48 protein-coding genes (1 of these 48 running past the window's edge) are annotated in these 57,671 nt (G+C 62.7%); 14 read left to right on the top strand and 34 right to left on the bottom strand.

The genetic code is table 11. The annotated features are described in order from the left end of the window. Positions 1-1,101: the 5' portion of an NAD(P)H-hydrate dehydratase gene (locus DOM36_RS10175; RefSeq protein ID WP_110643035.1), read on the bottom strand. 417 nt of this gene lie to the left of the window's left edge; 1,101 of the gene's 1,518 nt are visible here — the first part of the coding sequence; the start codon lies at positions 1,099-1,101; its stop codon lies beyond the left edge, outside the window. Between the two features lie 178 nt (positions 1,102-1,279). Here DOM36_RS10175 and queG point away from each other — a divergent pair, with 178 nt between their 5' ends. Then, positions 1,280-2,371, top strand: a complete 1,092-nt coding sequence (queG, locus tag DOM36_RS10170; protein WP_075569967.1) for a tRNA epoxyqueuosine(34) reductase QueG — start codon at positions 1,280-1,282, stop codon at positions 2,369-2,371. Positions 2,372-2,427: 56 nt separating this feature from the next. Here the strand turns inward: queG and orn are convergent, their stop codons facing one another. Continuing rightward, a complete protein-coding gene (orn, locus tag DOM36_RS10165; protein ID WP_075569968.1) occupies positions 2,428-2,997 on the bottom strand; it encodes an oligoribonuclease in 570 nt (189 codons plus the stop codon). Between the two features lie 136 nt (positions 2,998-3,133). Between orn and rsgA the strand changes: the two genes are divergently transcribed. Beyond that, positions 3,134-4,177 carry a small ribosomal subunit biogenesis GTPase RsgA gene (gene rsgA / locus DOM36_RS10160; RefSeq protein ID WP_110643034.1) on the top strand — a complete coding sequence of 348 codons (1,044 nt, stop codon included), beginning with the start codon at positions 3,134-3,136 and terminating at the stop codon, positions 4,175-4,177. Positions 4,178-4,625: 448 nt separating this feature from the next. Here the strand turns inward: rsgA and DOM36_RS10155 are convergent, their stop codons facing one another. After that, the gene (locus tag DOM36_RS10155; protein WP_110643033.1) at positions 4,626-5,942 is read right to left on the bottom strand and encodes an NCS2 family permease; all 1,317 of its coding nucleotides are present in this window, start codon (positions 5,940-5,942) and stop codon (positions 4,626-4,628) included. Between the two features lie 302 nt (positions 5,943-6,244). Between DOM36_RS10155 and DOM36_RS10150 the strand changes: the two genes are divergently transcribed. Together DOM36_RS10150 and asd are read left to right on the top strand one after the other, a co-directional pair. Next, complete coding sequence (locus tag DOM36_RS10150) at positions 6,245-7,075, top strand: sulfurtransferase (protein WP_110643032.1); 831 nt, start codon at positions 6,245-6,247, stop codon at positions 7,073-7,075. Between the two features lie 129 nt (positions 7,076-7,204). Further along, on the top strand, positions 7,205-8,053 hold the full coding sequence (gene asd, locus DOM36_RS10145) for an archaetidylserine decarboxylase (protein ID WP_110643031.1): 849 nt from the start codon (positions 7,205-7,207) through the stop codon (positions 8,051-8,053). Positions 8,054-8,068: 15 nt separating this feature from the next. Here the strand turns inward: asd and DOM36_RS10140 are convergent, their stop codons facing one another. Beyond that, positions 8,069-8,671, bottom strand: coding sequence for a TetR/AcrR family transcriptional regulator (locus tag DOM36_RS10140; RefSeq protein ID WP_198651261.1), 603 nt, complete (start codon positions 8,669-8,671; stop codon positions 8,069-8,071). A 186-nt stretch (positions 8,672-8,857) separates the two neighbouring features. On the opposite strand from DOM36_RS10140, the gene DOM36_RS10135 reads away from it, so the two are divergent. Genes DOM36_RS10135 through arfB form a run of 3 tightly spaced genes read left to right on the top strand, consistent with a single transcriptional unit; the run spans position 8,858 to position 11,043 of the window. Further along, positions 8,858-10,138: an FAD-dependent oxidoreductase gene (locus tag DOM36_RS10135; protein WP_157958621.1), complete on the top strand. Its 1,281-nt coding sequence runs from the start codon at positions 8,858-8,860 to the stop codon at positions 10,136-10,138. Beyond that, positions 10,138-10,584 carry an NUDIX domain-containing protein gene (locus tag DOM36_RS10130; RefSeq protein WP_075569975.1) on the top strand — a complete coding sequence of 149 codons (447 nt, stop codon included), beginning with the start codon at positions 10,138-10,140 and terminating at the stop codon, positions 10,582-10,584. Before DOM36_RS10135 ends, DOM36_RS10130 begins: the two co-directional genes overlap by 1 nt. Positions 10,585-10,626: 42 nt before the next feature. After that, positions 10,627-11,043: an alternative ribosome rescue aminoacyl-tRNA hydrolase ArfB gene (gene arfB / locus DOM36_RS10125; RefSeq protein WP_110643028.1), complete on the top strand. Its 417-nt coding sequence runs from the start codon at positions 10,627-10,629 to the stop codon at positions 11,041-11,043. A 28-nt stretch (positions 11,044-11,071) separates the two neighbouring features. On the opposite strand, the gene DOM36_RS10120 is transcribed toward arfB, so the two are convergent. The 7 genes from DOM36_RS10120 to DOM36_RS10090 all read right to left on the bottom strand — a co-directional run bounded on the left by DOM36_RS10120 (position 11,072) and on the right by DOM36_RS10090 (position 20,293). Continuing rightward, on the bottom strand, positions 11,072-12,208 hold the full coding sequence (locus DOM36_RS10120) for a M20/M25/M40 family metallo-hydrolase (protein ID WP_110643027.1): 1,137 nt from the start codon (positions 12,206-12,208) through the stop codon (positions 11,072-11,074). Further along, positions 12,205-13,401 carry a M20 aminoacylase family protein gene (locus tag DOM36_RS10115; protein WP_110643026.1) on the bottom strand — a complete coding sequence of 399 codons (1,197 nt, stop codon included), beginning with the start codon at positions 13,399-13,401 and terminating at the stop codon, positions 12,205-12,207. Before DOM36_RS10115 ends, DOM36_RS10120 begins: the two co-directional genes overlap by 4 nt. A gap of 46 nt (positions 13,402-13,447) precedes the next feature. Next, positions 13,448-14,968, bottom strand: coding sequence for a M81 family metallopeptidase (locus tag DOM36_RS10110; RefSeq protein WP_110643025.1), 1,521 nt, complete (start codon positions 14,966-14,968; stop codon positions 13,448-13,450). 65 nt (positions 14,969-15,033) lie between these two features. Further along, positions 15,034-16,758, bottom strand: coding sequence for an ABC transporter ATP-binding protein (locus DOM36_RS10105; protein WP_110643024.1), 1,725 nt, complete (start codon positions 16,756-16,758; stop codon positions 15,034-15,036). Next, entirely contained in the window at positions 16,755-17,558 is an 804-nt protein-coding gene (locus tag DOM36_RS10100; protein ID WP_198651260.1) for an ABC transporter permease, read from the bottom strand. Before DOM36_RS10100 ends, DOM36_RS10105 begins: the two co-directional genes overlap by 4 nt. Before the next feature lie 86 nt (positions 17,559-17,644). Then, positions 17,645-18,592 (bottom strand): ABC transporter permease, encoded by a 948-nt coding sequence (locus DOM36_RS10095; protein ID WP_110643023.1) that lies wholly within the window; start codon positions 18,590-18,592, stop codon positions 17,645-17,647. 63 nt (positions 18,593-18,655) lie between these two features. Next, positions 18,656-20,293 (bottom strand): ABC transporter substrate-binding protein, encoded by a 1,638-nt coding sequence (locus DOM36_RS10090; protein WP_198651259.1) that lies wholly within the window; start codon positions 20,291-20,293, stop codon positions 18,656-18,658. A 217-nt stretch (positions 20,294-20,510) separates the two neighbouring features. Between DOM36_RS10090 and DOM36_RS10085 the strand changes: the two genes are divergently transcribed. Then, entirely contained in the window at positions 20,511-21,458 is a 948-nt protein-coding gene (locus DOM36_RS10085; RefSeq protein WP_083941734.1) for a LysR family transcriptional regulator, read from the top strand. Between the two features lie 18 nt (positions 21,459-21,476). Here DOM36_RS10085 and epmA read toward each other — a convergent pair whose 3' ends face one another. The 3 genes from epmA to efp form a co-directional block, all read right to left on the bottom strand. Next, positions 21,477-22,466 (bottom strand): EF-P lysine aminoacylase EpmA, encoded by a 990-nt coding sequence (epmA, locus tag DOM36_RS10080; RefSeq protein ID WP_110643022.1) that lies wholly within the window; start codon positions 22,464-22,466, stop codon positions 21,477-21,479. Next, a complete protein-coding gene (locus tag DOM36_RS10075) occupies positions 22,463-23,233 on the bottom strand; it encodes an SDR family oxidoreductase (RefSeq protein ID WP_075569985.1) in 771 nt (256 codons plus the stop codon). The genes epmA and DOM36_RS10075 overlap by 4 nt, the downstream gene beginning before the upstream one ends. Positions 23,234-23,463: 230 nt before the next feature. Further along, positions 23,464-24,030 carry an elongation factor P gene (gene efp, locus DOM36_RS10070; protein WP_075569986.1) on the bottom strand — a complete coding sequence of 189 codons (567 nt, stop codon included), beginning with the start codon at positions 24,028-24,030 and terminating at the stop codon, positions 23,464-23,466. 97 nt (positions 24,031-24,127) lie between these two features. Here efp and epmB point away from each other — a divergent pair, with 97 nt between their 5' ends. Beyond that, positions 24,128-25,174: an EF-P beta-lysylation protein EpmB gene (gene epmB / locus DOM36_RS10065; protein WP_083941736.1), complete on the top strand. Its 1,047-nt coding sequence runs from the start codon at positions 24,128-24,130 to the stop codon at positions 25,172-25,174. Positions 25,175-25,209: 35 nt separating this feature from the next. On the opposite strand, the gene DOM36_RS10060 is transcribed toward epmB, so the two are convergent. From DOM36_RS10060 to DOM36_RS10050, 3 genes are read right to left on the bottom strand one after another with little or no spacing between them, the layout of a single operon-like run. Continuing rightward, positions 25,210-25,557 (bottom strand): DUF2834 domain-containing protein, encoded by a 348-nt coding sequence (locus DOM36_RS10060; protein ID WP_110643021.1) that lies wholly within the window; start codon positions 25,555-25,557, stop codon positions 25,210-25,212. Positions 25,558-25,598: 41 nt separating this feature from the next. Then, on the bottom strand, positions 25,599-26,999 hold the full coding sequence (locus tag DOM36_RS10055; protein ID WP_110643020.1) for an ATP-binding protein: 1,401 nt from the start codon (positions 26,997-26,999) through the stop codon (positions 25,599-25,601). After that, positions 26,996-27,658 (bottom strand): response regulator transcription factor, encoded by a 663-nt coding sequence (locus DOM36_RS10050; RefSeq protein ID WP_075569989.1) that lies wholly within the window; start codon positions 27,656-27,658, stop codon positions 26,996-26,998. The genes DOM36_RS10055 and DOM36_RS10050 overlap by 4 nt, the downstream gene beginning before the upstream one ends. A gap of 322 nt (positions 27,659-27,980) precedes the next feature. Here DOM36_RS10050 and DOM36_RS10045 point away from each other — a divergent pair, with 322 nt between their 5' ends. Beyond that, entirely contained in the window at positions 27,981-28,715 is a 735-nt protein-coding gene (locus DOM36_RS10045; RefSeq protein WP_075569990.1) for a glycosyltransferase, read from the top strand. 214 nt (positions 28,716-28,929) lie between these two features. Here DOM36_RS10045 and DOM36_RS10040 read toward each other — a convergent pair whose 3' ends face one another. The 5 genes from DOM36_RS10040 to DOM36_RS10020 form a co-directional block, all read right to left on the bottom strand. Next, the gene (locus DOM36_RS10040; protein WP_110643019.1) at positions 28,930-29,439 is read right to left on the bottom strand and encodes a DUF3465 domain-containing protein; all 510 of its coding nucleotides are present in this window, start codon (positions 29,437-29,439) and stop codon (positions 28,930-28,932) included. A gap of 324 nt (positions 29,440-29,763) precedes the next feature. Continuing rightward, complete coding sequence (locus DOM36_RS10035) at positions 29,764-30,108, bottom strand: protealysin inhibitor emfourin (RefSeq protein WP_110643018.1); 345 nt, start codon at positions 30,106-30,108, stop codon at positions 29,764-29,766. Beyond that, on the bottom strand, positions 30,105-31,157 hold the full coding sequence (locus DOM36_RS10030; protein ID WP_075569993.1) for a M4 family metallopeptidase: 1,053 nt from the start codon (positions 31,155-31,157) through the stop codon (positions 30,105-30,107). Before DOM36_RS10030 ends, DOM36_RS10035 begins: the two co-directional genes overlap by 4 nt. A gap of 68 nt (positions 31,158-31,225) precedes the next feature. Continuing rightward, on the bottom strand, positions 31,226-32,107 hold the full coding sequence (locus tag DOM36_RS10025; protein WP_157958620.1) for an alpha/beta hydrolase-fold protein: 882 nt from the start codon (positions 32,105-32,107) through the stop codon (positions 31,226-31,228). 82 nt (positions 32,108-32,189) lie between these two features. Continuing rightward, positions 32,190-34,358 carry a TonB-dependent siderophore receptor gene (locus tag DOM36_RS10020; protein ID WP_110643016.1) on the bottom strand — a complete coding sequence of 723 codons (2,169 nt, stop codon included), beginning with the start codon at positions 34,356-34,358 and terminating at the stop codon, positions 32,190-32,192. Positions 34,359-34,515: 157 nt separating this feature from the next. Here DOM36_RS10020 and DOM36_RS10015 point away from each other — a divergent pair, with 157 nt between their 5' ends. Next, entirely contained in the window at positions 34,516-35,469 is a 954-nt protein-coding gene (locus DOM36_RS10015) for a helix-turn-helix transcriptional regulator (RefSeq protein ID WP_157958619.1), read from the top strand. 29 nt (positions 35,470-35,498) lie between these two features. On the opposite strand, the gene DOM36_RS10010 is transcribed toward DOM36_RS10015, so the two are convergent. From DOM36_RS10010 to pgi, 6 genes are all read right to left on the bottom strand, one after another. Then, the gene (locus tag DOM36_RS10010; RefSeq protein WP_110643014.1) at positions 35,499-37,241 is read right to left on the bottom strand and encodes an HD domain-containing phosphohydrolase; all 1,743 of its coding nucleotides are present in this window, start codon (positions 37,239-37,241) and stop codon (positions 35,499-35,501) included. A 242-nt stretch (positions 37,242-37,483) separates the two neighbouring features. Then, positions 37,484-38,701 carry a phosphoserine phosphatase SerB gene (gene serB / locus DOM36_RS10005; RefSeq protein ID WP_075570024.1) on the bottom strand — a complete coding sequence of 406 codons (1,218 nt, stop codon included), beginning with the start codon at positions 38,699-38,701 and terminating at the stop codon, positions 37,484-37,486. A 70-nt stretch (positions 38,702-38,771) separates the two neighbouring features. Then, positions 38,772-41,024, bottom strand: coding sequence for a DNA topoisomerase IV subunit A (parC, locus tag DOM36_RS10000; protein WP_110643013.1), 2,253 nt, complete (start codon positions 41,022-41,024; stop codon positions 38,772-38,774). Between the two features lies 1 nt (position 41,025). Then, positions 41,026-42,906 (bottom strand): DNA topoisomerase IV subunit B, encoded by a 1,881-nt coding sequence (gene parE / locus DOM36_RS09995; RefSeq protein WP_075569999.1) that lies wholly within the window; start codon positions 42,904-42,906, stop codon positions 41,026-41,028. Positions 42,907-43,096: 190 nt separating this feature from the next. Continuing rightward, positions 43,097-43,741, bottom strand: coding sequence for a YqiA/YcfP family alpha/beta fold hydrolase (locus tag DOM36_RS09990; RefSeq protein ID WP_110643012.1), 645 nt, complete (start codon positions 43,739-43,741; stop codon positions 43,097-43,099). 25 nt (positions 43,742-43,766) lie between these two features. After that, positions 43,767-45,416 (bottom strand): glucose-6-phosphate isomerase, encoded by a 1,650-nt coding sequence (pgi, locus tag DOM36_RS09985; RefSeq protein WP_110643011.1) that lies wholly within the window; start codon positions 45,414-45,416, stop codon positions 43,767-43,769. Positions 45,417-45,535: 119 nt separating this feature from the next. Between pgi and cmoA the strand changes: the two genes are divergently transcribed. Next, complete coding sequence (cmoA, locus tag DOM36_RS09980) at positions 45,536-46,315, top strand: carboxy-S-adenosyl-L-methionine synthase CmoA (protein WP_110643010.1); 780 nt, start codon at positions 45,536-45,538, stop codon at positions 46,313-46,315. Further along, the gene (gene cmoB, locus DOM36_RS09975; RefSeq protein ID WP_110643009.1) at positions 46,308-47,321 is read left to right on the top strand and encodes a tRNA 5-methoxyuridine(34)/uridine 5-oxyacetic acid(34) synthase CmoB; all 1,014 of its coding nucleotides are present in this window, start codon (positions 46,308-46,310) and stop codon (positions 47,319-47,321) included. The genes cmoA and cmoB overlap by 8 nt, the downstream gene beginning before the upstream one ends. A gap of 154 nt (positions 47,322-47,475) precedes the next feature. Here the strand turns inward: cmoB and epsC are convergent, their stop codons facing one another. The 6 genes from epsC to DOM36_RS09945 all read right to left on the bottom strand — a co-directional run bounded on the left by epsC (position 47,476) and on the right by DOM36_RS09945 (position 52,940). Next, positions 47,476-48,387 carry a serine O-acetyltransferase EpsC gene (epsC, locus tag DOM36_RS09970; protein ID WP_075570005.1) on the bottom strand — a complete coding sequence of 304 codons (912 nt, stop codon included), beginning with the start codon at positions 48,385-48,387 and terminating at the stop codon, positions 47,476-47,478. A gap of 123 nt (positions 48,388-48,510) precedes the next feature. After that, complete coding sequence (gene cysN, locus DOM36_RS09965) at positions 48,511-49,968, bottom strand: sulfate adenylyltransferase subunit CysN (RefSeq protein ID WP_075570006.1); 1,458 nt, start codon at positions 49,966-49,968, stop codon at positions 48,511-48,513. Then, positions 49,969-50,892 (bottom strand): sulfate adenylyltransferase subunit CysD, encoded by a 924-nt coding sequence (gene cysD / locus DOM36_RS09960; protein WP_075570007.1) that lies wholly within the window; start codon positions 50,890-50,892, stop codon positions 49,969-49,971. It lies immediately after the preceding gene. A 140-nt stretch (positions 50,893-51,032) separates the two neighbouring features. Continuing rightward, positions 51,033-51,755: a phosphodiesterase gene (locus DOM36_RS09955; RefSeq protein WP_110643008.1), complete on the bottom strand. Its 723-nt coding sequence runs from the start codon at positions 51,753-51,755 to the stop codon at positions 51,033-51,035. After that, positions 51,755-52,201 carry a DUF1249 domain-containing protein gene (locus DOM36_RS09950; protein ID WP_075570009.1) on the bottom strand — a complete coding sequence of 149 codons (447 nt, stop codon included), beginning with the start codon at positions 52,199-52,201 and terminating at the stop codon, positions 51,755-51,757. The genes DOM36_RS09955 and DOM36_RS09950 overlap by 1 nt, the downstream gene beginning before the upstream one ends. A 112-nt stretch (positions 52,202-52,313) precedes the next feature. Further along, positions 52,314-52,940, bottom strand: a complete 627-nt coding sequence (locus tag DOM36_RS09945; RefSeq protein ID WP_075570010.1) for an NUDIX domain-containing protein — start codon at positions 52,938-52,940, stop codon at positions 52,314-52,316. A gap of 515 nt (positions 52,941-53,455) precedes the next feature. Between DOM36_RS09945 and DOM36_RS09940 the strand changes: the two genes are divergently transcribed. Beyond that, on the top strand, positions 53,456-57,671 hold a 4,216-nt coding region (locus DOM36_RS09940; RefSeq protein WP_157958618.1), incomplete at its 3' end, for an Ig-like domain-containing protein.

The following is a 57,671-nucleotide window of genomic DNA, read 5'->3' as shown; positions in this document are numbered from 1 at the left end:
AATCCAGTCGTCGCGGCGAGACTGGCCGTCATCCCCCGCCAGCAGATTGAGCGCGTCGGCATCCAGCACGCAGGATTTCCCGGCCGCGAGAACACTCTGCAGCGCCGCCTGGCCCCAGGCCCCGGTACCGATCCCGGGGCCGACGGCCAGGACATCGGCGGTTTCTACCATCGCCTCGATATCCGGCGCGCCGCGAACGCCCCGTGCCATGATTTCGGGAAACCGGGTCAGGCTGGCCGATACATGCGCGACATCGGTGGCAAGACTGACCTTGCCGGCCCCGACGCGCGCCACCATCTCGCTGGTCATCAGTGCCGCGCCGCCCATGCCCGGCGCACCGGCCACCACCAGCACGTGGCCATGACTGCCCTTGTGGCTGTTGGGCGCTCGCGGCGGCAGTGCTATCGCCAGGTCTTGGCGTGTCTGGCGCCAGGCCACCGGCACGATGTCGGCATGACGCCGCGGATCCACGCCTAGCGTGGCATGGATGATCTCCCCGACCGCGTCGAGCGCCGCACCGGTATGCAGCCCGAACTTGTCACCGATGAACGTGATCGTCAGCGTCGCCCGGACTGCCGCAGCCTCGACGTGGCCGGTGTCGACATCGACGCCGGACGGCACGTCGATGGCCACCACCGGACGACCGCTGGCATTGACCTCGGCGATGGCCGCGGCATAGGGCGGGCGCGGGGCTCCCCGGGCACCGGTGCCGAGCATCGCATCGATGATCAGCTCTCCGTCCAGGGTCAACTCGTCCGCCCAATCGATCGGTTCGACGCCCGCTTCTGCTGCCAGCGCTGCCGCTTTCCGCGCGCTGCCCTCGAGCTCGGCCGCCGGTTTTAGCGCGACCAGTTCGACCACCAGGCCATCGGCCGCGGCCAGCGCCGCGATGACGTAACCATCGCCACCATTGTTGCCGCCGCCGCAGAGTACGCAGAGTCGACGTACCTGCGGCCATCGGGCGCGCAAGGTGTCGTAGGCGGATTCACCGGCACGCCGCATCAACGCGAAGCTGTCGCCCTCGGCCTCGATGGTTCGGCGATCCAGTTCGCGCACCTGATCGGCGAGATAAAGCGGGCGCTGAGAGAAAGAGGCGGACATCGTGACTCCTGTCGTCTTCCGAAAATGGGAGGTGACCCCGGAGGCCATGGGTAAACGCAATCCGTGATGAACGGCGCTGCCGAACGCCAGCACGGGTGTAACGGTGACGTTCGGCTGACGTCAAGCTGAATAGTGGTGTAGGGTAGCGCACCCCTATCCCTGTTAGCGTTTCGGCGGTATGTCACAGCCATCCAGCATCGATCTCAATGCGCTCGCCTCACGCATCAAGCAGTGGGGACGAGAACTCGGCTTCCAGGCGATCGGTATCACCGATACCGATCTGTCGAGCCATGAGCGCTATCTGCAACGCTGGCTGGAAGCCGGGCACCATGGCGAGATGCACTACATGGCCAAGCACGGCAGCAAACGCACGCGGCCACAGGAACTCGTGCCCGGAACGCTACGGGTGATCAGCGCGCGCATGGACTATCTACCGCCCGAGGTCGAGACCACCAGAATACTCGGACAACCCGAAAAGGCGTACGTTTCACGCTACGCGCTGGGCCGCGACTATCACAAGCTGATCCGCAAGCGGCTCGATCAGCTGGCCCGCCAGATCGAGGATGAAGTCGGCCAGATCGGCTATCGTGCCTTTGTCGACTCGGCACCGGTGATGGAGCGAGCGCTGGCCCAGAAAGCGGGGCTTGGCTGGTTCGGCAAGAACGCCATGCTGCTCAATCCTCAGGCCGGCTCGCTGTTCTTCCTCGGCGAACTCTATACGGATCTCCCGCTGCCGGTGGATCCGCCCTTCGAGCGCGAGCACTGCGGTTCCTGCTCGAGCTGCCAGACCGCCTGCCCCACCAATGCCATCATCGACGACAAGGTGATCGATGCCAGGCGCTGCATCTCGTATCTGACCATCGAGCTTCACGGCAGCATCCCCACCGAGTTTCGCCGGGCCATGGGCAACCGGGTCTACGGTTGCGACGACTGCCAGCTATTCTGTCCTTTCACCCGCTTCACCCGCGCCAGCACCGAGCCGGATTTCGCCCCGCGTCATGATCTGGACCGTGCCGAGCTGATCGACCTGTTCGCCTGGAGCGAGACCGAATTTCTCAAGCGCACCGAAGGCAGTCCGATCCGGCGCATCGGTTACGAGCGCTGGTTGCGCAACCTCGCTATCGGGCTCGGCAACGCGCCCTGGAGCGAACGCGTCGAGAGCGCTCTGCGCGCACGCCTCGCCTACCCCTCGGACCTGGTTCGCGAACACGTACGCTGGGCACTGGAAGAGCAACGCACCAGGCGCGAAGCGCGTATCGCCAGCACCTAATTCTGGCGAAAGCGATTCGTACCCGACATGCCGATCCTGTCTTTGGGAAGACAGCTTCAGGTAGAGAGCTTCAGGAACGTCTCGCGATAATGCTTGAGCTCCGCCAGCGATTCTCGAATGTCATCCAGCGCCTGGTGGGTATTGCGCTTGGTGAAGCCGCTTGCCGCCGCCGGATTCCAGCGCTTGGCCAGCTCCTTCAGCGTCGAGACATCCAGGTTGCGATAGTGGAAGAAGTTGTTGAGCGTCGGCATTTCCCGCTCCATGAAACGCCGATCCTGATGCACGCTGTTGCCACAGACCGGTGACGTGCCTGGCGTGACGTAGGTCCCGAGAAACTCGAGTGTGCGCCGCTCCGCTTCCGAGGTGTCGATGGTGCTCTCGCGGACGCGTCGAATCAGGCCGGACTCGCCATGGGTCTTCCGGTTCCACTCGTCCATGCCATCGAGCAGCGCATCCGGCTGATGGACGGCCAGCACCGGCCCTTCGGCGATCAGGTTCAGATCGCCGTCGGTGATCAGCGTCGCCACTTCGATGATGCGTTCCCGATCAGGGTCGAGACCGGTCATTTCCAGATCGATCCAGATCAGAAGATCACTGCGGGCGCCGGAGGCGGATGGGTCGGACATGAACAACTCCAGAGTCGGTGTCGGCTGGCCACGGGGACGCGGGCGGACACGGCAAGTCGGTAAAGGCTACAATGCCCGCCATTCTACCCCCAGGGCATGACGGGTAGGCAAACCCCGATATGAGTCACCGCCAACCATGAGCCGCCGTAAACTGACCCGACAGCAACGCTGGCGCGTCGAGAAGATTCAGGCCGAACGCACCGAAAGAGCGTCGAAGAAGGACGAGCGCGACAGCGAACGTCTCGATGCCGGTGAATACGGCACCGAGCGCCCGGGCCGGGTCGCTGCCCACTTCGGCCGTTCGCTGGAGGTCGAATCCGTCGAGGGCGACCAGATTCGACTGCACCGCTGCCATCTGCGTGCCAACCTCGAAGGCCTGGTAACCGGCGATCAGGTGATCTGGCGCCAAGCCAACGATGACAGCGGCGTGGTGGTCGCCCGCGGCGAGCGTCACAGCGTGCTCGAGCGTCCTGATGTCCACGGTCAACTGCGCCCGGTCGCCGCCAATATCGATCAGATCCTGATCGTGGTGGCGGTCGAGCCGGAACCGCATCCCAACCTGATCGACCGCTACCTGGTCGCCGCCGAAAGCACCGGGATTCCCCCCGTGCTGGTGCTCAACAAGAGCGACCTGCTGCCGGAAGAAGGCGGGGAATTGCGCGCGATGCTGACCCGCTACGGCGAGCTGGGGTATCCGCTGATCGAAGCCTCGGCGCGTGGCGAGCAGGGGCTGGAAACGCTATGGACGCAACTGGCGGGGCGAACCTCCGTCTTCGTTGGCCAGAGCGGGGTCGGCAAATCCTCGTTGATCGACCGGCTGCTGCCCGACGAGACCTTGCGGATCGGCGCGTTGTCCACCGATACCCGCAAGGGCAAGCACACCACCACCACCGCCCGTCTCTATCCGCTGCCGTTGGAAACGGCGGTCGACGGAGAGCGACGCGGCGATCTGATCGACTCGCCCGGCATCCGGGAATTCGGCCTTTGGCATCTCGACGAGCGCGAGCTCGCCGAAGGTTTCATCGAGTTCCGCCCCTATCTCGGCCGCTGCCGCTTCCGCGACTGCCGCCATCGCCAGGAGCCCGGCTGCGCCCTGCTCGACGCCGTCGAGCGCGGCGAGATCCATTCCCAGCGTTTCGCCAGCTTCCAGCGCATCAGAGACGACATCGCCGCGTCCTGAGAGTCACCAAGGTTTATCGAAGCCGCCGCCCCAGGCGCCTTTCGAGACGACGCTGAACGGCTCCCGTTGCGCCGGGTCTTGTGGCATGGATGCCACAAAAAGCGCGCCTGGACAGGGATGTCCTTGTGCGCCGACCCAGGCGCAAGCGGAAAGTCGTTCAGGGTTTCGTCGTCTTGTGGCGCAAAAAGAGGGGGAGCGACGAGGGGGCGAGCGTTAAGCCCCCTCGTCACGGTGAGCCATAGGCTGGATTGGACTCGGCAGTCGTAGTTCCACTGCAATCTCTCGTCATCCATGATGCGAGACCCGGCTCGACGCTCTGCGTTCAGCGCCGTTCTGGAAGGCGTCCAGGGTGCGAGACTTCGAGCAAATCAACTAGGCTCAGAAATGCAACGCCGCGCCCTGAGACGCGGCGATTGCTCAAGAGCGGCCTGAGCGCAGGCCGTCTGGATCAGCCCTCGAACAGCATCAGGATCGAGAGGAAGAACAGCACCCACATCGCCGGGCGCACTTCCTGTGACTTGCCGACCCCTACCTTGACCACGACGAACGTCAGAAAGCCGAACACCACGCCGTGGGTGATCGAATAGGTCAACGGGATCAGCAGCATCGCCACGAAGGCCGGGATCGCGTCGTCGTACTGCTGCCAGTCGATGGTGCGGATCGGCGAAAGCATGAACACCCCGACCATGATCAGCGCCGGCGCGGTGGCAATCGCAGGAACCAGTGACAGCAACGGCGACAGGAACAGAAACGGCAGGAACAGCAGCCCCGCGACCACGGCAACCAGACCGGAACGCCCGCCCTGACTGATACCGGCCGCGGATTCGACGTAGGCGTTGGCCGGGCTGGTACCCAGCGGTGCGGAAATCAGTGCGGAAAAGGCATCCACCATCATCGAACGGCGAATGTTGCGCGGCTCGCCATCTTGGTCGAGCAGATTGCCCGCCTGGCACACGCCGATGAAGGTCGACATCGCGTCGAAGAAGGTGGTGAACAGAATCACGAAGATGAAAGGCCAGTAGGCCACCGACAGCGCACCGACGAAGTCGACCTGCCACAGCGCGCCGAAATCGGGCCAGGCGAAGATGCCGTGGAAATTGACCAGCGTCGGCGAACCGGTGGGCGACATGGCGCTGGCATCGCCCCACAGACGGCCGATGGGGATGGCGAGCAGCGTGGTGACGATGATCCCCAGGATCAGCGCGCCCTGCATGCGCTTGGCCACCAATACCGCGGTAATGCCGAGACCGATCAGAAACGTGACCAGGGTCGGCGTCATCTCGCCGAGCCCGACGACCGTCGCCGGATTGGAGACCAGCATGCCGGCATTGACCAGCCCGATCACGGTAATGAACAGGCCGATACCGCAGGCAATGGCATGGCGCAGCGTCGCCGGAATGGCATCGACCACGTAGCGACGCACGTTGAACAGCGCCAGCAGTCCGAACAGCACCCCGGACCAGAACACGCAGCCCAGCGCGGTCTGCCATTCGATGCCGGCCCCCAGCACCATGGTGTAGGTGAATAGCGCGTTGATCCCCATGCCCGGCGCGACCAGGATCGGGTTGCGCGCGTAGAGACCCATCATCACGCTGCCGAAGAAACTGATCAGCACGGTAGCCGTCAGCGCGCCGGCAAACGGTACACCCGCGCTGGAGAGGATCGAGGGGTTGACCACGATGATGTACATCGCCGCCAGGAAGGTCGCGATGCCCGCCAGCACTTCGGTCTTGACCGTCGTTCCCAGCGAACGTAGAGAGAACATTTTTTCAAGCACGCAGCAATCTCCTGGCAATCATGATTGTTATTGGTGACGCGAGCCGCTCGCGTCCGTGAATTTTGTAGCCGAGGATGGCCCCCGTGAAAAGTGCCGAGACGCCATTGGGTCAAAAAACCGGTCCGGGCTCGGCGAAACGACGGGTAGACGCCACCCTCGAGCGGCGCGCAGTATAGCGAATCCGCTCGGCGACGCCATCCGCTACCCTCACCCAGTATCGTTGTGCCATCATCGTCCCCATCGCCGCATGACGATGACGGCAGCAACGATCACGACAGGAGTCACCGCTCATGAGTTCGGAAATCCCGCAGTTGCCGCTGATTCTGGATTCGGCCACGCTGTCCCGACACCTCGAGGATCCCCATCTGCTGATCATCGACGTGCCTCTCAAGCCCGAAAGCTACGAATCGGGCCACGTGCCGGGTGCAGTCTTTCTCGACGCCCGGCGCCTGCTGGCAGGCTCGGGCGAAGTCCCCAACGACGTGCCCTCGGAAGCCGCACTGAGCGCACTGTTTTCCGAACTCGGGCTGACGCCGGAAACCCACGTGGTCGCCTATGACGATGAAGGTGGTGGCTGGGCCGGGCGGCTGCTGTGGACACTGGAGCTGATCGGACATCGTCGCTACTCGTATCTCAACGGGGGCATTCACGCCTGGCGCGCCGATGGCCAGCCGCTTTCCACCACGCCAGCCTCGCCGACCCCGAGCGAGTACGAGGCGGCCTATCTCAATCCCCAGGTCCAGATCCGGCGCGAGGAACTGCTCGAGCGTCTCGATGATCCGGCGCTCGCGATCTGGGATGCCCGTTCCGACGAAGAGTACCGGGGCGTCAAGGGCGACAACCGCCAACTCGGCCACATCCCCGGGGCGGTCAATCTCGACTGGCTGGAGGTGATGGACAAGGGTCGCGACCTGCGGCTTCGCGATTACGCCGAGCTCGTCACCGAGCTGGAAGCTCGCAGCCTGACTCAGGACAAGGAGATCGTCACTCACTGTCAGACCCATCACCGCAGCGGCCTGACCTGGCTTGCCGCCAAGGCGCTCGGCTACGACAACGTCCGCGCCTACCCCGGCTCCTGGAAGGAGTGGGGCAACCGCGACGACACTCCGGTCGAGAAATAGCTCGCGCTACTGACACCAGTAGCGCACATCGTGCCGTCTATTGCGCGGGCCGGGTAGTCTCGCTACCTTGTCCGCCTTCCCGCTCGTCCGTCTTTCAGTTAGTCCGCCTTTCCAAATATCGGGGTCGTCATCGTGGATCGCCAGGAACTCTTCGCCAGAATTCAGTACCCGCTACCTCACCACGCGATCTCGCGTCTGATCGGCCTGGTCGCCGACTGCCGGGTTCCCTGGGTCAAGGATCAGTTCATTCGTCGCTTCATACGCACCTACGGCGTCGACATGACCCAGGCTCGGGAGCCCGACCCGAACACCTACGCCTGCTTCAACGACTTCTTCACCCGCGCACTCAAGCCCGACGCTCGTCCCATTGGCGAGGGCCTGGTATCGCCAGCCGACGGTGTGCTGTCGCGCTACGGTCGTATCGAGCACGGCACTCTGATCCAGGCCAAGGGTCAGACCTATTCGCTGGGCGCCCTGCTCGGCGGTGACGTCGCGCGGGCCGCTCCTTTCCGCCAGGGCAGCTTCGCCACGGTCTACCTGTCGCCGAAGGACTACCATCGCGTTCACATGCCGATGACCGGAACCCTGCGCGAGATGACCTACGTACCCGGACGGCTTTTCTCGGTCAATCAGGCCACCGCCAGCTACGTACCCGGTCTGTTCGCGCGCAACGAGCGTCTGGTCTGCATCTTCGATACCGAGCACGGGCCGCTGGCCATGGTACTGGTCGGCGCGATGATCGTCGCCGCCATCGAAACCACCTGGGCCGGCCAGGTCACGCCGCTGAGCGGCCGCATCCAGACGACTCGCTTCGACGAGCCGATCGTGATCGAGAAAGGCCAGGAGATGGGCCGCTTCAAGCTCGGCTCCACCGTGGTGATGTGCATGGGCCGAGACACCGCGTTCGGCGCTTTCGACCCCGCAGGCAGCCCGATCAGCATGGGGCAGACGATGGGCGCCCTGCCAGGGACCGCGTGAACCGGCTGGCACCGGCTATCGGTCGGGCCGGTCCCGTACGTAGGGCCCCAGCGCCCGATCGATGACCGCTTCGACGAAATCCTGGTCGATCTCGCAAAAGGAGACCGACAGCCGGTAGTAGACTGCCCCGTAGATCAGATCCATGCTCAGGTCCGGATCGATCTCCGGGCTAAGCTCGCCTCGCTCGACGGCACCGACGATGGCTTGCCGCCCCATCTGGCGACGCGGTCCTATCCAACGCTCGACGAAGGCACGGCTCAGTACGGGGTCGGATTGGGCGGCGCCCAGCAGATACTGCAGCAAGCGGCCATGAGGGCCGTTGAGAACCTCGGCCAGCGCCAGCACGCTGTGACGGAAACTGGCAACGACGGGCAGTTCGTCATCGTAGGCGATGCTCGGCCCTACCGCCTCCAGAAAGGCATCCATGACGATGGCAACCGCGTTTGGCCAACGTCGATAGATGGTCGACTTGGCCACGCCCGAGACGCTGACTATCCGCTCGACGGTGGCATGGTGAATCCCTCCCTCCAGCGCCAGTTCCAGGGCTGTTCGCATCACCTCGGCAGACGCCGTGGCGCTGCGTGGCCGACCAGGGCGTGCAGGAGAAACAACGGGCATGGAAGACATCCTTGTCAAAAACAGCTCCTGAAAGATACGATAATATAGGATACGCAGCGTATCGTATCATTTTTTAGTAAAAAACTGTTACCCGCCGCCGCGACTCGGATCCCGCCGACCCCGATGTCACGGGCATCCCATCGTCGTTCGACAAGCATTGCTGCTCGAGCCTCATCATGGAGAGTTATGATGGAGAGTTATGACGTCACCATCGTCGGAGCCGGTCCCGCCGGGCTGGCCGCCGCCCAAAGACTCTCTGGTCAGGGACGCCGGGTGCTTCTCATCGACCGGGGTCCGGATATCTCGAGGCGCAACAGAAACGACGAAGCCGATCTGACCCAAGGCCAAGGCGGAGCCGGCCTCTACTCGGACGGCAAGTTCTCGTTCTTCCCATCCGCAACGCGGATATGGCAATTGCCGGAACGCGAGGCCTTGCATCGCGCCTACGCCTGGACCTGCGATCTGCTCGAATCCTATGGCATGCAGACGCCACCGTTCCCGGACAGAACCGACGTCTACTCGCCGGAGGAAGGCCGCTGGAACCTCAAGGACTACCCCTCCCGCTACCTGCCGCTGCAGGCGCGGGAAGAGATGGTCTTCGGCCTGGTCAATGGCGTCGATATCGACATCCTAACCGGAACCTGCGTGATCTCCCACCGCTACGACGCCAACGAGCAGCGCCATCACCTGCAATTGGAGGGTCCCGACCCAGCGCTCGGCGCGCTTGTCAGCAGGACACTGATCTGGGCCACAGGGCGTTTCGGTGCGCTGGACATGGGCAACATCGAAAAGGTCTTCCGCCGCCTGGAAGTCGGCTTCCGTATCGACCAGCCCAGCGAACAGGCTTTCTTCCAGACATTCTCCAATCTCGATCCCAAGCTGACACTGCAGACGGCCGAAGACGGTATCGAATGGCGCACTTTCTGCGCCTGCCGCAACGGCACGACCGTGCTGACCCGAACGCAAGGCCTGTGGACGGTATCGGGACACTCGGACGGCCCTCCCACGGCGCGCTCCAATGTCGGTTTCAATACGCGCATTCTCGACGAGTCGATGGCGCGGGAGGCGATTTCGGCATTACAGGACGCCATGGCCGAGCGGGACGCCTACTTCGAGATTCCCCTGTCAGCATGGCTGGAAGAGGACCCAGAGACCACGGCCCGGATGCGGCGCCTCTATGGCGACGCCGTGGCGTGTGCGATGCTGCAGGGGCTGCGCCAGCTCGTCGACAGCTTTCCCCGGATCGAACATGAAGCGACGCGCCTGATCGGCCCGACCCTCGAGGGCGTCGGCTGGTATCCCGGCGTCGACGGCCAACTGCGTCTGCCCGGACAACCGACCTGGGTGGTCGGCGACGCCTGCGGGCTGTTCCGGGGCATCGTGGCCGCCTTCATCAGCGGCCACTATGCGGCCAGTGCAGTGCTGTCGACCTTGTCGGAAGCGTCGCTACAGGAGAAACCGCTCTGATGGCTGTCCCCCTTTCCCGCGTGGGTGTCGGTGTCATCGTCACCCGCCCCGGCGGCGACCTGCTGCTCGGCTATCGTATCAAGGCCGGCGAAACGCCCACCTGGTGTCTTCCCGGTGGACACGTCGAGCCCGGGGAGACCTTCGAGGCCGCGGCACTGCGGGAGCTGCACGAAGAGACCGGCATCATCACTCGACAGCCGGTCGAGATATTCGCCTTCCTGCAACAACTGGACAGCGACCGCACCGCGATCACCGGCGCGGCGCTGATTTCACTCGGCGAAGAAATCGCCGAGCCCCGCGTAACCGAGCCGGATGTATTCGATCGCTGGACGTGGTTTCCGCAAAAGGAGCTCCCCACGCCGCTGTTTCCGGCCAGCGACGCCATGCTCAGCCTGTGGCAGGATAGGCCCTGCCCCGAAGGCTGGCGTATCTATCGCGTCGACTAAGCGAGGCATTACCTTCATTTTCGAACACTCAGGGAGCAGCCGATGCCACTGGAAATCTCCCGCAACGTGTCGATCCCCGACAACGAGATCGAACTGATTGCCGTACGCGCCCAGGGCGCCGGTGGCCAGAACGTCAACAAGGTCTCCTCGGCGATCCACCTGCGCTTCGACATCCGCGCCTCCAGTCTGCACCCCGGGTTCAAGGAGAAGCTGCTGGCCCTGAGTGACAAACGCATCACCCGCGACGGCGTCGTCGTGATCAAGTCGCAGGAGCACCGCACCCAGGAGTTCAACCGGGAAGCGGCACTCGTTCGTCTGAAACAGCTGATCAAACCCGTGATCTACGGCGACAAGCCGCGGCAGGCCACCAAGCCGAGCCGCAGCGCCAAACGCAAGCGCGTCGACAGCAAGACCCGTCAAGGGCAGAAAAAGCGCCTTCGCGGACGCGTCGATGACTAGATCGAGCGACAATTCCACACGCTAGCGATCAGCGCAGCGCCGTCATCAATCCCGCCATCAACCGAGCGCGCTCGACCAGACTGTCGACCTCGATATGCTCGTCCAGCGTGTGGATTCCTGCACCGCGCACGCCTAATCCGTCGAGCGTCGGCAGTCCCATCGCGCCGGTGAAATTGCCGTCGGAGCCGCCACCGCTGCTGGCGTGCGGCAGCGGCATCTTCAGCTCATCGGCAACCCTACTGGCCTGGGCGTAGAGCGATAGCGTCGCCTGGCCCGCTTCCCATACCGGCCGAACCACACCGAGCTTGACCTCGAAGCCGATCCCGTCGGCATCGCGCTGGGTGAGCGCCAGCATGCGTTCGATACCGCGATCCAGGTCGGCCTGACGCTTGGCCATGCTCAGCGCCTCGCCACGGCAGTTCGTAGAGACACAGTTGACCCATTGACCGCCCTGTACCACGCCAACACTGAAGGTGCAGTCATCATTGGTCATCGACTCGATCTCGGGAATTCGTGCAACCATCTCACGAATCGCGGAATGGCCATCCGCCAGCGCCGCCCCGGCATGGCTCGGCCGACCGTGAGCGAGCAGCTCGAAACGCGCGATCGCATAGCGCCCGGTGATCACACCATTGCCCGCACGCGCCGGTTCCGGAACCAGGATGTAACGATGCCTCGCCGCCTCGCGCTCGATCAGTTCGCGGGTACCGGGGCTGCCGATCTCCTCGTCGCAGGTCAGCAGCACATGGATCGGCAGCGCCATGTCGACACCCGCCTGCTGGAGCGCAACCACGGCGCGAAGCGCCGCATAGGTGCCGCCCTTCATGTCACAGATTCCAGGGCCATAACAGCGATCACCGTCGCGCCGAAACGGCAATGTCTCCAGCGTGCCGACCGGATGGACGGTATCCAGATGCGCCATGATCAGGATGCCGCCTTCGGCCTGCCTGAGATGCGGAAAGCTCGCCTTGAGACAGTCGCCCAGCCCCGCAGGCCCGGAAACGCGTTCGACGTTAGCCCCCATCGCCACGAGATCGTCCGAGGCCAGCGTCATCATGCGATTGACGGCAGCGATATCGAAGGTCGGACTCTCGCATTCGACCCAGCGCTGTAGCCCGGCCAGCATCTCATCGATATCGAACTCGAGGGTGGCGGCGAGACTCATGCGCTCATCGCCTGGGTAGCGCTCATCTCCACCCGTTCGTTGAGACGACGTTCAGCGATCCGCGCCAGCAGGCTTGCCCCGATCGGCAGGATTCCATCGTCGAGCACGAACGCCGGATTGTGCACCGGAATATCGCCGGCATGGCCAACCCAGCAGTAGGAACCCGGCACCATTTTCAGCATATCGGCGAAATCCTCGCTGCCCATCGCCGGTCGGACGAGATCGGCCACGTTGGCATCACCGACGATATCCCTGGCCGCGGCCGCCAGCGCCTCGGTCTGCTCGGGATGATTCTCCAGTACCGAGAAGATGTTGCGGATATCGACATCGATCTCGACCCCGTAGGCGTCCGCAAGCCCGGTGGCCAGCTCACGGATGCGTCCGTGGATCAGCGCGGCGACGGTGTCATCGAAGGTGCGAATGGTGCCGGAGAGCGTAGCCGACTGCGGAATCACGTTGTAGGCGGAGCCCGAGTGCAACTGGGTGACCGACACCACCGCTGCGTCCAGGGGATTGACGTTGCGGCTGACGATGCTCTGCATGGCCTGGGAGAGCTGCGTCGCCACCACGATCGGATCGCGGGCGTTGTTAGGCTGCGCGCCATGACTGCCCCGACCGCGAATGGCAATATCGAAGAACTCGGCGCCCGCCATCGCCTTGCCGGACATCACGCGGACCTGTCCATGATCGAGGTGCGGCGCATTGTGCAGCGCATAGATTTCGTCACAGGGAAAACGCTCGAACAGCTTTTCGGCGATCATCGCCCGCGCGCCGCCCAGCCCCTCCTCCGCCGGCTGGAAGACCAACATCACGCGCCCGGCGAAGTCCCGGGTCTCGGCAAGGTAGCGTGCTGCGCCCAGCAGCATCGTGGTATGACCGTCATGACCACAGCCATGAAAACGACCGGGGTGCTTCGAGGCGAACGGCAGCTCCGTTTCCTCATTCATCGGCAACGCGTCCATGTCGGCACGCAGCCCGAGCGTCCTGCCCGGCCCTCGCTGGCCGTCGATCAGGCCGATGACGCCGGTCTTGCCGATGCCGGTGTGAACCTCGAGTCCCAGCGCTTGCAGATAGGCGGCGACGATCGCGGAGGTACGCTGCTCTTCGAAACCGATTTCCGGATGGGCGTGAATGTCGTGACGAATCTCGATCAGTTCGTCGGTAAAGCCATCGATACGGGGCAACGTGGTCATGAGAACTCCTCGGTAGGGGAAACATCGGCATTGGCGAAAGTCGCGCTCAGGCGGGTTCGACGACAGGGACGAAGGGCCTGCCGAGAGGCGACGTCCGGATGCCTGGGCGAAGGCGTTGCCACGGCAGATCGGCCGGATCGACGGCCATCGGTCCGGGCGCGGCGCAGACCAGAATCGTCTCCGCAATCGGCGCGAAATCGGCCCGGAAATGCACCGAACTCTTGTTGACCAGAATGGCCTGCTCCAAGGGTTCGATGCCCACAGAACGATACATCGCCTGGTCCGCCATCTGCGCCTTGCGGCTGACCACCACGACACGTACGTCGCCGATTCGCAGGCAGGCGGATGGGCCCATGTCGAGACGCCCACCGCCGTAATAGGGGCCGGGCGCGACAAAGCGACCGTCCGAGAGCGCTTCGACCGTGAACTCAGCCTCCAGCGGCGAATCCCCTTCCACGCCGGAATGCCCGCCGAGCGCCAGCCGGATCACCGCGCCGACGCCCGCCTCGTGTGCGGCCCTGGCCGCGGCAGGATCGAACACGTTGCCGATCGCAGCGCGCTCCGCCCCGCAAGCGATGAGCGCTTTCAGCATGCCCATGGTGTCGGAGTCGCCACCCGCGCCGGGGTTGTCCTGGGTATCGGCGATCACCACTGGCCTTGCCGCGCTTTCCGCCAGCCGCATCGCCTCACGCACGCCCGCTTCCGGCTCGAACACTCGCCCCGCGAACGCCGGCTCCTGCGCCGCTATCCTCGCCGCCAGCCGACCGGCGGCCTGATCCGCACTCTCAGGATCGGTTCCGTACACCACGACGCAAGGGCCGCAGTCGGCGAAATCGGCGGCCGGGAAGCCGGTCAGGAACGAGATCGAAGGCAAGGACTCGCTCTCCATTGCCGCCACCTCGGCATAGAGCGAGCGGCACGGCTCCTGCGCTGTGCACTGCCAGGCGATCGGCATCAGAAAATCGAGCTGACGAAACGCCTTCGCCGGGCGGCTTTTGCCCGATAGCAGCCTCGCCATGGCAGTGGCGCAGCGGGCGCCGGTTGCCGCCATGTCGATGTGCGGATAGGTACGGTAAGCGATCAGCATATCGGCCTGCTCGACCATCGTCGGCGTGACGTTGCCGTGCAGATCCAGCGTGGCGACGATCGGAACCTCTTCACCCACAAGGGCCCTGACGCGACGCAGCAACTCGCCTTCGCCGTCATCGAAGTGTTGGGTGATCATGGCGCCGTGCAGATCGAGATAGACGCCGTCGAGCGGCATGGCTCTATCGATGGCCGCCAGCAGACGCGCCGCGATACGCTCGAAGGCATCCTGCGTGACGTGAGCCGACGGACTCGCCGCCGTCCAGAGCGTAGGGATCAGACTCCATGTCCGGGCTTCGGGGGCATCGATGAAACCGCAAAGGCCAATATTGCTATTCGCCACCGCGTCGAAGATCGCTTCGCCTTCGCTCAGCGGGGGCGCGCCCCCACCGCGCAAGAAGTCCTCGTAGGTCGCCGGGCTGGGCGCAAAAGTGTTGGTTTCGTGGAGAAAACCGCCGACGGCAATCCGGGGCTGTGACATGAACAGTTCCTTGAGTCCAATAAGTCGTGAAGAATCGGCGACTTCGCCATGTGGCACCCGGCCAGTCACTGATAGATGATGGCGGTCGATGTGGCCGTCGAGGTCTCTTCGAAGACGCGATCGAGAGGCCGGAATTCCGAAAAGTCCCAGTGCCGTCCGGGCGCCGCCAGCATCAGCGAGCGCGTGTAGGGATGTTCCGGCGAGCCCAGCACGCGCTCGGCCGGGCCATATTCCACGACCACGCCTTTCTGCATCACCATCACCTCGTCACAGATCTGGGCGGCGACACGTAGATCGTGGGTAATGAACAGCACGGCGATGCCGAGCCGGCGCTGAAGGTCGTCGAGCAGCTCGAGCACCTGGGCCTGGACCGAGACATCCAGCGCCGAGACCGCTTCGTCGGCGACCAGCACGTCGGGCTCCATCGCCAGCGCCCGCGCAATGGCGATACGCTGACGCTGTCCGCCGGAAAACTGATGGGGGTAGCGGTCCAGTGCATCTTTCGGCAACCCCACCAGCGCCAGCAGTTCGGCGGCTTTCGCCAGCGCCTCTTCCCGAGACGTACCGTAATTGACCGGACCTTCGACCAGACTGGTGGCAATCTTCAGACGCGGGTTGAGCGAGCGGAAGGGATCCTGGAAGATCATCTGGATACGCTTGCGATGGGGCTTCAGCGCTGCTCTCCCCAGGCTGGCAATATCCTTGCCCATGACCCTCACGCCCCCGCCGGTCGGCTCGATCATGCGCATCACGCAACGTGCGACGGTGGACTTGCCGGAGCCGCTCTCGCCAACGATGCCCAGCGTCCGCCCGCGCGTCAGGGCGAAGTTGATATCGCTGGCCGCGAGCGTCTGCGACGTCGCCTTGCCGGTCCAGCGCGCCCAGGCCGAGCGCTCGCCATAACGTTTCTCGAGTTCGATCGCCTCCAGCACGATTTCGCGGTCGGTCACGGCGCGTGCCGCTCTCGGCCGCAGACTCGGCACCGCCGTCAGTAGCTGGCGGGTATAATCCGTCCTGGGCCGTCGCAACAGCTCTTCGATGGGTTGCGTCTCCACGACCTCGCCATGGCGCATCACGCAGACACGGTCCGCGATATCGGCCACGACCCCCATGTCGTGCGTGATGAACAGCACCGAGGTGCCATGGCGCTCCTGCAATGCCTTGATCAGCTTGAGAATCTGCTTCTGCGTAGTGACGTCCAGGGCCGTCGTGGGCTCGTCGGCAATCAGCAGCTTGGGTTCGAGAATCAAGGCCATGGCGATCATGATGCGCTGACGCTGGCCGCCGGAGAGTTGGTGTGGCCAGCTGTCGAAGACACGTTCGATATCCGGCAACTGGACCTGGTCGAGCATCTCGAGCACGCGTTCGCGCCGCTGCGCCGAAGAGAGACCTTTCTGGTGCATGATCAGCACCTCTTCGATCTGTTCCCCGACCCGCATCAACGGATTGAGCGCGGTCATCGGCTCCTGGAAGATCATCGCCATGCGGCTGGCCCGCAGGTCCCGCAGCCGCGTCGAGGAAACCTCGAGCAGCGAATCGCCCTCCAGTTCGATGCGCCCGCCGGTCGCTTTCAAGCTGCCTTTGGGCAGCAAGCCCATCACCGCCAGCGAAGTCACCGATTTGCCGGAGCCGGACTCCCCCACCAGGCAGAGCGTCTCGCCCGGCGCGATCGCGAAATCGATACCCTTGAGGATGGGCTTGGCAGGCGACGACTGCGTCGCGACCTGGAGCCCTCGGATATCCAGCACCAGCGCTGATGCGGATCCTGAATGAATGACGTCGTCGCTCATTGCGCAGCTCCTCGCTTCTGCAGCCTGGGGTCGAGACGGTCACGCGCGGCATCGCCAAGCAGATTGATCGAGAGAATGCAGATCGACAACACGATACCCGGCCAGAAGATCAACGATGGCTTGATCAGGAAGTAGGTTCGGCCCTCCGCCATGATGTTGCCCCAGGTCGGCGTTTCGGTACCGAGGCCGGCGCCCAGGAAGGAGAGAATGGCTTCGGTCAGAATGGCCGAGGCGCAGATGTAGGTGCTCATGACGATCAACGGGGCCAGCGTATTGGGCATCAGATGTCGCCACATGACCGTGGGAAGGCTGCTTCCCAGCGATACGGCTGCCTCGACGTAGGGTTCTTCCCGCGCCGACAGCACCACCGAACGGACCAGACGCACGATCCGGGGAATTTCCGGAATGGTGATCGCGGCCATGACCGTCCACAGGTTGGCGCTGATCAGGGAGACGATGGCGATTGCCAGCAGCACGCTCGGAATCGCCATCAGACCATCCATGACTCGCATGATCACCGCATCCAGGCCGCGGAAGAAACCCGCGAGTATGCCGAGCGGCAGGCCGACGACGACGCTGATCAGCGCGCTGCCGATACCCACGATCAAGGAAATCCTGGCACCATAGAGCACTCTCGACAGCAGATCCCGGCCATAGGCATCGCTGCCCAGCCAGTAGGTATCGCTGGGTGGCTTCAGACGATCGGCCGGTGACATGTCGAGCGGATCGTGAGGCGCCAGCCAGGGTGCCAGAATGGCGATGATCACGATCGACGCCAGGCAGATGGCAGCGACGATCACCGCCCATCCTGGACGATGATGGCCTGGCCATAATCGCCATCGACGCTGTGGCGATATCGCTGCGGGGGAGTCGGGGGATGACAGGTTCATTGGTAGCGAATCCTCGGGTCAAGCAGCGCATAGGAGAGGTCGATGGCCAGGTTGATCAGCACGTAGACCCCGCTCGTCACCAGGATCAGTCCCTGAATCACTGGATAGTCACGCGACAGGATTGCATCGACAGTCAACCGCCCCAGTCCCGGAATGTTGAACACGCTCTCGGTCACCACCACGCCGGTGATCATCAACGCGAAACCGGTACCGATCACCTCCAGAATCGGCACGCCGGCGTTGCGCAGCGCGTGCTTGAACAGGACCCGCTTCTCGCTGGCGCCCTTGGCGTGCGCAGTACGGACATAGTCTTCACCCAGCACGTCGAGCATGCTGGCGCGGGTCATGCGCGCAATCAGCGCGATATAGATCGTCGACAGCATCAGCGCCGGGAGAATCGCATGCTGGATGAAAGGTCCGAAGCCATCCTGAGAAATTCGCTTGAAGCCCTGGACCGGCAACCAGCCGAGATCGATGGCGAAGATCTTGATCAGGATGTAGCCGGTCACGAACACCGGTACCGAGAACCCCAGCACCGACAGGGACATGATCGCGTTATCGATCAGGCTGCCGTGTTTCCAGGCCGCGATGACGCCCATCGGCACTGCCACGACTACCGACAGCGCGATGCTCAATAGCGCCAGGCTGACGGTCGGCTCGAGACGCTGCGCCATCAATTGCGTCACCGGAAGATTCGACATCAACGACGTGCCGAAATCGCCGCGCAGCAGCTCGCCGGACCAGTGGAAAAACTGAATATAGATGGGCTGATTCAGCCCCAGGGTTTCGCGGATGCGATCCAGTTGCTCCGGCGTAGCCATATCGCCGGCAATGATCGCAGCGGGGTCACCCGGCGAGAGTCGCAGCAGCAGAAAGACGAACAGCGCGACCACCACCATCACCGGTACTGCCGCCAATGTCCGACGCAGACAGTAGCTGAACATGAGCGTACTCCGTTGCAGTTCGCAGCAGGAACGGGACGCGACGACAGTCGCGCCCCTCCTCGATCACTCGGACTTGGTGATGTTCCAGAACACCGGCACCGGCGAATGCAGAATGCCGGAGAGATCGTTATTCCAGGCTGCGGGGATCGAGTACTCGCCCAGCGGGATATAGGTCACCTGTTCGAAGGCATGCTGCTGAATGCGCTCGGCAATCGCCTTGCGGTCATCGTCACTGGTGGCCTTGGCGAACTCGTTGCGCATCGACTCGAGTTCGGCGTCGTCCGGCCAGCCGAACCAGCCGCCGTCCTTGCCGCGACCGTTGAGCATCGGGTTGACCAGCGGATTCCATACCTCGGGGATATACCAGTTGGTAAAGAACATGTTCCAGCCGCCTTCCGACGGTGGCTGCTGGCTGGCGCGACGCGTCACCAGCGTCTGCCAGTCCATCGGCTGCAGATCGACCGTGAACCCGGCCTGGCGCAGCAACTGCGCGGCGATCACCGGCTGCGGGCTGACCGTGGGCGCATCGGTCGGCTGCATCATCACGACAGGCGTACCGTCGTAGCCAGCCTCCTCCAGCAGCTTCTTGGCCGCCTCGGTCCCGCCACCGGTCGCCAGCGAATCCGGCGCGCCGGCATCGGTCGCCAGCGGCGTCTGACAGCCATACATCGAGTCACAGGTGGAATAGAACTCCGGATTGCCGACCAGCGAAGCCAGGACGTCTTCCTGATCCATGGCCATCAGCGCCGCTTGCCGGATCTTGGGATCGTCGAAGGGAGGGTAGAGGAAATTGAAGCGACCGATGGTCTGGCTACCCAGCTCGTTGATCTTCTCGATAGTCAGATCAGGATTGGCCTGCAGCACTGGCAGCAGATCGACGGAGGGCGATTCGAGGAAGTCGATCTCGCCGGAGTTGAGGGCATTGAGCGCGGTCTGCGCGTCACTCATGTTGATCCATTCGACTCGATCGACGTTGACCACCTTGCCGCCGGCGGTCCAGCTGGCCGGCTCCTTACGTGGCACGTAGTCTTCGAATTTCTCATAGACGACCCGGTTACCGGGATCGTACTCGTCGGCAACGAACTTGAACGGCCCCGAGCCGACCTGATCTTCCACCGTCAGCGTCTCGTCGGGAGATTTGCTCGCGATACGCGCCGGCATCACGAACAGCGGCACCGACGAAGGCTTCGCCATCAGCTCGAGCACATAGGCAAACGGCGACGATAGCGTCAGCGTCATGGTCTGTGGATCGGTGGCCTCGACGCTGGCGACATGGTCCATCAGCATCTGGCCGCCGCCATCCCGCGCGGCCCAGCGCTTGAACGAGGCCACCGCGTCGCTGGCGGTCACTTCCCCGCCGTCATGCCACTTCAAGCCATCGCGCAGGGTAAAGGTGTAGGTCATGCCATCGTCGGAGACCGACCAGTCCGCCATCTGCGGCTGTGGCTGGAACTGGTCGTCCATGCCCAGCAGCGTATCCCAGATCATGTAGCCGTGATCGCGGGTGATATGCGCGGTAGTAGTGATGGGATCGAGCACCCGCAGGCCTGAATGCATGACAGCCCGAAGGGTACTGGCCTCCGCTGGAGCCGCAGCCAGCGACGAGATCGCACCGCAAGTGGAGAGGAGTGCCATCATCGCTATGCCACCCAGAAGACGGCTGCGCGCCATGGAGAAACGACGCGATAAGGGAGTCGCCATGAGAAACCTCGTTGTCGATCTTATGATTGTCGTTGGCGATACGGTCGGACGCGTTTGTTGTTGTTACTCCACTAGCAGGATCGCCCGACCCATGTCGCTCCTCTCCGAGAGTAGATCCCTTAGGGAGGAAAACAATACTTTCGTCGACAGGTTTGTGTTGCTTGAAAAGCAACACTCAAAGCATGCTTTGTCACTCTGACCTTTCGGAATCGTCTCCGTGGCCAATGACAACGACAAGTTCCCGACACACCTGAACAGCCGCTGGCTCTATTACCTTTCGCAGGCGCTCGACGCAGGCTCGATTCGCACGGCATCGGACCGTCTGGATGTCGAACCTTCCGTCATCAGCCGCCAGATCCGGCAGCTCGAACAGGCGCTCGGCCTGACGTTGGTCGAGCGTCACGGTCGCGGTGTGCGCGCCACCGAGGCCGGCGACATTCTGCTCGACTTCTACCGGGAACGAGACGTCGCCGAGCAGACGCTGTTCGGACAGCTAGCCGAGCTGGACGGCCTTCAGCGCGGCCATATCAGCCTGTCGATTAGCGAGGGGTACAGCGACCGACTGATGAGCGGCGTGATGAACGACTTCTGCGCCCGCCATCCGCAGTTGACCATCGAAATGAACCTGGCCAGCGTCAACGACGTGGTGCGCCAGGTCTACGAGAGCCAGGCACACATCGGCATTGCCTATGCGCCCCGGCTGATTGCCGGTATCGAATCGGTCGCCGCCGTCCGTCAGCCGCTCTGCGCCATCGTTCACCCCCAGCATCCGCTCACCCGGTTGCCCCAGCCGCTCGCTCTGGACGCCATACTCGAATGGCCCCTGGGCCTGGTGGGTCACGGCTACGGTATCCGGCAACTGATCGATGCCGTGGAGGTCCTGAGCAAGCGCCATTTCCATGCCAGCCTGGTCAGCAACTCCCTGGCGACACTGAAGCAGTACGTCAGTTCCGGCAACGGCGTGACCTTCATCGGCAGTGTGGCGCTATTGCACGAATTGCGACGCGGCCAACTGGTGGCGCTGGAAATCGATCATCCGGTGTTCCGGGAGGCCGAGTCCCACGTCATCGTGCGCCGCCAGCGGCCGCTCTCGCCGGCAGCCAAGCAGCTGCTAAGAGAGATCGTGACGCTTTGGCCCTTCGGTGAACGACGACGGGTGGAGTAGCAGCAGCGAGACGGCCGGTCAACACCGCGGCGTCGGGAACGCCATGACCTCGGCAAGGAATTCCTTGCCCAGCGCCAGCTGGATCAGGCGGTCGACACCCAGCGCCACCCCGCTGCCGGCGGGCAGGCCGTGCTCGAGCGCGGCAACCAGCCGGCGGTCGACATCGACGGCCGGCTTGCCCAGGGCGGTACGTTGCCGGTTGTCCGCGGCGAACCGCGAGGCCTGTTCCGCGGCATCGGTCAGCTCGTCGTAGCCGTTGGCGAGTTCGAGGCCGTGGAGATAGACCTCGAAGCGCGCGGCGACTTCGACCCCATCCTCGGGGTCGATCCGCTTGCGTGCCAGCGCCGCCTGGGAGGCGGGATAGTCGATCACCACATCGATGCCCTCGCCTCCCAGCGTCGGCTCGATGACCAGACTCATCAGCAGGTCGAGGCAGCCGTCGCGGTCGGCATCGTCCATCGACAGCGCGCCGATCTCACCGGCGCGTCGGCGCAAGTCCGACAGCGGCGATTGAAAAGGATCGACATCGAGATGATCACGCATGAGGTCCCGATAGCGGCGCCGACGCAGCGGACCGGGATCGCCGGGCAGCACCGTTCGGATCAGCGCCTCGCACTCCTCGATCAGCTCGGCCAGCGAAAAGCCGGGGCGGTACCACTCGAGCATGGTGAATTCGACATTATGGCGCCGCCCCACCTCGCCGTCACGGAAGCTGCGGGCGAGCTGGAAGATCGGCCCGCTGCCCGCCGCCAGCAGCCGCTTCATGTGGAATTCGGGCGATGTCTGCAACCACAGGCGTTCGCGACCCGCTGACGTCGTCGCCTCGAGCGAGAGCGAATCGAGATGCGGATCGGTGCTGCCGGCGTGGCCGAGAACCGGCGTCTCCACCTCGAGCACGTCTCGGGCCGTGAAGAAGGCGCGAATCGTCGCCAGCAGCCGCGCCCGCTGGCGCAGCGTCTCGATCGTCGCGGCGGGCGGCCAGTGGTCTGGCCGAGGCGTATTCGTCACGAGTGATAGACCTGGCTGCGGCCACCGTCGATCAGGATATCGGTGGCGTTGATGAATCGCGCTTCGTCACTGGCCAGGAACAGCGCGGTATTGGCGACTTCGTCGGCGTCACCCAGCCGCTTGCAGGGCAGCAGCTCGATCTGCCGCTGGCGCTCCCGCTCGTCGCACTGCGCCAGCCAGGCCTCGGCAGCGGGCGTGCGAATCAGCCCCGGCGATACCGAGTTGACCCGGATGCCGCGATCCGCGTACTCGATGCCGAGCGAGCGTGTCAGCCCGATCAGGCCGTGCTTGGCAATGGGATAGGGAAAAGCGCCGGGAATGATCTTGTGGCCATGAACCGAGGCGATATTGACGATATGGCCATATCCGGCCGTCAACATGCCGGGCAACAGGGCCTGGATCATGTGCCACGCGCCCTCCAGATTGATCGCCAGGCAGCGCCGCCAATCCGATTCCGGCAACGACAGTGGATCGCCGAACACGTTGACGCCGGCCGAGTTGACCAGGATATCGATACGTCCGGCCATGGCGAGCGCCTGCTCGACGGCAGAAGCGACGCTGACGGCATCGGCCACATCGGCTTCGACTCCGAAACAGCGCGTCTCGAACCGCGCATCGAGCCTTGTCGACTCGCGCGCCAGCCCCTCCGCATCGCGGTCCAGCATCACGACATCGGCGCCTTCCGCGAGAAAACGCGCGACCGTCGCCAATCCGATGCCGCTGGCACCGCCGGTGACCAACGCCTTGCGCCCCGTCAATCTGGCCATTCCCTGCCTCCCGTTCACGATCCGGCAAACCATCCAGAAAACGATCTAGCAAACATAATGCGATCGGCGAACGGCAGTCGATGTCGTCCCGGCCATCTCGGACCGTTACTTTAACGAAGAAAGGTCACTTTAACGAAGAAAGCCACGCGCGGGCGTGGCTTTCGAAGAAGCAATATCGAGGTTCTTCCGCGAACGCCGTGTTCTCTCCGAGCGCTCGCAGGAAGAACCTCTCAAGCTCGGGAGACGTACTCGCCGGAGCGTGTATCCACCTTCAGAATCTCGCCGCGGTTGATGAACAAGGGCACGCGCACCACAGCGCCCGAGGAGAGCGTCGCCGGCTTGGAGCCACCCTGGGCGGTGTCGCCCTTGAGGCCCGGATCGGTCTCGATCACTTCGAGCTCGAGGAAGTTGGGCGGTGACACGGAGATGGCGTTATCGTTCCAGAGCGTTACCGTGTAGACCGCCTGTTCCTTGAGCCACTTCTCGACATCGCCAATGGCCTTCTTGTCGACCGCATACTGCTCGAAGGAGCCATCGGTCTTCATGAAGTGCCACATGTCACCGTCGGTATAGACATATTCCATGTCCAGATCCATCACGTCGGCGCCTTCCAGCGACTCGCCGGACTTGAACGTGCGCTCCCAGACCCGGCCGGTGTTCAGGTTGCGCAACTTGACGCGACTGAAAGCCTGGCCTTTACCCGGCTTGACGAATTCGTTCTCGAGAATGTTGCACGGGTCGCCATCCAGCATGACTTTCAGGCCGCCCTTGAATTCGTTGGTAGAATAGTTCGCCATGATTCCTCACTAGTAACCGTTCGCGGGCCGTCCGCGACGAAAAACCCCATTTCCGCGCGATGCCTGACAGCATGCGCTCTGATGTCGAGTGGCCAGCATGATAACCCGAACCCCGATCGCTGTGCATTGCGAAGAGGCCGTCCCCGAAGCGCCGGGATTCGATACCCCGCCGGGCGACTGGCAGCAGCAACTGCGCGAGGTGATCCGCGACCCCGCCGCGCTCTGCCGTCACCTGGGACTGGATCCCGAGCGAGTGTCGGCGGCCACACGCGGCCATGAACTGTTCCCCGTGCGCGTGCCGCTGGCCTATCTCTCGCGTATTCGACGCGGTGACCCCGACGACCCTCTGCTGCGTCAGGTGCTACCCCTGCGCGCCGAGGGCCACGCCGTGCAGGGCTTCATCGACGATCCGCTGGAAGAGCGCGACCACACGCCGAAGCCGGGACTGATTCACAAGTATCCGGGGCGAGCACTGCTGATTGCCAGCCCCACCTGCGCGATCAATTGCCGCTACTGCTTCCGCCGGCACTTCCCTTACGCCGACAATGCCCCGTCGATGCGCGAATGGGATCGAACGCTGGATTATCTGCGCGAAGACACGTCGATCCAGGAAGCGATCCTCTCCGGCGGCGACCCTCTCGCCTCGCCGGACCGCCGATTGGCGGTACTCGTCGAACGGCTGGACGCGATCCCCCACCTCAAGCGGCTGCGCATTCACACTCGCCTGCCGGTGGTGATCCCGGATCGAGTCGACGACGCGCTGCTCGAATGGCTCGAGGGCACGCGGTTGCAGACAGTGGTCGTCCTGCACATCAATCATGCTCAGGAAATCGACGAGGCCGTGGTCACGGCGTGCGCGCGACTCAAGACCGCAGGTGTCACCCTGCTCAATCAGAGCGTGCTGCTACGTGGGGTCAACGACGACGCAAAGACACTGGCGGCGCTTTCAGAGCGCCTGTTCGAAGCGGGTATCCTGCCCTATTACCTGCACGTGCTCGACCCGGTATCGGGCGCCGCCCATTTCGACGTGCCCGACGCCGAGGCGCGCCGGTTGGTGGAGACATTGCGGCAGCGTCTCGCCGGTTTCCTGATGCCCCGGCTGGTGCGCGAAGTCCCCGGCGAGCAGAGCAAGACCCCGCTGTGACACTTGTTCGCCATCCAGCCCTCGCTCGGCTCCCCTCAGGTTGTCGTGTCAGACGCGCGGCTGCCGACCCGCATCCGACGATAGTCTCGCCAGCCGCGAAGGGTCAGATACGCCAACGGACCGGCGGAGCCAAAACAGAAGGTGATGACATAGAACACCAGCAGGTAACCGATACCATGACCACGCCGGCGCGCATCGAAGAACATCCAGGTCGCGATCATGAGCAGCGCCAGATAGACATCGAACACTACCAGCGCGGTGGTCGGCCGACGCATCAGATCACCGGCGAACTGGCCCAGCGTCTGATCACTGGTCGCTATCGCGAAGATGGTGTATCCCATGAAGACGATCAGCGTCACGAATGGCACGAGAAAACGCAGCATCGACAATCCCCTTTGATAGTTCGGTAAATGGGAGAGGGCACTCATCCCGTGAGTGGCAGCTTCACATGAACGCTCAACCCGCTGGCGACCGGCAGCGACGTCTCCTCGAGCCGAATGTCGCCTCCCAGTCTTTCGACCAGTTCCTGGACGATCGACAACCCGAGGCCCGACCCGCTGGTACGCTGCCCCGCCAGACGCACGAAGCGCTCGAAGACCCGCTCCCGTTCGGCGATCGGAATCCCCGGGCCGCTGTCGGCGATCTCGATCTGCAGCCTTCCCTCGACAGACGACATTTGCAAGCAGACCTCGCCCCCTTCCGGGGTGTAACGAAGCGCATTGTCCAGCAGATTGCGCAGCAGCACGTAAAGGCCGTTTTCATCGCTGAGAATGCTCGAAGCGGCCGGTATCTGCTGGGTGAACCGAATGTCTCGGCGATCGACCAGCGGCTGCATGTCCCGCAGCAACTCGCGACCCAGCCGGGTCAGATCCACTGTCTGGCGGTTCCGGCCCTCGCCACTTTCGAGGCGGGAAAGCGTCAGCAGCTGCTCGACGACGCGGGTCATTCGATCGACACCGTCGATGATCGAGCGGGCGCCGCGCTGGGAGCGCGCTTCGGTGGTATCACCCAACAGATTCTGGGCATGGACCTTGATCGCCGCCAGCGGCGTACGCAGCTCATGGGCGGCATTGGCGGTGAAGCGACGCTCCTTTTCCAGCGTTTCGGCCAGACGCCCGAACAGGCCATTGAGCGCGACGACCATGCCGCGAATTTCATCCGGCGCCTGACTGCCATCGATGGGCTCCAGATAGCTCGGCCGACGCGCGGTGATCTGGCGGCTGATTCGCAGCAGCGGGGAAAAGCCCCGTGCGACGACAAAGGGGATCACCAACGCAATCAGCAGAACGCCAATCACCGGCGGCATCAGATTGCGCAGTGCAATCTGCCAGGTCAGCTCGTCGCGCACGTCATCGCGCTGCGCGGCGCTGGCCCAGACGCCGTGAACCTCGTCATAAAGCGTGAACGTCCGCCAGTCGTGACCGCCACCTTCGGCCTGCGCATAGCCCGGCGCCGGAATCATCGTCTCCAGCACCCCTGGCGTTCTCATGCCCAGCAGGGCGTGGCCATCATCATCCCATATCTGAAACCCAAGCTTCTTTTCATAAGGGTGCCCCAATGGCGTCGGCGCATCGGTCGGGTTATCCGGCACCATGACCGGCTCGATCTGCAGATCGCGGATCATCTGCTCGGGGTCGCGGCCCTGGTCGCCGCGATACTCGAAGTAGAGCGCGATCATCGTCCGCGTGGTCTGGGCCAGTTCCGCATCGAACAGCTCGTTGATCTGGTCGCGCGTGTCGTGATAGCTCCATAGCGCCGCGATCGAGGTGATCAGCGTCACCGAAATCAGCAGAACGCGCCTGAGATAGCGACGGATCGAGATCAACCCGCCACTCCCAGCCGGTAGCCGACGTTCCGCACGGTCGTCACGACCTCGCTGCCGAACTTGCGCCGCAGATGATGGACGTGAACCTCGATGACGTTGCTCTCGACTTCAGCATCCCAGCCGTAAAGCACTTCGACCAGTTGGTCGCGGGTGAACACCTGTCCGGGGTGCGTCATCAGATACGCCAGCAGATCGTGCTCGCGACGCCCCAGCGCCACCACCGTCTGATCGAAGCGTATCTCGTGCGCTGCCGGATCCAGCGTCAGCCGGCCACAGCTGACCTGCGGCGAAGCCCGGCCCGCGCTGCGTCGTACCAGCGCCCGCAGGCGCGCCAGCAGTTCGCCGTTATCGAACGGTTTGATCAGATAGTCGTCGGCGCCACTGTCGAGCCCGCGAATCCGATTGACGACATCGTCTCGCGCCGTCAGCACCAGCACGGGTATTTGACTCTGCGCCTCTCGCAGCTGTTTCAACACCTCGAAGCCGTCGATGTCCGGCAGCCCCAGGTCCAGAATCAGGGCGTCGAAGGTGGAGCCTTCGAGCGCCTCGCAGACACCGCGGCCCTCCATGAGCCACTCAGGCACCATCTGCTCGCGCCGCAGCACGTCGACGACCCCTTCTCCCAGCAACGGATCGTCCTCAACCAGCATTACCCTCATGGCACTCTCTCTTGTGACACGCTCTCTTAAAGGTCGCCATCGTTCCTACGCTCGCCGGCGTTGGCGAAACTCGGCTTTCAAATTTTCTACCCTATCCATACCACGCCACTGCAGCGTTGGTTCCCGCTCCGCTGCCATGCCGTTGTCACGACCTGACCGGATAATGACGGCACGAATGGTGGCCTGAACCTCACGTCACTTTGCCGCTCACCGAGCCAATCATTAAACCAGTCACTAAGCCGATGTTAAGAATAGGCTGTCATAGTGGTGCTTCCGACAGGACGAGCAAAGTCGACACTTTGAAAACCAACGGGATTTCATGATGCTCGAACTACCCAAACTATCACTGGTCGTCACCGTCCACGATACCTTTCACCAGGTGGGTCGCGTCGTGGCCGAAGCGTCCAGCGCACTGCGGCACGCGGCGAAGCTGGAATTCATCGTCATCGACGATGCCTCGGGCGAGAACGACGAGGGGGAGCTGGCGCGGCTGGCCGCCGGCGACAATCGGATTCGGCTCTACCGTCAAGCCACGCCGATCGGCACCGACGCGGCATTCTGGCAGGCCGGCAATCTGGCGCGGGGCGTCTGGGTCGCCACGCTCGATGCCGAAGGCCGAGACGATCCTCACGATATTCCCGACATGCTCTGCCAGGCGCAGCATCAGGGTCTGGCACTGGTCGAAGGCATTCCTCTCGACCCTCGCTGTCGTTGGAAACGTGCCATTTTTCGCGGTGCCAGGAAGTTGGGGATCGAGCTGGCGGGTAGCGAGAGGGCTGGCCTGCGCCTGATTCGTCGCGACGTGCTGGTTGCCTTGCCATCCGTCGAAAGCCTGCATCGTTTCCTGCCGCTACTGATTCGACGCGGCGGCGGCCGCATCGGCAGTTATCGGGTCAATCTGCGTCAGGCGGCCCGGTCGTCCCGGTTCTCGCCCTGGTATCTTCCCGCCCGCCTCACGGCGCACGCCCGGGACTGGCTGGGCATGTGGTGGCTGTCCCGTCGCTGGCATGTGCAGCGCGTATCGAGCAAACGGCGTGTGCGCGGCTACGCTCGCTAGGTGCTCTCTGAAAAGTCGACGAGCGAAGGCAAGGCCGGGGCGCGTAGCCAAGGCAAAAATCGCCGAAGACGGACCGGGCTGGCGTACCAGTTTACGGGATGTAAATGAGCATCTTGACCGGGCTGGCGCACCAGCCGATTGTTAACGCCGCATGGGCAAGCGCAGTACTTTTCAGACAGTGCCTACACTTTGACTGACACCTCCACGACCTGTCTTACCGATAACGCCGGCCCCGATGCTCAAGCCACCCCCCGGCGCCAGAACCATCAGGGTCGTGGTGGGTCCAGTGAATGACCCCACCCTGGGCGTTCCAGACATACTCCCCTCGAAAGCGCAGACGGTCGCCGGGTTCGACGTTTTCGATGCGCGGCGCGAGATCGATGTTGTGCGCGATCAGCAGTGTCTGGCCAGTCTCCAGTGCAACGATGATTCGCTGATGACGACTGCCTTGTCGATCATCCGGCAGCACGCGAACGACTCGCCCGGCTGCCTCGATCCAGAATCCCTCTTCATGCGTATCGAAGGCGCGCTCCAGTCTTTCTGCGGCCTCTGCCTGCGTCACGGAATTCTGCGAGAAACCGGACACGCGTTGTGTCGAGGGTGAGCCACCCCCAACCTCCAGCCAGCCGCCCGCCAGTCTGGTGATGAGAGGGGCGACGACCACCAAGGCCAGCAGTGTCACCACGACCGGTCGACGTAGCGTCTTGATGAAGCGTTGTGACATTTCTTTCGTTACCGTGAAGGGATGTTCGCGAATCGTCGACCCGTTAAATCGGCGCCGCTTCCCTCGCATGATACGCCAGGCGCCGCGTGTGACCCACGTGAAGCACCCGCACTGACGGGGTCCATCCAGAATGGATCGCATTCGGGGACAGTGAGAGTCGAGAAGAGAGGCGGGTATTGGAGAAACGACGGGCAAAAAGAAGCCGGACCCAATTCAGGCCCGGCCTACGCTGTGCGCCCATCCTGGGCTACTAGGTCAGAGTACGATGCCTCGGTAGAGTTCCTCACAAATACAAAAAAACTCGCTCTCGTCACGCCTCCCCGGTTAGCCGTCACTTTCATCAAGCCCCTGGGCCCCGTGTTTCCAGAGCCCAATCAATGATCTAGGCGCAGCGCTCTCATCCAGCTCCCACTCCCTTTCGGGTCGCCCCGACGGGACCTGCAATGTCACCCGGAAGGATCGCCGGTCAGCGCCCTCCGAGCGCAAGCCCCCCCGCTGGCGATCGAGTTCCTCGAGCACCGTCTGCAACCGTAATCGCTGGTGCGCGCTCAACTCCCGGCAGTCGATCCGCCGCGGCGCCGCCAAACCCGGCGTGACCACGAACCCGCCCTCACGGGTGACCAGAATGACGCTGGTGGAATCGAGCTCGAACCTGCCGTTGTGGCTCATGACAGAACGCCCACCTGGATCCAGGCCTGATTGACGACCTGCATCACCTCGCTGTCGGCGCCGAAGCGCTTGGCTGCGCAATCGACCGTGAGTCGGGCGAACTGGGCGAAATCACCGTCACGCTCGAGACGTGGATCGGTGAGCGCATCGAACCAGACCGGCCCCGCCTTTTCCCAGGCGAAGCCGCCGAGGCCAGTTGCCGCAAGATAGAATGCGCGGTTGGGAATACCGGAATTGATGTGCACGCCCCCGTTGTCCGAGGAGGTGCGCACGAAATCGTCCATGTGACCCGGCTGGGGATCCTTGCCGAGCACCGGATCGTCGTAAGCGCTACCCGGATTGGCCATGGAGCGCAGGGCGAGACCGTTGACGCGATCGGTCAGCAGTCCTTCACCGATCAGCCAGTCGGCCTCCTCGACGTTCTGCTCGAAATGGTGCTGCTTGACCAGGGCGCCGAAGACATCCGCCAGCGACTCGTTGAGCGCGCCGGACTGATCGGCGTAGACGAGACCGGCCTCGCGTTCGATGACGCCGTGCGTCAATTCATGAGCAACGACGTCCAGCGCCACGGTGAACCGATTGAACAACTCCCCGTCCCCGTCACCGAAGACCATCTGGGCACCGTTCCAGAACGCGTTGTCGTAGTCTTCGCCGTAGTGAACGGTTCCGAGCAATGCCATCCCCTCGCCATCGATGGAATCACGCTGGAGGATCTGCCAATAGAAAAGATGGGTGGCGCCCAGCCACCGATACGCTTCATCGACGGCGATATCACCGCTATCCGGTTCGCCCTCTTCACGAACCAGATTGCCGGGCAGCGCCTCCTGATTACCCGCCGTATAGATGTAGCGCGCCACTTCTCCGGGTCGGCTGCTATCCGCGGGCCGCGCAGCCGGCGCAGACGCATTGCGCAACCGGAACTGGGCGTCGGCCTGCAGCGTCATGCGCGCGCATCGCTGTAGCCGCGCGCTGCCATGCGACATGATGCGCTCGAGAACATGGGGCGGCATGAATCTGGCGAAAGCCTCTCTGTCGCGACATGGAGCCATTCGATCGTCTCCTGCGATGCATTGGGGTCACGCTTAGTGTGGCTCAAACACTGCAATTTCGCCTTTCGTCAACGTGAGATGGACGAGGTCGCATCCAGGAAGCGCCAGGCCGCCTGCATCGCCGGCCACATGACGTTGCCGTGATTTGAGCCGACGAATGACTGGTGCTCGATGGTCCATTGGGGATGATGAGATTCCAGCCATCGTGCGAAGCAGGCGACGTTGTCGCACATCGCCGGCGAGGCGTCGCCTTGCCTGGCGGCATTCGTTGCGAATGCCGGCTTGCGCCCCCGTTCCTGGTTGCCTGCACCCAATAGCACCCGGGCGTTTACGTTACCCGAGACTGGCGGCAACTCGTACAGGAAGCCGTCTCCCCACCAGAGCGACGGGCTGATGGCGATGTAGTCGCTGAAGAGGTTGGGTCGGGTCAATGCGGTGTACAGCGCGAACAGGCCGCCGTAGGAGTGCCCGAGCAGCGCGCGTCGAGAAGCATCGACATCGAATCGTACGGCGACCTGCGGCAGCAGCTGATCCTGGAGAAAACTCTGAAAACGATCCGCGCCGCCGACCGGGCGGCCACGCGAGTCGATCGCCGGCATGCTCGATACGGCCGGCGTATAGTCTTCGCTGCGCGCACTGCTGTCGAAACGACGGGTATCGGGATAACCGATTCCTACGATCAGCCATGGGCTGGTGCCACCGTCGGGGCCTCGCAGCGTCAGGCTGTCGCGCCCTACCATCGCCAGCGGAAAGCGTGCATTGCCATCGAGGACGTAGAGCACCGGATAGCCTCCGGCCGGTGGCGGCGCATCGGGCAGGGAAACCTGAATGAGATAGTCGCGCCCGGTGGCCTCGCCATGCAGCTCCCATTGCTGCGTATCAGGCAACATGACGGGTTGTGTACCGGCGGGCCGTGTATCAGCGGGCTGCGTCGCAGAATCGGCGGTCATGGTTGGCTCCTGAGCGACGGCAGCGGGCAGAATGAAAACGGCCGCCCATGACAGGCAGCCGAAGATCCAAAGACGTAACGCATTAGAAGTCATAGCGCAGTGACGCAACCACATTGGACGGCGCCCCGTACATATTGAAAGTCCCCATCGACCCGACCCGCTCATAGTAAGTCTTGTCGAAGATATTATTGAAATTGAGCTGGCCTTTGAGGTTGGACGTGAAGTCGTAACCGACCATGGCATCCACTACCGCATAGCCCGGCGCCTCGATACTGATGGGCGCTCTTGCCGAGGTGGCCGTCTGAAAATCACTCAGTGCAGTGACCCCGCCGCCGATGTGGAAGCCATCGAGGATGCCACCTTCGAAGCCATACTGAGTCCACACATTGAGCTGATTCTTCGGCATCAGTACGAAGGCCGTATCCTCCGATCCCTCACTTCTGATATCGATATCGAGATAGGTATAACCAACGATAATGTCCCAGTTGGGCAAGGGAGTGCCCGTCAGTTCGAGCTCAGCGCCTTGTGTGCGTGTTTTACCCACGGAGGCGTAGACGCCGCTGACGGTTGCGCCGTTTTCCACTAACGGGGCGGCTCGATTATCGTCGTACAAGCGGAATGCAGATACACGTGCATTCAGGTCGCCATGGAAATAGCTGCCCTTGATCCCGATTTCATACTGTTTGCCTTCACGGGGTTCAAGCAGCTTGCCGTTGGCATCAGTGTAAGTCTGGGGATTGAAGACTTCGGAGTAGCTGGCATACAGCGAATGACGATCGTCAAGATCGAGTACGGCCCCCGCATAGGGCGTGAACTTGCTGTCATCGCTGCGGCTGGCAACGGCGTCATCATCAGTATGGTCAGTGACACGAGCCTGATAGGAGCTGACGCGACCACCGGCAATCAGCGCCAGCGGCTGGATCGGTCGGAAAGTCAGCTTGGAGTAGAGACCATACTCCTCGAGCGCCTCGCGATCGTCCGTGCTGACCGTACCCACGTCGGAGACATCGACGTAAGCGATGTCATTGATCTGGTCCAGAGTCGTGCTGCCCAGCACCGAGACGGCCTGAAAGGTCTCGGTCTCGTAACGCTTGTAGTCCGTTCCCACGACGAACTCGCTGACGTTGCCCAGGGCTGCGAATGGCTGACTGTAGCTGGCATCCATCGAGAGCGATTGCTGATCGACGTCGCCGCCAAGGCCTCGCGCCGTGAAAGTGCCATCCTCCGCAACACCCGTAATGCCGTAGGCATAATTGAAATCCGCATTACGGGTTGAATAGCGAGCGGCGATGCGACCGTAGCCACCATTGTCGAACCGGTGGGTCAACTCGGCGATGTAATCATTGCTCTGCATCTCGAAACTATTCCAATCCGCCCCGGCAAAGGTAGAACGGGTGACATCGAGCAGATTGCCATTGGCATCGGTCGGCAGCCCGTTGTTGGGTACCAGATCCCGATGCTGACGCAGATAGGCGAGCGACAGCAGGGTGTCCTCGTCGAGATCGATATCGAGCGCACCGTAGAAGGTCTGGTTGGTATTCTCGTTGTCGTCGACGTAGCCGTTGGTATCGTCGTTGCTGATCACCATGCGCCCGCGAACGCGACCAGTGGCATCGATCGGTCCCGAGATATCGGTCTCGAGATAGTTCTGGTCCCAGCTGCCGTAGCGACCGATCACGTGGCCCTGGAAATCCTCGGTCGGTCGCTTGCGCACCAGATTGATGATGCCGCCCATCTCGCTGGTGCTGTTGAACAATCCCGATGGCCCGCGCATGACCTCGACGCGGTCGAACGCAGCCAGATTGGGCACGGTGCCGACGATGCTGGCCATCGGCGCCGGCAGGCCATCGACGTTGTACTCGTCGTACTCGTAACCACGGGCGTAGATCGAAGAGCGGCCACTGTCGTTGGGCAGTACACGCATCCCCGGGGTCCGTCTGGCCATCTCATCGAGTGTGTCGAAGTTCTGCGCCTCGATCGCCTCGCGGGTCACCACACTGATCGACTGCGGAATGTCCCGCAGTGCGGCGGGCGTCTTGGTGCCCACCGTGGCCGCATCCACCGCATATCCGCCGGTCACTTCGGACGGCAGCATCTCGTAGAGGCGATTGCCTTTGACGGTCAGCGTCTTTAGAGCGGGATTGTCGGCCCTCTGGGTTTCCTGCGCCTGCAAAGAGGCCCAAGGTGCGGAAAGACTCAGACCAACAGCGACCGGTACGCAGTAGCGGAAGCAATGCGGATGGCGAATCATGGTGTCGTTCCTTGCTCATGCGCCCGTGGCCGCAGCGTGTCGAGCGCTTATGATAATGAGAATGAGTTGCAAACGAGATTGGCGACACGCATTATTTCAGAAGCGCCATCCGGCGACCTGTGCGAAACCCTCAAATACCTGTGCCTAGTATCCAAACGTGATCTCTTCTCATTCCACGACCCTCGACTCCCCTGAGGTGTTGGGCCACGACGCCTTGAAACGTCACGCCATTCATGTGAGCCGGCGCTACCGTGTCGATAGCGTCGCGGACGATAGGCTGCTCGAGGGTCGCTTTGGCGTCGATGTCATCGATGAAGGCATGACCCTACGCTACGCGGCGGTTCAAAATCGCCACGGAATGCGCAATCACGCCGAAATGACCCCTGGACTCAAGCTGATTCTGGTCATGGAGGGAGCCGTCGACGTGCGCTTCGGCGGGATGCGTCTGCCGATGGCGCCGGCAGCGCCGACCGCGCTACTGGTCAACCTGCGAGAAGAAACGGCGTTCGAGCGAGTGGCCGAAGCCGGGACACGAGAATCGAGCCTGACCCTGACTTTATCGCCGGACTGGCTGCAGGCAGTTCCGGAGACCGCGCGTCTGCTCGAGGAGCTTCCCCATCTGGCGCTACGCCAGTGGCAACCTGGCGCGGGCTTGCTGGCCATGGCTCGCTCATTGACGGTAGCGGCTGGCGTCGGACTGGCTGCACGTCTGCAGCGCGAGGGGCTGGCGTTGACGATGGCGGGAGAAGGCTTGGCGCCGCTGTTGCGACGGACCGACGAGAGCAGCATGGAAACGCGTCAACAGCGGCGATTGTGGGAATTCATCGACACGGGAAAGGGCGATATCGCAACGCTCACGGAGATAGCCAAGCACTTGGGCATGAGCGTGAGCACGTTGCAGCGACTCAGCCAAATCTGCTATGGCATGCCGCTGCAGCGTCATCTGCGAAAGCGGCGTCTGGACGCCGCAAACCGGGCGCTGCGGAACGATCAAATCAGCGTCAACGCCGCCGCGGAACTCGCGGGCTACAATGACGCCACCAATTTCGCCACCGCGTTCCGTCGCGTCTTTGGCATCACCCCCCGCCAAGCCAGAGAGCGTAGGCGTTAGCGCCCGGCATCGGTTATCGGGAACGAACCTTAGGCTGAGGCACGCGACGCGCTGCCGCTCAACGACAGACCGTATTCGCGAGGTTCGACCACGCCCTCCAACCGCCCCAGCTGATCAAGGCCGCGCTGCGCCAGCACCAAATCGAGACGCCGCTGACGGCTGTTGGCGTTGAGCACCATGTGGACCTGCGACGGCCGACCTTGCGCATCCAGACGTTGAACCCAGGCCAGGGCGCCACTGGCATACTTCACCAGCGAGCCCACCGGAATGACGCCGAACAGACGAACATAGCGTTGCGCCCAGACATTATCGAAAACGTCGGCGTGACCCAGCACATGACGGTAGGCATCGACCAGCGCCCAGGCCTCGCGATCCGCGCGCGCGCGCGTCAGCGCATCGATCACGTCGACCACCGCGACCATCCGGCCCAGATCGCCGATCGCCTCGGCGCGAAGCCCACGAGGGTAACCGCTGCCATCGAGTCGTTCATTGACCTGTTCCAGGACCGACGTGGAGATCTCCGGCGACAACCAGCGGCAGTCCGCCAGCCGCTCGCTGACCCGCTGGACATGTGCCGGCAGCAGCGCTCGCTGGGCCTCGCTCAGCGGCACTCGGCTCTCGAGCAGTGCCGCCGGTAGCGACGCCTTGCCGAGATCGTGCACGAGTGCGCTGGCAGCCATCGCCTTCAAAGTCTCGTTGTCATGACCTTGCCAGCGCGCCAGATCGACGGCACGGACTGCCACGGCCAGCGCATGCTGTACGCCGACCGGTTCGGATTCAAGATACCCCAGAGCATAGAGCAGCGACTCCCGACTTTGGGCCCCGAGCGAGACCAGCGTATCCGCGTGCCGAGACAGCAACGACGACGCCATCAAGCCACCATTCTGGAGCTGCAGGCTCTGCGCGTTGAGGTAATCGGCAATTTTCCGGAGCCGCCGGGCGATCGCGTTATCACTCCCCGTGGCGGGCGTTGCCGTGCTGGTTATCGAGCTGACCGGGTGCGGCCGGCGTCCCTGAGGCAGCAGGAACAGCAACGACGGTTCGAGCGGCTTGTCACTGGTCAGCGCGCTACGCGCGCCCTCGCGCTCGATCTCCTTGACGCAGTACCACAGCAATCGCTCGCTATCGATCGGCAGCTCATCGAACTCGAGGCCGACCAATGCCAGAGTCCAGTCGTCATTGGTGCGTATATGCCGGACGCGCCCCTTGAGTTCGAGCCGTTGCTGATTGGGAAAGCACAATTCGAGAGCGTCGATCGGCTGATCGGGCGTCAGCGAGACAGCGTCTACCAACCGCATGGCGAGCAGGCAGCCGCCCAGCGAGAGATTGCGGATCTCGGTGTCGACGGCAGGACCATTCGCGGTTGGCGTGAGCCGGCTCGTGACTCCCATTTCGGCGCGAAAGGGAGCCCGAAAAGTGCCACGTCGGTGAATGGTGCTGATGTACTCGGGATAGCTGCAGCGAAACTGTATTCGCCGGTCATCGGCCAGGCGTTCGATCACCGTCAACGGTGCGGTGCGAACCAGGGCTCCCATGACATGACCGATGAGATGAAACTGATCGCCCCGGGCGAGAGGCTCCTCGAGCGTCGGCACTGCCGATACATCGACGATCAACGCCTGATCGACAATGGCGTCATCCAGCAGTACCGGCCATGACGTGCTGCCCGCAGGCTTGAACTCGAGATTGACGCCGCCCTGCAGGCATAATGGCTCGAGCCATTCCCATATGGCTTTGGCGTGAAAGACATCCGTGGAAGCAGTGTCGGGCATGGAGATTCCGATAACGCATGGCGCAAGGCTGAAGTTAGACGCTAGGAAAATGAGCGGGTGACAAGGGGCTGAAATAAAATACCGGTTCACGACCCGGCACCCACCCCATGTAACTTTTCGTTATCGACCCGCACAAAGCGAACTTAACCCTTGTTGGCCTTCATTTCCATCCGTTCATCGCTGACGCCGGTCTGGTAGACATCCCCAGACCGATCCAGCCCGACGATCCAGCCCGCTATCTCTCACTCCCCTGCCGACAAGGCCGTCAGCTCCGCTTCCGAATACCCCAGCAAGTAGAGCAACCCGTCCAGACCGGTGACGGACACGGATTGCTGTGCCTCGCGACGAACCAGAGGCTTGGCATGAAAGGCGATGCCCATGCCAGCCGTCGACAGCATCTTGAGATCATTGGCGCCGTCGCCAACGGCTACGGTCTGGGCCAGCTGCCAACCTTCCCGTTCGGCGATCTGCCTGAGTATCGTTGCCTTGCGCTCGGCGTCGATGATCGGCGCCTGAACCTCACCGGTCACCTTGCCGTCGCGGATCACCAGTTCGTTGGCATGGACCTCGTCGAAGCCAAGCCGCTCCTGCAGATAGCGGGCGAAGTAGGTGAATCCGCCAGAGAGAATTGCCGTCCGGTAACCCAGTCGCTTGAGATAGCGCATCAATCGCTCGAGCCCCGGCATCAGCGACAGCGAATCGGCGATCTCCGCCAATACCGACTCATCCAGACCCTCGAGCTTGCTCATGCGCTCGCGGAAGCTCTGCTGGAAATCGAGCTCGCCGCGCATGGCGCGCTCGGTCACCGCCGCCACCTCGTCGTAGACGCCGTGACGTCGGGCCAATTCATCGATGACTTCCGCCTGGATCAGCGTCGAATCCATATCGAAGCAGATCAGCCGGCGATGACGCTGCCATAGATTCGCTGGCTGCAGGGCCACATCGACGTGGAAGCGTTCGCTCAGCGCGAGGATCTTCTCGCGCAGCGATGTCGAGTCGTGTACCGCGCCACTGAGCCGCCATTCGAGGCAGGCCCCGGCGTCAGTCGGCGAGACCACATCGAGCTGGCCCTTGGCGGAAAGCCGCTTTACCTGCTGGATGGTCAAGCCCTGTTCTGCCGTCAGCGCCCCGACTTCCGCCATCACCTCTGCAGACAGTGCAGGCGCCATCAAGGTCAGTATCCAGCGGGCATCCTTGTCGACGTCCGCCCACAGTGCCTCGCTTTCGGCGGCCACTTTCTCGACCCGGCAATCCAGCCCGAACACGTCGCCGGCAGTCGGCAGCAAGGCCCCGAGATCGTCTGCCGTCTCTACCAGCGCCTCCAGCGTCACTTCACCGAAAGCGACGTGCTGGCTCAAGTCCAGCAGACGACAATTGGCGCTGACCAGCGCCGTACCCAGTGCTGCCGTCTGACCGGGCCGTGCGGGTCCGGTGGCACGCACCACAAAACGTTGTGACATCATTTCCCCACGGGGCGCAGCGATGCGCCCTCTCTCTTTATCGATTGAGCCGGCAGCCATTCAGTGTCGATCAGCACTCGACCTCGAGCCGATCGACCTTCTGGAACCCACGTGCCAGCTTGCTGCCACGGCGACCGCGTTCACCGGTGTAGTACTCGAGATCCGCCGTCTTCAGCGTCTGTTTGCGCTTGCCGGCATGCACGACCAGCGATGCGCCTTCCGGCAGCAGCACCAGATCGCGGACGAACTCTTCCCGGCTTGCGGCCTTGGCCCCCGGAATGTCGATCATCTTGTTGCCCTTGCCTTTCGACATCTCGGGTAACTGCGACAGCGCGAAAACCAACAGACGCCCTTCGTTGGAAACCGCCGCCACCCGCACGCCGTCACCCGTCGGTATCGCCTTGGGTGGCAGCACGTTACATCCCTTGGGTACCGAGAGCACCGACTTGCCGGCCTTGTTCTTGCCGAGCAGATCTTCGAGCCTGGCAACGAAGCCATAGCCGCCATCGGAGGCCAGCAGATAGTGCGCGCTGGGCACGTCGAGCATCAGCCCGACCATGCTCGAGCCGGCCGGCGGATTGATTCTCCCGGTCACCGGCTCACCCTGGCCGCGTGCCGAAGGCAGGTTGTGGGCAGTCAGCGTATAGCTGCGACCGCTATCGTCGAGCAGCACCAGCGGCTGATTGGTCTTGCCGCGCGCCGCCAACTGGAAGCTGTCACCCGCCTTGTAGGAGAGCCCGGCGGGGTCGATGTCGTGACCGCGCGCCGCGCGAATCCAGCCCTTCTCGGACAGCACCACTGTGACCGGATCGGCGCCCACCAGTTCGACCTCTGAGAGGGCCCTGGCTTCGCTGCGTTCGACCAGCGGCGAGCGGCGGGGATCGCCGTAGGCCTCGGCCGCTTCCCGCAGCTCCTTCTCGACCAGGTCGGTCATCGCCGCCTCGGAACCCAGCAGCTTGTTGAGACGTTTGCGTTCGGCCTCGAGCTCGTCCTGCTCGCCGCGAATCCTCATCTCCTCGAGCTTGGCGAGATGGCGCAGCCGCAGCTCCAGAATCGCTTCCGCCTGCCGCTCGGTGATACCGAACGCGCTCATCAGCGCCGGCTTGGGCTCGTCCTCCTCGCGGATGATGCGGATCACTTCATCGATGTTCAGATAGGCGATCAGCAACCCTTCGAGCAGATGCAGACGATCCTCGACCTTGCCGAGACGATGCTCCAGGCGTCGACGCACGGTGGTGCGGCGGAACGTCAGCCACTCACCGAGCATGTCGTTCAGCGCCAGCACTCGCGGCCGGCCATCGAGCGCGATCACGTTGAGATTGACGCGGACGCTCTTCTCGAGATCGGTGGTGGCGAACAGGTGCGCCATCAGTCCATCGGCGTCGATTCGGTTGGAGCGCGGCTCGATCACCAGCCGCGTCGGCGTCTCGTGGGTCGACTCGTCACGCAGGTCCGCGACCATCGGCAGCTTCTTGGCCTGCATCTGGGCCGCGATCTGTTCGAGCACCTTGGCTCCGCTGACCTGATACGGCACCGCGGTGATCACGATATTGCTGTCTTCGCGCTCGTAGCGCGCGCGCAGCTTGACCGAACCGCGACCGGTCTCGTAGAGCTTGCGCAGATCGGCCGGCGGCGAAATGATTTCGGCGTCGGTGGGAAAATCCGGCGCCGGCAGGTACTGCATCAGATCCGCGACGCTGGCGTCGGGATGGCGCAACAGATGGCAGGTGGCTTCGACCACTTCCACCACATTGTGGGGCGGAATATCGGTGGCCATGCCGACGGCGATACCGGTGCCGCCGTTGAGCAGCACGTGCGGCAGCCGCGACGGCAGCACCGCCGGCTCGTTCATGGTGCCATCGAAGTTGGGCGTCCAGTCGACAGTGCCCTGCCCCAGCTCCGCCAGCAGCGTCTCGGAGAACCGTGACAGCCGCGCCTCGGTATAGCGCATCGCCGCGAACGACTTGGGATCGTCCGGGCTACCCCAGTTGCCCTGACCGTCGACCAGCGGATAGCGATAGCTGAACGGCTGCGCCATCAGCACCATCGCTTCGTAGCAGGCGCTGTCGCCATGGGGATGGAACTTGCCCAGCACGTCGCCGACGGTACGCGCCGACTTCTTGTACTTGGCGTTGGCGGTCAACGCCAGTTCGCGCATGGCATAGACGATGCGTCGCTGAACCGGCTTCATGCCGTCGCCGATATGCGGCAACGCGCGGTCGAGAATCACGTACATCGAATAATCGAGATACGCCTTCTCGGTGTACTCCTTGAGCGAAAGGCGTTCGACGTCGCCCTCCGCCACCTGAATATCCATGGTCATTTCAAACCTCGATGTCGGCCATGTTGCCGTAATCTTCCAGCCAGCTCTTTCTGTCGCCCGCCCGCTTGCGCGCCAGCAGCATGTCCATCATTTCCAGCGTGCCGTCGTCGCGCTCACGGGTCAGCTGGACCAGTCGTCGCGTATCCGTGGCCATGGTGGTCTCGCGCAGCTGTAGCGGACTCATCTCGCCCAAACCCTTGAAGCGCTGAACGTTGGGTGTTCCCCGCTTGCCTTCGAGACGTTTCAGCGTTGCCGCCTTTTCGCTTTCGTCGAGCGCGTAGAAGACCTCCTTGCCCAGGTCGATGCGGTAGAGCGGCGGCATGGCGACGAAAGCGTGGCCGGCATCGACCAGCGCCGGAAAATGTCGCACGAACAGCGCGCACAGCAGCGTGGCGATGTGCAGACCGTCGGAATCGGCATCGGCGAGAATGCAGACCTTGTGGTAGCGCAGCTTGGAGAGATCGTCGCTGCCCGGATCGAGGCCGATTGCCACGGCGATGTCGTGGACTTCCTGCGAGCTGTAGATGTCGGCGGATTCGACTTCCCAGGTGTTGAGAATCTTGCCGCGCAGCGGCAGGATCGCCTGCGTCTCGCGATTGCGCGCCTGCTTGGCACTGCCCCCGGCGGAGTCACCCTCGACCAGAAACAGTTCGCTCGAGACGGGATCCTGGCCGGAGCAGTCGGCCAGCTTGCCGGGCAAGGCGGGCCCTGAAGTGATCTTCTTGCGCGCCACCTTCTTGGCGCTCTTCTGGCGTCGCTGGGCGGCGTTGATCACCAGCTCGGCCAACTGCTCGGCCTGGTCGACATGGTGGTTGAGCCACAGCGAGAAGGCATCCTTGACCACGCCGGAGACGAAACCCGCCACCGTGCGTGACGACAGCCGCTCCTTGGTCTGACCAGCGAACTGCGGATCGAGCATCTTGATCGAGAGGACGAACGACACCTTCTCCCACAGATCCTCCGGTGACAGCTTGACGCCCCGCGGCAGCAGACTGCGATACTCGCAGAACTCGCGTACCGCCTCGAGCAGACCGCTGCGAAAGCCGTTGACGTGAGTGCCCCCGAGTGGCGTCGGGATCAGGTTGACGTAGGACTCGAGCACCGGCTCGCCGCCTTCCGGCAACCACTGAATGGCCCAGTCGACGCCCTGTTCCTCATCCTCGAAATGGCCCGTGAACGGTGATGCCGGCAGCACTTCGAAACCATCGATCGCCTGAGCCAGGTAATCGCGCAGACCATCTTCGTACTGCCAGACGCTTTCCGCGCCGTCGGTTTCCTTGAGCACCACCTTGAGGCCGGGACAGAGCACCGCCTTGGCGCGCATCAAGTGTTTCAGCTTCGGCAGTGACAGCCTGGGGCTGTCGAAGTACTCCACTTCCGGCCAGAACCGCACGACGGTGCCGGTAGCACGTTTGGCGCAACTGCCGATGACCGAGAGCTCCTCGACCTTCTCGCCCTTCTCGAACGCGATACCGTAGCGATTGCCCTCGCGGCACACTTCGACCTCGAGGCGGGTCGACAGCGCGTTGACCACCGATACGCCAACCCCGTGCAGACCACCGGAAAACCGATAGCTCGACTGGGAGAATTTGCCGCCGGCGTGCAGTCGCGTGAGGATCAGTTCCACCCCGGTCACGCCGTGCTCGGGATGCACGTCGATCGGCATGCCGCGGCCGTCGTCGGAAACCTCGATCCCGCCGTCGTCGAGCAGCACGACGCGAATCTCGTTGGCGTGTCCTGCCAGCGCTTCATCGACGCTATTGTCGATGACTTCCTGCACCAGATGGTTGGGACGGGTCGTGTCGGTGTACATTCCCGGCCGCTTGCGGACCGGATCGAGGCCGGAAAGTACCTCGATGGAACTGGCACTGTATTGCGTCATGCAGGGTCTCGCCGTGGTTACAGGGTCAAAGTTGCATGGTCAAAGTCGCAGGGTCGAGATCGCTACGTCGTCGCATGAGACAAGACCCGACATCGCGACATCTCCACCGCGTGCAGAATGGGTTCCGATGATACACTTTACTGGTCAAATCTACAGTATCGCTTCGCCACCCGACGTCGCCGCGATGACGTCAAGGCAACACGAGCGACGCGGGAACCCGCCAGCCACCGTGCGCAAAAAGCGTCGGCAGATACTCGGGCAGAACATCGAAACCGTGATCGCCACCAGGGTGGATCAGCATGCGGCTGCCCGCGTAGGCTCGCAGCGCGTCGCGACAGTCCAGCGTTTCGTCCGCGCTGCCGAGCAGCAGCAGATAGCGTGACGGATACACGATGCGGTCCCATTGCAGCGCGGCCAATTGATCGAAATAACTGTTGTCGATCGTGAAATGCTCGCCGGAAGCGTCGTTGAGCAACGTTTGCCCCAGATATTGCCCCACGAAGCGGGATGGCTGGACCGCCGGATTGATCAATACGGCACGAAGGCCATGGCGTTCCGCCAGCAGCGTGGCCAGAAAGCCGCCCATGGAGCTGCCCACCAGTAGCGTCTCTTCCCGCCCCAGCGTTTCGAGTGCCGCTTCGGCTTGCTGATACGCCACGTCTGGACGATACGACAGATCCGGCGTCAGGCACGTGAACGGCCGCCCCTCATGTCGGGCCAGCGTCTCGCAGGCCGCCTTGACCAGGCGCGCCTTGGGGGAGGCGCTGCTGCTGTTGAAACCGTGCAGATACAGCAGCGCCCTGGCGGGCCGGAGAGACGCCGGCTCGTTCAACATTGCCGCCTCCCGATACCCCTGACGTTCACCTGGACTGCTGGCCTTTCCAGATCGCCTCGATCAATCCGCGGCTGGAGTCGTCCAGCGAGTCCAGTCCGTTCTGCGTGGCGATGATCTCCTCGGTCTCGGTGGCGATCTTCTTGCCCAGCTCCACGCCCCACTGATCGAACGAGTCGATGTCCCAGATCACGCCCTGAACGAACACCTTGTGCTCGTAGAGCGCGATCAGAGCGCCCAGCGTGGCCGGATTGAGGCTGTCGAACATCAATGTGGACGAGGGCTGATTGCCACGGTAGCGCATGTAGCTGGGCGGCGTCTCTTCGGACTTCACGGCATCGTCGCCCAGCATCAGCACCCTGGATTGCGCGAAGCAGTTGGCCAATGCCAGCCGATGCTGGGCCATCAGGTCGTCCCGGAAACGTTCGTCTTCGACATCATTGTAACGATTCACCGGTGCGATGAAATCACAGGCGACCGGCTGCGTGCCCTGATGCAGCAGCTGATAAAACGCATGCTGACCGTTGGGCCCGATCTCGCCCCAGATCACAGGGCAGGTGGAGTAGTCGACCACGGTGTCGTCGTTGGTGACCGACTTGCCGTTGGACTCCATTTCCAGCTGCTGGAAGTAGCCCGGCAGGTGCTTGAGGCGACCATCGTAGGGCAGCACCGCGTGCGAGCGGATATCGAGAAAATTGGCATTCCAGATACCGATCAACCCCAGCTGCACCGGCAGATTCTCCGCCAGATCGGCGGTACGGAAGTGTTCGTCCATGGCGTGGGCGCCGGCCAGCAGCTGACGGAAGTTTTCCATGCCGACACGGATGGCGATCGGCAACCCGATCGCACTCCACAGCGAGTAGCGCCCGCCAACCCAGTCCCAGAACAGCAGCTGGTTACCCGGATCGATGCCCCACTCGGTCATCTTCTCGGGCTTGGTGGAAACACCGACGAAATGGAAGCGCTTGATCAGCGCCTCGTCAACGCCCAGACGGGTCGCGATCCAATCCAGTGCCGTGGAGGCATTCGACAGCGTGTCGATGGTGCCGAACGACTTCGACGACAGGATGAACATCGTGGTTTCGGGATTGAGCCAGCTCAGGAAGTCCGCCAGCTGCGAGCCGTCCATGGTGGAGGCAAAATGGGTCGACACCTCGAAGACGTCATCGGGCTCGAAATCGGTCAACGCCGACGTCACCATCAAGGGCCCCAGGTCGGAACCGCCGACACCGAGATTGACCACATCCGTGATCGGCTTGCCGGTGGCGCCACGCCATTGCCCGTTCAGCAGCTTGTTGACCAGCGTTTCCATCTTGTCGAGCGTGGCGTGCACTTCGCTGACCACGTCGACGCCCTCGACGTCGAGCTGGGCATCACGGGGGAGACGCAGCGCCGTATGCAGCGCCGGGCGATCTTCGGTGCGGTTGACCCGCTCGCCGGACAGCAGCCGCTGAATGGCGGCCGGCACGTCAGCCTCCCGTGCCAGCGAGAACAGCTGCTCCCGCACCTCTGTCGTCCAGCGCTGCTTGGACAGATCCATCTGGATGCCGGCGGCTTCCAGGTAGAACGTCTCGAAGCGCGGCGATTGCTGGAACAGGGTCTTCAGATGCACATCCCGCATGCCCCCATCGAGCTGCTGCTCGAGCGCTTTCCATGCCTGGGTCTCACGAATCGACATCTATGGCTCTCCTTGTCACGTGCAGCGAAGAGGCGCAAAACGTACACTATGGTCGCAGCGGGCGTATCAAAGGCGTTCCGCTCGCTTCACGCTCTCCCAATTAAGAATATCTTCCGGCAATGATTGACGCATCTTACCGTGACGCCATCTTTTCGACACCCCTCGATCGCGTAGCGAGTTTCTCGTTCGATGAACGGGTCGTGGCCTGCTTTCCGGATATGGTCCGGCGCTCGATTCCCGGCTACGGCCAGATCCTCGGCATGTTCGGCGTCCTCGCCGAGCGCCATCTGCGCCATGGCGCCCATGTCTATGATCTCGGCTGCTCGCTGGGCGCCGTGGGCCTGGCGCTGGCCGGACGCCTGCCTGCCGAGACTTTCGAACTGACCGGGGTCGACCTCTCGCCGACGATGATCGCGCGGGCCCGCGAAATCGCCGCGTCGGAAAGCCCCGACCACAGGATAAGCTTCGTCGAGGGCGATATCCGCCAGTTGGACTACCACCCCAGCGGCATGATCGTGCTCAACTTCACGCTCCAGTTCCTGCCGCCGGCGGATCGCGATGCCTTGATCGCCAGACTGTACGCAGCACTCGAGCCCGGCGGCATCCTGGTGCTCTCGGAGAAGATCGTCGCCCCGGACGAACAGGAAAATGCCTGGCTGGTCGAGCGTTACCACGATTTCAAGCGCGCCAACGGCTACAGCGACATGGAGATCAGCCAGAAGCGCACCGCGCTGGAGAACGTGCTGGTGCCGGATACCCTGACGGCGCATCACCAGCGCCTGGCGCAGGCCGGCTTTTCACGAGTTACGACCTGGTTCCAGTACCTCAACTTCGCCTCCCTGATTGCGTTCAAGGACAAGGCCACGCCCAGAGACGAGGCCGCGATCAAGGATGGCTGATACCCCGACCGATACGCTCAAGGACGCCGAACGCCGACTCTACCTCGCGTTCCTGGAATACGAGCTGACCCCTTGGCTGGCGCGCCTTCCCGAACAGCTGTCGCGCGGGCTCGATCGTCGCCGCCATGGCGATCTGCCGGCGTGGGAAAAGGCCGTGACCAAATTGCCGGCGCTGCCGACGACGCGTGCGGTGGATCTGCAAGACGACAGCGTCACGGTGCAACTCGAACTCGATGATGCCGATCGCCGACGCTGCGAGAACCTGCTGAAAATTCTGATGCCGTGGCGCAAAGGCCCCTATCGACTCGGCGACATTGCCATCGACACCGAATGGCACTCGGACTGGAAGTGGCAGCGCGTCGCGCCGCACCTTTCACCGCTGGCCGGGCGCAGGGTTCTCGACGTCGGCGGCGGCAACGGCTATCACGCCTGGCGCATGGCCGGTGCAGGCGCCGCCTTCGTGCTGGTGATCGATCCCTCCCCGCGTTTCTATTATCAGTTCCACGCCGTGCGACACTTCGTGGGTGACGCCGATGCCTACCGAACCCATTTTCTGCCGGTGGGGATCGAGGACGTACCGGAGAAACTCGCTGCTTTTGATACCGTATTTTCAATGGGCGTGCTTTATCACCGCCCGTCGCCGCTGGAGCACCTGCTGCAGCTGAAAGATGCGCTGGCGCCCGGCGGCGAGCTGGTACTGGAAACCCTGGTGGTCGAGGGCGATGCACAAACGGTCTTCATGCCCGGCGAACGTTATGCCAGCATGCCCAACGTCTACTTTCTGCCCTCGTCGAAAGCGCTGGCTCACTGGCTCGAACGCTGCGGCTTCGAATCGGTCCGTTGCGTCGACGAAACGGTCACCACCCTCGACGAGCAGCGCTCGACCGAGTGGATGACGTTCCACTCGCTGGCGGAGTTTCTGGATCCGCACGATCGTACGAAAACGATCGAGGGCTACCCCGCGCCTCGCAGGGCGACGCTGATCGCCCGCAAACCCCAGCGCTGATCACGGCGACTTGTTGATTTTCACGATCCCAACGGAAACGGCCGGCAGTGCAATGCCGGCCGATTCTTTAACCCGATCAATATCAAACGATCAGCGCAAACGTTCTATATACAGCGATGTACACCAAAGTACTGGCGCCGAAAAAACGTGTGCGTCACGGGCAGGGCCCTGACTGAATATTGGCCTGGGTGATGTTGCTATTTTCAGGCACGCTGCAGATCAGCCACACATTGCCGCCGATGATCGATCCCTTGCCCACCGTGATACGCCCCAGAATCGTGGCGCCCGCGTAGATGACCACGTCGTCCTCGACGATGGGATGACGCGGCAGGCCTTTCTCGAGATGCCCTTTCTCGTCCGCCGGAAAGCGTTTGGCACCAAGCGTGACCGCCTGATAGAGCCGTACGCGATTGCCGATGATCGCGGTTTCGCCGATCACAACGCCGGTACCGTGATCGATGAAAAAGCCCTCGCCGATCTGGGCACCGGGATGAATATCGATACCGGTATCGGAGTGGGCCAACTCGGCGATGATTCGTGCCACCAGCCCGGCCCCCGCCTGATAGAAATAGTGGGCAATGCGGTGATAGATCACCGCGTGGACGCCGGGGTAGCAGAGCAACACCTCGTCGACACTGCGTGCCGCAGGATCGCCGTAGAACGCCGCCATGACATCGCCGTCGAGACGACGGCGCAGACTCGGCAGGCCGTCTGCGAAGCCCTGAATGATCTGCGTTGCCACCGCCTGATGGTCGGAATCCGGGCTGCCGTCGAGCCGCGACATGTAGCGCAGTTCGAGCAGCACTTCCTCGTGCAGCGCATTGAGCGCCCGGTCCAGGGTGTGGCCGACGTAAAAGTCTTCGCTCTCCTTGCGCAGATCGGAAGGACCGAGCCGCATCGGAAAGATCGCCCCGCTCAGGCACTCCAGGGTTTCCCGAATGCGATGCCGCGACGGCAGCTCACGACAGCCCTTCTCTTTTTCCCGACCGTTCTGGGCGCGCCACTGTTCGCGAGTGGCGCGTAGCTGGGACACGATACCGTCGAGCTGCCAGTTGACGTGCTGCATGGGGAATTCCTTTCAATCGCTGACGCAAGCGTCGGGCCGGAGCGACATGATACACCCGGTGGTGGCTGGGCCAAACGTCAGCCGCGCATCGCGCCGATACCGCCACTTTCTCCTGTTTATCCCCTATCGGGCCTTGCGGGTGACGCCTTTCAGCAATTCGCCCATGTCCTTCGCTTCCCAATGCGGGAAGTGCTTTCGAATCAATGCATTGAATTCGATCTCGAATGCCTGCCAGTCGACTTCCTCAGTGGACGAGGCGCCTTCGATCGCCCCCCGAATCAGACCTGCTCCCACCGTGATATTGGTCAGCCGATCGATCACCACGAAGCTGCCGGTACCGGGGCTCTTGCGGTAGTCATCCAGCGGTACGCTGGCGGTCAGCTCGACTCGGCAGCGACCGATGGCGTTGAGCGGCAAGCTGTCACTTTGGTGATGCTCGAGCGTATTGACGTCGATCTGGTAATCGATCGCGGCGATCCGGCCGGCGATCTCCTGGGTGCCGATCTTGAAGTCGTAGAGGCGACCCGGTTCGAGAGCGTTATCGTGCATCCAGACGATATCGGCTGCCAGCGCGCTGGACTGCGCGACCTCGGCATCGGCCGCCACCAGCCAGTCACCCCGGGAGATATCGATCTCGTCCTGCAAGGTGACCGTGATCGCCTGGCCGGGGTAGGCTTCCTCCAGATCACCATCGAAAGTCACGATACGATCGATGGTGGAGAGCTTGCCCGATGGCAGCACTTTCACCGCCTGGCCGGGGCGCAGGATGCCGGCTTCCAGCGTGCCGCAGTAGCCTCGGAAATCGAGATTGGGCCGATTGACGTACTGCACCGGCAGCCGCAGATCGGAAAGGTTGCTGTCGTGCACGACCTCGACGCTCTCGAGCAGCTCGAGCATCGCGGGACCCGGCGCACCATCGACGCGATACCAGGGCATATGCTCGCTACGGTTGACGACGTTGTCGCCGTCCAGCGCCGACATCGGCACGAAACGGATGTCTCTGGCGTCCAGCTTCTCGGCAAACTCACGATAATCGGCGACGATCTCGTCGAAGCGTGCCTGCGAGTAATCGACCAGGTCCATCTTGTTGACCGCGATCACCAGATGCTGAATTCCCAGCAGATCGGCAATGAAGCTGTGACGCCGGGTCTGTACCTGCACGCCGTAGCGGGCGTCGATCAGGATCACCGCCAGGCTCGCAGTCGAGGCGCCGGTGGCCATGTTACGGGTGTACTGCTCGTGGCCCGGGGTGTCGGCGATGATGAACTTGCGCTTGTCGGTGGAGAAGAAACGGTAGGCGACATCGATGGTGATGCCCTGTTCGCGCTCCGACTGCAGACCATCCACCAGCAGCGCCAGATCGACCTTGTCACCGGTGGTACCGCTGGTCTTGGAAGCCTGCGTAATCGCGGCCAGCTGATCTTCGTAGATCATCTTGGAATCGTGCAGCAGTCGCCCGATCAGGGTCGACTTGCCGTCATCGACACTGCCGCAGGTGATGAAGCGCAGCAGATCTTTCTGCTCGTGCTCTTTGAGATACTGTCCGATGTTGTCGGCGATCAGCGTGGATTGATGAGACATCTAGAAGTACCCCTCGCGTTTTTTCTTCTCCATCGAACCCACCTGATCACGATCGATGGCACGTCCGGAGCGCTCGGAGGTGCGCGTCAGCAACATCTCCTGAATGATTTCGGGCAACGTGGCGGCTCTGGATTCCACCGCGCCGGTCAACGGGTAGCAGCCCAGCGTGCGGAAGCGCACCCACTTCTCTTCGGGAACCTCGCCGGGTTCCAGCGGCAGCCGGTCGTCGTCGACCATGATCTGCATGCCGTCGCGCTCGACCACCGGACGCGGTGCGGAGTAGTAGAGCGGAACGATGGGAATCGATTCGAGATAGATGTATTGCCAGATATCCAGCTCGGTCCAGTTGGAGAGCGGGAACACGCGGATCGACTCGCCCTTGTTGACCTTTCCATTGTAGAGATTCCACAGCTCCGGACGCTGGTTCTTGGGATCCCAGCGGTGATGCTTGTCACGGAACGAGTAGACGCGCTCCTTGGCACGGGAAGCTTCTTCATCGCGCCGGGCACCGCCGAAAGCCGCATCGAAGCCATACTTGTCCAGCGCCTGCTTGAGCGACTGGGTCTTCATGATATCGGTGTACTTGGCGCTACCGTGATCGAACGGATTGATGCCGGCGGCGCGCCCTTCCTCGTTGATATGCTCGATCAGTTCCATCCCGACGTCCGCGGCCATCCGATCGCGGAACTCGATCATCTCCTTGAACTTCCAGGTGGTGTTGACGTGCATCAGCGGAAACGGCGGTGGACCGGGATAGAACGCCTTGCGCGCCAGGTGCAGCATCACCGAGGAGTCCTTGCCGATGGAGTACAGCATCACCGGGTTGCCGAACTCGGCGGCGACCTCGCGGATGATATGGATGGACTCGGCCTCGAGCTGCTTGAGATGAGTCTGGCGCTGAGCGCTGACGATAGGAGCTGTCATGATCGATGTCTCACGGTCGCCCTCTGAAATCAGATGGCAGAACAGAATATGGGCTTCTTTGAAGGCAAACCCTAGCGAGACATTGGTAATAACGTCAAAGAATCAAAAATGATCCAAAAAGCGTTTTTAGTTATAACCGGCTAGAGATCGACCCGCTCGACCCAGGTCGCCAGAGTCTTCCCGCGTAGATCGACGACCCGCAAACCGGGCCGGGACGCCTCGTCGGTGGCGAATTCGTGGCTTCTCGGCAGAAACTGGTCCGAAGTCGACGGGCACCCATAAACGGCCACGAGACCCTGCCAGGCAGCGAACGCCTGATGAATGTGGCCACAAAACAATGCCCTGACCTGCGGATAGGGGGCCAACGTCTGCCACAGCGCATCGCGATCCTTCAACCCGATGGCATCCATCCATACAGAGCCGACTTCCAGCGGCGGATGGTGCAGCGCAATCAGCGTTGGCCGTTCATCCGCCTCCAACTGCCATGCCAATCGCTGCAACTGGTCCTGCCCCAGCTCCCCTCCCGGCTGACCGCTGATGCGAGAATTGAGTAGCAACACCCGCCAATCGCCAAGGTCGAGGTCTTCATGGAAGGGATGACACTCTGCCATGAGCTCGGGCTGATCATGATTGCCGGGGATCCAGAACCACGGACACCCCAATGTCGCAAAGGCCCGCCTGGCATGCCGATAGGCGGCGGGCGTCTCGTCCTGGGCAATGTCGCCGGTCACCAGCACGATGTCCGGCCGAATCGCTTTTGCACGATCGACGATGGCATGCAGCTGGCGTAGCGGCGTTCCCTTGCGCGACGTTCCTTCAGGGTCTGCCAGCAGATGACAATCCGTAATCTGAACCAGTCGCATCAGGGCGTTTCCGGCACGTTGGCGGCATGGCCGTGCGCCAGCCCATGCTGTAGCCACTCCCCCAGGAAACGGTTGATCTGCAGTTTCTCGTCTGGCTGGTGCATTTGCGGGTTGGGATAACGATAACGCCCCTGAAAATGGCGCTGGCGTTGAAAATCGGTCACTTCCGCCATATCCGCATCATGGTACAGATGCACCGTCATTCGCGGTGAATCGACGAAACTGTCCAGCACGCCAGTCTGGGAAACCCGTGCGACCGTGGTGTAAGGCGCCTGCTCGAGGACCTCGAACCACAGCGTGCCGAAGCGCGCATGCTCACCGGCGAGCGGCACTTCCTTGATTTCACCAGGCTCCATGTCCATGACCAGACGGCAAAGCCGCAGATAGTTACTGCTGCATTCTGCCTGGAGCGTCTTGAGATCCGTAACGTAAGCAGTCTTTCTCATGCAGTTCTCCTGGCGCATGACGGCCTCTAGTCTAGCTCGAGTATCGGGGGGGCAACCGCCGCTCTTGATGACCGACGACCTGCGACAACAACGGTACTGCCGCCCTCTCGTGTCAGGCCCTGGCTCTCAGCGTGGCACGCTCTCGCGCCAGCCAGTGAAAGCCGATCAACGCCATGGCATTGTCCAATTGTCCCGCCATCAATCGATCCCACGCTTCGGGATACGACATGACGTGAACCAGAATATCTTCGTTTTCATCTTCCACACCGTGTATGCCGCCGAGTCCCGTGCTGTCGATCAAACCACAGAACAGCGTGACCTGCTCGGTACAGGCACCAGGGCTGGGATAGTAGCGATGAAGCTCGATCAACTCCCCGATTTCACACCCCGCTTCTTCCAACGCCTCGCGACGTGCCACGTCCGCTGGGGTTTCGCCGGGTTCCACCAGGCCGGCAACGGGCTCCAGCTTCCACGGCGATATCGGGTCTTCGAGGGCGCCTGCGCGAATCTGCTCGACCAGCGCGACCCGATCCAGAGACGGGTCATAGAGTAGTACCCCCACCGCATTCCGGCGAACGTGAACCTCGCGATCGACAGGCTCGCTCCACTCGCCGTTGAACTGCCGATGACGCAGCCGGCGCTTCTCCAGATCGAAGAATCCTGAGTACAGCTGCTGATCTTCGATTCGATCGACATCTTTGGCATCGAAGCGATTGACCGGCGCAATCTTGCGATCCATGAGCGGCTCCTTCGGATGAGAGCCTCATTATTGCGGCACCGCGGATCGATTCCAACCGGTGCCGGCCTGATTCGCCCGTGGGAGGAGGGCCATGCGTCCGGCGGTACGACCCTCCCCAGTCACGGCGGCTCGAACCGGAATTAGGCAACGCCTGAATGCGGAACTAGGCAAGGTTGAGGTGCGCCATTCATGCACCTAGACATTTATATATTTAATTCACAGACCCTATCTTCAGTATTGTTAAAAGTTGTCCAGGATTAACTTAAGGATACTAAATGCACTTAGGGTGATAGACAAAAAGTCTAACAATGCAATCATGTAAATAAATTAAACCCTTGATATTCATGATTATTTTAGAAAAATAAAATAATTTCAATTGTCAACAGCGTTAACGATTTGCAATCAATAACCTTCTCTCCTATTCATACGTAAACACCACAATAATCACCTTTAAACACCCATACGCGTACAACGTCCTGGTTCTAGCGATAGAACGTTCAGGCAGGGAGAGACTCATGGCCATTTCCGCAAAAGTCAGCGCGCTTAACGAAGACGTTGCCGCAGCACCTGCTTCCGCCGTTGGGACTGACGGTACGATTGCCCTGGAGCAGCCCAGGAAAGTGCTGCTGAGTCTTTCTCCCGACGACGTGCAGACACTGCAGCGAGATGGCGATGATCTCCTGGTCAGAACGACTGATGGACAGGTCATTCGCATCGAAAATTTCTACGGTGCGGACGGGAACCTGGAGAGCCAACTCTATTTGACCGGCGAAGATCAGGAACTGATCTGGGCTGACCTCGGCCCAGCCAGTAGCGACGGTTTCATTGCCGCCGACTACATTCCACAAAATGAGTTCGGCGTATTCGAGCCGGTTACCGCTGCCGGGGAAGGTGGAGAGGGCCTCGGGGTCACGCCGTTGGGCTGGGCTGCCATCGGCGGTGGTGCGCTGGCCGCTGGTGCCGTCGCCGCTGGAGGCGGTGGTGGCGGCGGTAGCGACGATGACGACGATACCCCACCGGAGGATGCCGATGACAGCGATAACGAGGACGATGCGACGCCACCCGACGCGCCCGCGATAAATCCTTCCAACGGCGAAACCATCAGCGGTGAAGCCGAACCTGGCAGCACCATCATCATTACCGACGGCGACGGCAATCCCGTCGGCGAGACCATTACCGGCGAAGACGGCAACTGGACGTTCACACCCGAGGAACCGCTGCCCGACGGCACCGACATCGACGTCGTCGCCCAGGACCCCGCCGGCAATACCAGCCAGCCAACGACTGGCACCATCGATGCCTCCGCGCCGGACGCCCCCACCATCGATCTCTCGAATGGGGAAACGCTGACCGGCACCGCCGAGCCGGGAAGCACCGTCACCCTGACCGACGGAGATGGCAACGCCATTGGTGATACCACCGCGAACGGAGAGGGTAACTGGTCATTCACGCCGAGCGAGCCGCTACCCGATGGTACGGAAGTTTCCGCAACCGCCACAGACGCCGCCGGTAACGAGAGCCAGCCGGTTACCACGACCATCGACGCGCTGGCACCCGATGCCCCCGCTATCGATCCCACCGATGGCACCCTCTTGACCGGCACCGCCGAGCCAGGAAGCACCGTCACCCTGACCGGCGGAGACGGCGATCCGATCGGTTCCGCGATCACCAACGCCAACGGCAACTGGTCGTTCCAGCCCGAGCAACCGCTGGATGACGGCACGGATGTGACCGCAACCGCGACCGATGCCGCCGGCAACGTCAGCGAACCCGCGACGACCACCGTCGATGGCGATCTCGACGATGACACGCCGCCGGTCACGCCGACCATCACGTCGGTCACCGATGATGTTACCCCCGAGACCGGCCAACTCGATGATGGCGACAGCACCAATGATCCCACACCCCGCCTGACCGGCCGCGCTGAAGCCGGCAGTAAGGTGACGATCTTCGCCGACGGCGAAGAGATCGGGACAACCACGGCCAACGCCCAGGGTAACTGGTCGTTCACGACCGCCAACCTCGACGATGGCGATACCACCTTCACGGTGACCGCCACCGACGGTGCCGGCAATGTGTCGAATGCCAGCGCCCCGTTCACGCTCGGCATCGATACGATGGCACCGAATGCGCCGACGCTTTCCCCAACCGATGGCACCCTCCTGACCGGCACCGCCGAGCCGGGAAGCACCGTCACCCTGACCGGCGGGGACGGCAATCCGATCGGTTCCGCGATCACCGACGACAACGGCAACTGGTCGTTCCAGCCCGAGCAACCGCTGGATGACGGCACGGATGTGACCGCAACCGCGACAGACGCCGCCGGCAACGTCAGCGAACCCGCGACGACCACCGTCGATGGCGATCTCGACGATGACACGTCGCCGGTCACGCCGACCATCGCGGCGGCCAGCGACGACGTTGCCCCCCAGACCGGCCAACTCGATGATGGCGACAGCACCAATGACGCCACACCGACATTGAGCGGTCGTGCCGAAGCGCGCAGCGTCGTGACGATCTATTCCGGGGACGACGAGCTGAGCACCGTCATCGCCGACGATGACGGCAACTGGTCCTATACGCCTGACGCGCTCGACGATGGCGAGTACAGCTTTACCGTCACAGCCACCGATAGCGCCGGTAATGTGTCGGACGAAAGTGCCCCCTTCACCTTGACCATCGACACCCAGCCCCCTGCCACGCCGATTGTCGATCCTACGAATGGCGAAATTCTGACTGGCAGTGCCGAGGCGGGCAGTAGCGTCACCCTCACCGATGAAGAGGGCGACACCATCGCTACGGTAACATCGGATATCAATGGCAACTGGTCATTCGCCCCGGATACGCCGCTGCCAGACGACAGCACCTTTACCGCGATTGCCACAGACGCCGCCGGTAACGTCAGCGAGCCAGGCAGTGCCGTTGTCGACGCCGATCTGGAAGATACGCTGCCGCCTTCCGAGCCCGTCATCATTACCTCGATCGATGAGATAGAGCCGGGAACGGGAAGCGTCGATGATGGCGATACGACCAATGATGCCAACCCGACGCTAGTAGGCACCGCCGAAGCGACCAATACCGTCCAGATCTGGGCCGACGCCGGCGATGGAATGCAGATGCTCGGCACGACTCAAGCCGACGGCTTCGGTAATTGGAGCTTCAGAATCTTCAGCCGTCTGGCGGAAGGCAATACGACCTTCATGGCGAGGTCGATCGATCCGGCCGGTCAGACATCGGAGGCCAGTTCACCCTACGCCGTCGTCATCGACACGACGCCACCGGACGAGCCGACGATCGACAGCGCTACGGACGATGTCGATCCGACTGGCACGCTAGGCGATGGTGATAGCACCAATGACACTACCCCGGCGCTGACCGGCACCGCCGAAGCCAACGCCACGGTGACGATCTCGGCCAACGGCACGGTACTCGGCAGCGTCACCGCGGACGGTGACGGCAACTGGTCGTACATACCGGAAACTCTCGGTGAAGGCGATGTCACCTTTACTGCCACAGCAACCGATGCGGCCGGCAACGTCTCTCCGGACAGTCCGAGCTTCACGTTGACGCTGGACGAAACGGCGCCAGACGCGGGTGATAACGGCATCGTGATCAACGACGCTGGCGACGGCTTCCTGAACGTCGACGAAGCCGGCAACGTCACCTTGAGCGGGCGCATCGAAAGCGGCGCTTCCATTACCGACTTGACGATCAGCGATGGGACCGGTGGCAGCGTCGAGGTCCCGCTCGGGAATATCGCCGTCGATGCCGACGGTAACTTGACGGTCAGCGGCGTGGACCTGTCGGGTCTCGTCGACGGCGAACTGACAGCCACCCTCTCCGTGACCGATGCCGCCGGCAACACCGGCACGGTCACCGATACCACCACGCTCGATACGGCTGCGCCCGATGCCCCGACCGCAACGCTGGCCGACGATACCGCCATCGACGGTGACGGCATCACCAGCGACGCCACCATCAACGTCGGTGGCCTCGAAGGCGGGGCAACGTGGGAATATTCCACCGATGGCGGCGATAGCTGGACGACCGGCATGGGTGCCAGCTTCGAACTGCCGGAAGGCGACTATGCCGCCGACGCCGTGCAGGTGCGTCAGACCGATGCCGCGGGCAACACCGGCGAGACGGCCAACCTCGGTGTCGTGACGGTCGATCTGACCGCCCCGGAAGCCCCAGTGATTGAAGGCGCCGAAGACGACGTTCCTCCCGCCGGACCGATTGACGATGGCGATGCCACCAACGACGTGACACCGACGCTGATCGGCAGCGCCGAGGCCAATGCCATCGTGACCGTCTACGCCGACGGTCGAGACCTGGGCACCACCACGGCCGACGCGGAAGGCAACTGGCAGTTCGCGACCGATGAGGCGGATCAGTTGTTTGGCGGTGAAACCGTCTTCACTGCCACCGCCACCGATATCGCAGGCAACGTTTCCGCCACCAGCCCGACGTTTACGCTGACGTTCGACACGACGGCACCTGCGGCACCGACGATCGAACCGACCAATGGAGACGAGATCACCGGTACCGCCGAACCTGGCAGCACGGTCACGTTGACCGACGGAGACGGCACCCCGATCGGCAGCGTCGACGCCGATCCCGACGACGGTAGCTGGTCATTCACGCCAGACGAGCCGCTACCCGACGGGACCGAAATCAACGCCACCGCAACCGATGCCAGCGGCAATACCAGCCCTGAAGCCACGGCCACGG

Source organism: Salinicola sp. CPA57 (assembly GCF_003206035.1).
Classification (GTDB): domain Bacteria; phylum Pseudomonadota; class Gammaproteobacteria; order Pseudomonadales; family Halomonadaceae; genus Salinicola; species Salinicola socius.
The sequence above is the reverse complement of the archived record's forward strand: the minus strand, read 5'-3'. Positions and strand labels throughout refer to the sequence as shown.

Excerpts from the sequence above, each read along its gene's own strand:
- queG (WP_075569967.1), top strand. The coding sequence starts at position 1,280 with ATGTCACAGCCATCCAGCATCGATCTCAATGCGCTCGCCTCACGCATC.
- orn (WP_075569968.1), bottom strand. The coding sequence starts at position 2,997 with ATGTCCGACCCATCCGCCTCCGGCGCCCGCAGTGATCTTCTGATCTGG.
- rsgA (WP_110643034.1), top strand. The coding sequence starts at position 3,134 with ATGAGCCGCCGTAAACTGACCCGACAGCAACGCTGGCGCGTCGAGAAG.
- DOM36_RS10155 (WP_110643033.1), bottom strand. The coding sequence starts at position 5,942 with ATGTTCTCTCTACGTTCGCTGGGAACGACGGTCAAGACCGAAGTGCTG.
- DOM36_RS10150 (WP_110643032.1), top strand. The coding sequence starts at position 6,245 with ATGAGTTCGGAAATCCCGCAGTTGCCGCTGATTCTGGATTCGGCCACG.
- DOM36_RS10140 (WP_198651261.1), bottom strand. The coding sequence starts at position 8,671 with ATGCCCGTTGTTTCTCCTGCACGCCCTGGTCGGCCACGCAGCGCCACG.
- DOM36_RS10135 (WP_157958621.1), top strand. The coding sequence starts at position 8,858 with ATGATGGAGAGTTATGACGTCACCATCGTCGGAGCCGGTCCCGCCGGG.
- DOM36_RS10130 (WP_075569975.1), top strand. The coding sequence starts at position 10,138 with ATGGCTGTCCCCCTTTCCCGCGTGGGTGTCGGTGTCATCGTCACCCGC.
- arfB (WP_110643028.1), top strand. The coding sequence starts at position 10,627 with ATGCCACTGGAAATCTCCCGCAACGTGTCGATCCCCGACAACGAGATC.
- DOM36_RS10120 (WP_110643027.1), bottom strand. The coding sequence starts at position 12,208 with ATGAGTCTCGCCGCCACCCTCGAGTTCGATATCGATGAGATGCTGGCC.
- DOM36_RS10115 (WP_110643026.1), bottom strand. The coding sequence starts at position 13,401 with ATGACCACGTTGCCCCGTATCGATGGCTTTACCGACGAACTGATCGAG.
- DOM36_RS10110 (WP_110643025.1), bottom strand. The coding sequence starts at position 14,968 with ATGTCACAGCCCCGGATTGCCGTCGGCGGTTTTCTCCACGAAACCAAC.
- DOM36_RS10105 (WP_110643024.1), bottom strand. The coding sequence starts at position 16,758 with ATGAGCGACGACGTCATTCATTCAGGATCCGCATCAGCGCTGGTGCTG.
- DOM36_RS10095 (WP_110643023.1), bottom strand. The coding sequence starts at position 18,592 with ATGTTCAGCTACTGTCTGCGTCGGACATTGGCGGCAGTACCGGTGATG.
- DOM36_RS10090 (WP_198651259.1), bottom strand. The coding sequence starts at position 20,293 with ATGGCGACTCCCTTATCGCGTCGTTTCTCCATGGCGCGCAGCCGTCTT.
- DOM36_RS10075 (WP_075569985.1), bottom strand. The coding sequence starts at position 23,233 with ATGGCCAGATTGACGGGGCGCAAGGCGTTGGTCACCGGCGGTGCCAGC.
- efp (WP_075569986.1), bottom strand. The coding sequence starts at position 24,030 with ATGGCGAACTATTCTACCAACGAATTCAAGGGCGGCCTGAAAGTCATG.
- epmB (WP_083941736.1), top strand. The coding sequence starts at position 24,128 with ATGATAACCCGAACCCCGATCGCTGTGCATTGCGAAGAGGCCGTCCCC.
- DOM36_RS10060 (WP_110643021.1), bottom strand. The coding sequence starts at position 25,557 with ATGCTGCGTTTTCTCGTGCCATTCGTGACGCTGATCGTCTTCATGGGA.
- DOM36_RS10050 (WP_075569989.1), bottom strand. The coding sequence starts at position 27,658 with ATGAGGGTAATGCTGGTTGAGGACGATCCGTTGCTGGGAGAAGGGGTC.
- DOM36_RS10045 (WP_075569990.1), top strand. The coding sequence starts at position 27,981 with ATGCTCGAACTACCCAAACTATCACTGGTCGTCACCGTCCACGATACC.
- DOM36_RS10040 (WP_110643019.1), bottom strand. The coding sequence starts at position 29,439 with ATGTCACAACGCTTCATCAAGACGCTACGTCGACCGGTCGTGGTGACA.
- DOM36_RS10035 (WP_110643018.1), bottom strand. The coding sequence starts at position 30,108 with ATGAGCCACAACGGCAGGTTCGAGCTCGATTCCACCAGCGTCATTCTG.
- DOM36_RS10030 (WP_075569993.1), bottom strand. The coding sequence starts at position 31,157 with ATGGCTCCATGTCGCGACAGAGAGGCTTTCGCCAGATTCATGCCGCCC.
- DOM36_RS10025 (WP_157958620.1), bottom strand. The coding sequence starts at position 32,107 with ATGACCGCCGATTCTGCGACGCAGCCCGCTGATACACGGCCCGCCGGT.
- DOM36_RS10020 (WP_110643016.1), bottom strand. The coding sequence starts at position 34,358 with ATGATTCGCCATCCGCATTGCTTCCGCTACTGCGTACCGGTCGCTGTT.
- DOM36_RS10010 (WP_110643014.1), bottom strand. The coding sequence starts at position 37,241 with ATGCCCGACACTGCTTCCACGGATGTCTTTCACGCCAAAGCCATATGG.
- serB (WP_075570024.1), bottom strand. The coding sequence starts at position 38,701 with ATGTCACAACGTTTTGTGGTGCGTGCCACCGGACCCGCACGGCCCGGT.
- parC (WP_110643013.1), bottom strand. The coding sequence starts at position 41,024 with ATGACCATGGATATTCAGGTGGCGGAGGGCGACGTCGAACGCCTTTCG.
- parE (WP_075569999.1), bottom strand. The coding sequence starts at position 42,906 with ATGACGCAATACAGTGCCAGTTCCATCGAGGTACTTTCCGGCCTCGAT.
- DOM36_RS09990 (WP_110643012.1), bottom strand. The coding sequence starts at position 43,741 with ATGTTGAACGAGCCGGCGTCTCTCCGGCCCGCCAGGGCGCTGCTGTAT.
- pgi (WP_110643011.1), bottom strand. The coding sequence starts at position 45,416 with ATGTCGATTCGTGAGACCCAGGCATGGAAAGCGCTCGAGCAGCAGCTC.
- cmoA (WP_110643010.1), top strand. The coding sequence starts at position 45,536 with ATGATTGACGCATCTTACCGTGACGCCATCTTTTCGACACCCCTCGAT.
- cmoB (WP_110643009.1), top strand. The coding sequence starts at position 46,308 with ATGGCTGATACCCCGACCGATACGCTCAAGGACGCCGAACGCCGACTC.
- epsC (WP_075570005.1), bottom strand. The coding sequence starts at position 48,387 with ATGCAGCACGTCAACTGGCAGCTCGACGGTATCGTGTCCCAGCTACGC.
- cysN (WP_075570006.1), bottom strand. The coding sequence starts at position 49,968 with ATGTCTCATCAATCCACGCTGATCGCCGACAACATCGGACAGTATCTC.
- cysD (WP_075570007.1), bottom strand. The coding sequence starts at position 50,892 with ATGACAGCTCCTATCGTCAGCGCTCAGCGCCAGACTCATCTCAAGCAG.
- DOM36_RS09955 (WP_110643008.1), bottom strand. The coding sequence starts at position 51,755 with ATGCGACTGGTTCAGATTACGGATTGTCATCTGCTGGCAGACCCTGAA.
- DOM36_RS09950 (WP_075570009.1), bottom strand. The coding sequence starts at position 52,201 with ATGAGAAAGACTGCTTACGTTACGGATCTCAAGACGCTCCAGGCAGAA.
- DOM36_RS09945 (WP_075570010.1), bottom strand. The coding sequence starts at position 52,940 with ATGGATCGCAAGATTGCGCCGGTCAATCGCTTCGATGCCAAAGATGTC.